This is a genomic window from Streptomyces sp. NPDC051173, assembly GCF_040689515.1.
In the GTDB taxonomy this organism is placed as follows: domain Bacteria; phylum Actinomycetota; class Actinomycetes; order Streptomycetales; family Streptomycetaceae; genus Streptomyces.
Genome location: NZ_JBFBBD010000001.1, coordinates 170,054 through 226,814, shown reverse-complemented (window position 1 = coordinate 226,814; position 56,761 = coordinate 170,054). Strand labels below are relative to the sequence as shown.

General features: G+C 71.8%; 50 protein-coding genes and 1 other annotated feature (2 of these 51 cut by a window edge). Of the genes, 25 read left to right on the top strand and 25 right to left on the bottom strand.

Translation table 11 applies throughout. The annotated features are described in order from the left end of the window. The 3 genes from AB0435_RS01045 to AB0435_RS01035 form a co-directional block, all read left to right on the top strand. A protein-coding gene (locus AB0435_RS01045; protein ID WP_366002061.1) for a hypothetical protein crosses the window boundary here: on the top strand, positions 1-30 show its 3' end. It extends 240 nt beyond the left edge of the window; the window shows 30 of its 270 coding nt (coding positions 241-270); its start codon lies beyond the left edge, outside the window; the stop codon is at positions 28-30. Positions 31-154: 124 nt separating this feature from the next. After that, positions 155-1,870, top strand: a complete 1,716-nt coding sequence (gene metG, locus AB0435_RS01040; RefSeq protein ID WP_366002062.1) for a methionine--tRNA ligase — start codon at positions 155-157, stop codon at positions 1,868-1,870. A gap of 152 nt (positions 1,871-2,022) precedes the next feature. Continuing rightward, positions 2,023-2,391 (top strand): DNA-binding response regulator, encoded by a 369-nt coding sequence (locus AB0435_RS01035; RefSeq protein ID WP_366425876.1) that lies wholly within the window; start codon positions 2,023-2,025, stop codon positions 2,389-2,391. Between the two features lie 195 nt (positions 2,392-2,586). Here AB0435_RS01035 and aspS read toward each other — a convergent pair whose 3' ends face one another. Next, positions 2,587-4,362: an aspartate--tRNA ligase gene (gene aspS / locus AB0435_RS01030; RefSeq protein WP_366425875.1), complete on the bottom strand. Its 1,776-nt coding sequence runs from the start codon at positions 4,360-4,362 to the stop codon at positions 2,587-2,589. A gap of 177 nt (positions 4,363-4,539) precedes the next feature. On the opposite strand from aspS, the gene AB0435_RS01025 reads away from it, so the two are divergent. Further along, a complete protein-coding gene (locus tag AB0435_RS01025; protein ID WP_366002065.1) occupies positions 4,540-6,696 on the top strand; it encodes a SpoIIE family protein phosphatase in 2,157 nt (718 codons plus the stop codon). Here AB0435_RS01025 and AB0435_RS01020 read toward each other — a convergent pair. Next, on the bottom strand, positions 6,654-7,604 hold the full coding sequence (locus tag AB0435_RS01020) for a pirin family protein (protein ID WP_366425874.1): 951 nt from the start codon (positions 7,602-7,604) through the stop codon (positions 6,654-6,656). The genes AB0435_RS01025 and AB0435_RS01020 overlap by 43 nt on opposite strands. Positions 7,605-7,727: 123 nt before the next feature. On the opposite strand from AB0435_RS01020, the gene AB0435_RS01015 reads away from it, so the two are divergent. After that, positions 7,728-8,660, top strand: a complete 933-nt coding sequence (locus tag AB0435_RS01015; protein WP_366002079.1) for a trypsin-like peptidase domain-containing protein — start codon at positions 7,728-7,730, stop codon at positions 8,658-8,660. 43 nt (positions 8,661-8,703) lie between these two features. On the opposite strand, the gene AB0435_RS01010 is transcribed toward AB0435_RS01015, so the two are convergent. After that, complete coding sequence (locus tag AB0435_RS01010) at positions 8,704-9,156, bottom strand: SseB family protein (RefSeq protein ID WP_116212775.1); 453 nt, start codon at positions 9,154-9,156, stop codon at positions 8,704-8,706. 128 nt (positions 9,157-9,284) lie between these two features. Here AB0435_RS01010 and AB0435_RS01005 point away from each other — a divergent pair, with 128 nt between their 5' ends. The 4 genes from AB0435_RS01005 to AB0435_RS00990 all read left to right on the top strand — a co-directional run bounded on the left by AB0435_RS01005 (position 9,285) and on the right by AB0435_RS00990 (position 15,217). Continuing rightward, positions 9,285-11,111: an acyl-CoA dehydrogenase gene (locus AB0435_RS01005; protein WP_366002080.1), complete on the top strand. Its 1,827-nt coding sequence runs from the start codon at positions 9,285-9,287 to the stop codon at positions 11,109-11,111. 131 nt (positions 11,112-11,242) lie between these two features. Beyond that, entirely contained in the window at positions 11,243-12,529 is a 1,287-nt protein-coding gene (locus AB0435_RS01000; RefSeq protein WP_366002081.1) for a M18 family aminopeptidase, read from the top strand. A 1-nt stretch (position 12,530) separates the two neighbouring features. After that, entirely contained in the window at positions 12,531-14,387 is a 1,857-nt protein-coding gene (locus AB0435_RS00995) for a BTAD domain-containing putative transcriptional regulator (RefSeq protein ID WP_366425873.1), read from the top strand. A 161-nt stretch (positions 14,388-14,548) separates the two neighbouring features. Beyond that, on the top strand, positions 14,549-15,217 hold the full coding sequence (locus AB0435_RS00990) for a DUF4232 domain-containing protein (protein WP_366425872.1): 669 nt from the start codon (positions 14,549-14,551) through the stop codon (positions 15,215-15,217). A gap of 27 nt (positions 15,218-15,244) precedes the next feature. Here AB0435_RS00990 and AB0435_RS00985 read toward each other — a convergent pair whose 3' ends face one another. Further along, positions 15,245-17,062, bottom strand: a complete 1,818-nt coding sequence (locus AB0435_RS00985) for an NHL domain-containing thioredoxin family protein (protein ID WP_366425871.1) — start codon at positions 17,060-17,062, stop codon at positions 15,245-15,247. Between the two features lie 613 nt (positions 17,063-17,675). On the opposite strand from AB0435_RS00985, the gene AB0435_RS00980 reads away from it, so the two are divergent. Both AB0435_RS00980 and AB0435_RS00975 read left to right on the top strand, forming a co-directional pair. After that, complete coding sequence (locus AB0435_RS00980; protein ID WP_366002085.1) at positions 17,676-17,996, top strand: transposase; 321 nt, start codon at positions 17,676-17,678, stop codon at positions 17,994-17,996. Next, positions 17,954-18,067 (top strand) — a sequence feature (AL1L pseudoknot). It overlaps the preceding gene by 43 nt. Positions 18,068-18,229: 162 nt before the next feature. Further along, entirely contained in the window at positions 18,230-18,649 is a 420-nt protein-coding gene (locus tag AB0435_RS00975; RefSeq protein ID WP_366002086.1) for a hypothetical protein, read from the top strand. Between the two features lie 79 nt (positions 18,650-18,728). Here the strand turns inward: AB0435_RS00975 and AB0435_RS00970 are convergent, their stop codons facing one another. Then, complete coding sequence (locus AB0435_RS00970; protein ID WP_366002087.1) at positions 18,729-19,508, bottom strand: carbon-nitrogen family hydrolase; 780 nt, start codon at positions 19,506-19,508, stop codon at positions 18,729-18,731. A 144-nt stretch (positions 19,509-19,652) separates the two neighbouring features. Between AB0435_RS00970 and AB0435_RS00965 the strand changes: the two genes are divergently transcribed. After that, entirely contained in the window at positions 19,653-20,483 is an 831-nt protein-coding gene (locus AB0435_RS00965; RefSeq protein ID WP_366002088.1) for a maleylpyruvate isomerase family mycothiol-dependent enzyme, read from the top strand. A gap of 50 nt (positions 20,484-20,533) precedes the next feature. Here the strand turns inward: AB0435_RS00965 and AB0435_RS00960 are convergent, their stop codons facing one another. The 6 genes from AB0435_RS00960 to pdhA (AB0435_RS00935) all read right to left on the bottom strand — a co-directional run bounded on the left by AB0435_RS00960 (position 20,534) and on the right by pdhA (AB0435_RS00935) (position 27,375). Further along, the gene (locus AB0435_RS00960; RefSeq protein ID WP_366002089.1) at positions 20,534-21,853 is read right to left on the bottom strand and encodes an MFS transporter; all 1,320 of its coding nucleotides are present in this window, start codon (positions 21,851-21,853) and stop codon (positions 20,534-20,536) included. Continuing rightward, on the bottom strand, positions 21,850-22,524 hold the full coding sequence (locus AB0435_RS00955; RefSeq protein WP_366425870.1) for a GntR family transcriptional regulator: 675 nt from the start codon (positions 22,522-22,524) through the stop codon (positions 21,850-21,852). Before AB0435_RS00955 ends, AB0435_RS00960 begins: the two co-directional genes overlap by 4 nt. 131 nt (positions 22,525-22,655) lie before the next feature. Then, a complete protein-coding gene (locus AB0435_RS00950; protein WP_366425869.1) occupies positions 22,656-23,486 on the bottom strand; it encodes a helix-turn-helix transcriptional regulator in 831 nt (276 codons plus the stop codon). Positions 23,487-23,765: 279 nt separating this feature from the next. Then, positions 23,766-25,217: a dihydrolipoamide acetyltransferase family protein gene (locus AB0435_RS00945; protein WP_366425868.1), complete on the bottom strand. Its 1,452-nt coding sequence runs from the start codon at positions 25,215-25,217 to the stop codon at positions 23,766-23,768. Between the two features lie 23 nt (positions 25,218-25,240). After that, positions 25,241-26,221: an alpha-ketoacid dehydrogenase subunit beta gene (locus tag AB0435_RS00940; RefSeq protein WP_366002093.1), complete on the bottom strand. Its 981-nt coding sequence runs from the start codon at positions 26,219-26,221 to the stop codon at positions 25,241-25,243. Next, on the bottom strand, positions 26,221-27,375 hold the full coding sequence (gene pdhA / locus AB0435_RS00935) for a pyruvate dehydrogenase (acetyl-transferring) E1 component subunit alpha (RefSeq protein ID WP_366002094.1): 1,155 nt from the start codon (positions 27,373-27,375) through the stop codon (positions 26,221-26,223). Before pdhA (AB0435_RS00935) ends, AB0435_RS00940 begins: the two co-directional genes overlap by 1 nt. Before the next feature lie 362 nt (positions 27,376-27,737). Here pdhA (AB0435_RS00935) and AB0435_RS00930 point away from each other — a divergent pair, with 362 nt between their 5' ends. The 3 genes from AB0435_RS00930 to AB0435_RS00920 all read left to right on the top strand — a co-directional run bounded on the left by AB0435_RS00930 (position 27,738) and on the right by AB0435_RS00920 (position 30,127). Then, a complete protein-coding gene (locus AB0435_RS00930) occupies positions 27,738-28,397 on the top strand; it encodes a response regulator transcription factor (protein WP_116212790.1) in 660 nt (219 codons plus the stop codon). Between the two features lie 92 nt (positions 28,398-28,489). Continuing rightward, the gene (locus AB0435_RS00925; protein ID WP_366002096.1) at positions 28,490-28,942 is read left to right on the top strand and encodes a pyridoxamine 5'-phosphate oxidase family protein; all 453 of its coding nucleotides are present in this window, start codon (positions 28,490-28,492) and stop codon (positions 28,940-28,942) included. 108 nt (positions 28,943-29,050) lie between these two features. Continuing rightward, positions 29,051-30,127, top strand: coding sequence for a phosphotransferase (locus tag AB0435_RS00920; RefSeq protein ID WP_366425908.1), 1,077 nt, complete (start codon positions 29,051-29,053; stop codon positions 30,125-30,127). Between the two features lie 48 nt (positions 30,128-30,175). Here the strand turns inward: AB0435_RS00920 and AB0435_RS00915 are convergent, their stop codons facing one another. Then, positions 30,176-31,804 carry a protein kinase gene (locus AB0435_RS00915; protein ID WP_366425867.1) on the bottom strand — a complete coding sequence of 543 codons (1,629 nt, stop codon included), beginning with the start codon at positions 31,802-31,804 and terminating at the stop codon, positions 30,176-30,178. 300 nt (positions 31,805-32,104) lie between these two features. On the opposite strand from AB0435_RS00915, the gene AB0435_RS00910 reads away from it, so the two are divergent. Next, the gene (locus tag AB0435_RS00910; RefSeq protein ID WP_366425866.1) at positions 32,105-33,799 is read left to right on the top strand and encodes a protein kinase; all 1,695 of its coding nucleotides are present in this window, start codon (positions 32,105-32,107) and stop codon (positions 33,797-33,799) included. Positions 33,800-33,883: 84 nt separating this feature from the next. Here the strand turns inward: AB0435_RS00910 and AB0435_RS00905 are convergent, their stop codons facing one another. The 3 genes from AB0435_RS00905 to AB0435_RS00895 all read right to left on the bottom strand — a co-directional run bounded on the left by AB0435_RS00905 (position 33,884) and on the right by AB0435_RS00895 (position 36,570). Beyond that, positions 33,884-34,447, bottom strand: coding sequence for a bacterial proteasome activator family protein (locus tag AB0435_RS00905; protein ID WP_366002099.1), 564 nt, complete (start codon positions 34,445-34,447; stop codon positions 33,884-33,886). A 207-nt stretch (positions 34,448-34,654) separates the two neighbouring features. Then, on the bottom strand, positions 34,655-35,380 hold the full coding sequence (locus AB0435_RS00900; RefSeq protein ID WP_366425865.1) for a hypothetical protein: 726 nt from the start codon (positions 35,378-35,380) through the stop codon (positions 34,655-34,657). A 212-nt stretch (positions 35,381-35,592) separates the two neighbouring features. Then, positions 35,593-36,570: an NAD(P)H-quinone oxidoreductase gene (locus AB0435_RS00895; protein ID WP_366002101.1), complete on the bottom strand. Its 978-nt coding sequence runs from the start codon at positions 36,568-36,570 to the stop codon at positions 35,593-35,595. A 51-nt stretch (positions 36,571-36,621) separates the two neighbouring features. On the opposite strand from AB0435_RS00895, the gene AB0435_RS00890 reads away from it, so the two are divergent. Then, complete coding sequence (locus tag AB0435_RS00890; RefSeq protein WP_366002102.1) at positions 36,622-37,746, top strand: potassium channel family protein; 1,125 nt, start codon at positions 36,622-36,624, stop codon at positions 37,744-37,746. 7 nt (positions 37,747-37,753) lie between these two features. Here AB0435_RS00890 and AB0435_RS00885 read toward each other — a convergent pair whose 3' ends face one another. The 5 genes from AB0435_RS00885 to pdhA (AB0435_RS00865) form a co-directional block, all read right to left on the bottom strand. Next, positions 37,754-39,109, bottom strand: a complete 1,356-nt coding sequence (locus AB0435_RS00885; RefSeq protein WP_366425864.1) for a molybdopterin molybdotransferase MoeA — start codon at positions 39,107-39,109, stop codon at positions 37,754-37,756. Positions 39,110-39,483: 374 nt separating this feature from the next. Then, complete coding sequence (locus AB0435_RS00880; protein WP_366425863.1) at positions 39,484-40,449, bottom strand: NTP transferase domain-containing protein; 966 nt, start codon at positions 40,447-40,449, stop codon at positions 39,484-39,486. Between the two features lie 48 nt (positions 40,450-40,497). After that, positions 40,498-41,826, bottom strand: a complete 1,329-nt coding sequence (locus tag AB0435_RS00875; protein ID WP_366425907.1) for a dihydrolipoamide acetyltransferase family protein — start codon at positions 41,824-41,826, stop codon at positions 40,498-40,500. Then, positions 41,826-42,872 carry an alpha-ketoacid dehydrogenase subunit beta gene (locus AB0435_RS00870; protein ID WP_366425862.1) on the bottom strand — a complete coding sequence of 349 codons (1,047 nt, stop codon included), beginning with the start codon at positions 42,870-42,872 and terminating at the stop codon, positions 41,826-41,828. The genes AB0435_RS00875 and AB0435_RS00870 overlap by 1 nt, the downstream gene beginning before the upstream one ends. Beyond that, the gene (gene pdhA / locus AB0435_RS00865; RefSeq protein ID WP_366425861.1) at positions 42,872-44,020 is read right to left on the bottom strand and encodes a pyruvate dehydrogenase (acetyl-transferring) E1 component subunit alpha; all 1,149 of its coding nucleotides are present in this window, start codon (positions 44,018-44,020) and stop codon (positions 42,872-42,874) included. Before pdhA (AB0435_RS00865) ends, AB0435_RS00870 begins: the two co-directional genes overlap by 1 nt. Positions 44,021-44,200: 180 nt before the next feature. Here pdhA (AB0435_RS00865) and AB0435_RS00860 point away from each other — a divergent pair, with 180 nt between their 5' ends. Next, entirely contained in the window at positions 44,201-44,704 is a 504-nt protein-coding gene (locus tag AB0435_RS00860; protein ID WP_366002108.1) for an Lrp/AsnC family transcriptional regulator, read from the top strand. 4 nt (positions 44,705-44,708) lie between these two features. Here AB0435_RS00860 and AB0435_RS00855 read toward each other — a convergent pair whose 3' ends face one another. Then, positions 44,709-45,299 carry a TetR/AcrR family transcriptional regulator gene (locus AB0435_RS00855; RefSeq protein ID WP_366002109.1) on the bottom strand — a complete coding sequence of 197 codons (591 nt, stop codon included), beginning with the start codon at positions 45,297-45,299 and terminating at the stop codon, positions 44,709-44,711. A gap of 2 nt (positions 45,300-45,301) precedes the next feature. Further along, complete coding sequence (locus AB0435_RS00850) at positions 45,302-46,819, bottom strand: 3-hydroxyacyl-CoA dehydrogenase (protein WP_366002110.1); 1,518 nt, start codon at positions 46,817-46,819, stop codon at positions 45,302-45,304. 180 nt (positions 46,820-46,999) lie between these two features. Between AB0435_RS00850 and paaN the strand changes: the two genes are divergently transcribed. Next, the gene (gene paaN / locus AB0435_RS00845; RefSeq protein ID WP_366425860.1) at positions 47,000-48,703 is read left to right on the top strand and encodes a phenylacetic acid degradation protein PaaN; all 1,704 of its coding nucleotides are present in this window, start codon (positions 47,000-47,002) and stop codon (positions 48,701-48,703) included. 107 nt (positions 48,704-48,810) lie between these two features. Here the strand turns inward: paaN and AB0435_RS00840 are convergent, their stop codons facing one another. From AB0435_RS00840 to AB0435_RS00830, 3 genes are read right to left on the bottom strand one after another with little or no spacing between them, the layout of a single operon-like run. Then, a complete protein-coding gene (locus tag AB0435_RS00840; protein ID WP_366425859.1) occupies positions 48,811-49,581 on the bottom strand; it encodes a TrmH family RNA methyltransferase in 771 nt (256 codons plus the stop codon). Between the two features lie 41 nt (positions 49,582-49,622). Further along, positions 49,623-50,870, bottom strand: a complete 1,248-nt coding sequence (locus AB0435_RS00835) for an HTTM domain-containing protein (RefSeq protein ID WP_366425858.1) — start codon at positions 50,868-50,870, stop codon at positions 49,623-49,625. Then, positions 50,867-51,538 carry a DUF5819 family protein gene (locus AB0435_RS00830; protein ID WP_366002114.1) on the bottom strand — a complete coding sequence of 224 codons (672 nt, stop codon included), beginning with the start codon at positions 51,536-51,538 and terminating at the stop codon, positions 50,867-50,869. Before AB0435_RS00830 ends, AB0435_RS00835 begins: the two co-directional genes overlap by 4 nt. A gap of 176 nt (positions 51,539-51,714) precedes the next feature. Here AB0435_RS00830 and paaA point away from each other — a divergent pair, with 176 nt between their 5' ends. From paaA to AB0435_RS00800, 6 genes are all read left to right on the top strand, one after another. Next, positions 51,715-52,677, top strand: coding sequence for a 1,2-phenylacetyl-CoA epoxidase subunit PaaA (gene paaA, locus AB0435_RS00825; RefSeq protein WP_366002115.1), 963 nt, complete (start codon positions 51,715-51,717; stop codon positions 52,675-52,677). Beyond that, positions 52,674-52,961: a 1,2-phenylacetyl-CoA epoxidase subunit PaaB gene (gene paaB, locus AB0435_RS00820; protein WP_366002116.1), complete on the top strand. Its 288-nt coding sequence runs from the start codon at positions 52,674-52,676 to the stop codon at positions 52,959-52,961. The genes paaA and paaB overlap by 4 nt, the downstream gene beginning before the upstream one ends. A gap of 59 nt (positions 52,962-53,020) precedes the next feature. Then, on the top strand, positions 53,021-53,728 hold the full coding sequence (paaC, locus tag AB0435_RS00815) for a 1,2-phenylacetyl-CoA epoxidase subunit PaaC (RefSeq protein ID WP_366002186.1): 708 nt from the start codon (positions 53,021-53,023) through the stop codon (positions 53,726-53,728). A 170-nt stretch (positions 53,729-53,898) separates the two neighbouring features. Then, positions 53,899-54,375: a 1,2-phenylacetyl-CoA epoxidase subunit PaaD gene (gene paaD / locus AB0435_RS00810; RefSeq protein ID WP_366002187.1), complete on the top strand. Its 477-nt coding sequence runs from the start codon at positions 53,899-53,901 to the stop codon at positions 54,373-54,375. After that, positions 54,376-55,473, top strand: a complete 1,098-nt coding sequence (locus AB0435_RS00805) for a 2Fe-2S iron-sulfur cluster-binding protein (protein ID WP_366425857.1) — start codon at positions 54,376-54,378, stop codon at positions 55,471-55,473. Between the two features lie 218 nt (positions 55,474-55,691). Further along, positions 55,692-56,761, top strand: partial view of an acyl-CoA dehydrogenase family protein gene (locus AB0435_RS00800; protein ID WP_366425856.1) — the 5' portion only. 79 nt of this gene lie beyond the right edge of the window; only the first 1,070 of its 1,149 coding nucleotides appear in the window; it begins with the start codon at positions 55,692-55,694; its stop codon lies beyond the right edge, outside the window.

Here is a 56,761-nt window from a genome sequence, read left to right as displayed (position 1 = left end):
GAACCGCCGCCGGCCGCGGGCGGGGCCTGAGACCGGCGGGCCGCGAGCGGCGGGGTGACCCCCCGCGGCGGACGCCGAAATCGCCGCGCGGGCACCCCTCGGCCCTCGGATACGCTAAAGGTCTCTGTAAACCGCGACCAGGGAGCAGCCGGAAATGGCTCGACACCTCATCACCAGCGCCCTTCCGTACATCAACGGGATCAAGCACCTGGGCAACATGGTGGGGTCCATGCTCCCGGCGGACGTCTACGCGCGCTTCCTCCGCCAGACCGGCCGCGAGACGCTCTACATCTGCGCCACCGACGAGCACGGCACGCCCGCCGAGCTCGGCGCGAAGGAGCTCGGTCTGCCCGTCGCCGAGTTCTGCGCCCAGCAGCACGACGCGCAGAAGGCCGTCTACGACGGCTTCGGGCTGTCCTTCGACTACTTCGGCCGCAGTTCCTCCCCCGAGAACCGCGAGATCACCCAGCACTTCGCGCGGCGGCTCAAGGAGAACGGCTTCATCGAGGAGCGGGCGATCCGCCAGGTCTTCTCGATCACCGACGACCGCTTCCTGCCGGACCGCTACATCGTCGGCACCTGCCCGCACTGCGGCTACGACAAGGCGCGCGGCGACCAGTGCGAGAACTGCACCCGCGTGCTCGACCCGACGGACCTGATCGACGCCCGCTCGGCGATCAGCGGCAGCAGCGACCTCGAGGTGCGCGAGACCAAGCACCTCTTCCTGCTCCAGTCGAAGCTCCAGGGCGAGGTCGAGGCGTGGATCGACGAGCACGGCAAGGACTGGCCGGTGCTGGCCTCCTCCATCGCCCGCAAGTGGCTGACCGAGGGCCTCAACGACCGCGCCATCACCCGTGACCTGGAATGGGGCGTGCCCGTCCCGGCCGACACCTGGCCGGAGCTGGCGGCCGAGGGCAAGGTCTTCTACGTCTGGTTCGACGCGCCCGTCGAATACATCGGCGCCACCAAGGAGTGGGCGGACCAGGACCCGGGGAACCGCGACTGGAAGTCGTGGTGGTACGAGGCCGAGGACGTCCGCTACACCCAGTTCATGGGCAAGGACAACGTCCCCTTCCACACGGTGATGTTCCCGGCCACGCAGCTCGGCACCCGTGAGCCGTGGAAGAAGGTCGACTACGTCAAGGCCTTCAACTGGCTCAACTACTACGGCGGCAAGTTCTCCACCTCCCAGAAGCGCGGCGTCTTCACGCGCGACGCCCTGGAGCTGCTGCCCGCCGACTACTGGCGCTATTTCATGATGGCCAACGCCCCCGAGTCGGACGACACGTCCTTCACATGGGAGCTGTTCTCCGCCACGGTGAACAAGGACCTCGCCGACGTCCTCGGCAACTTCGTCAACCGCGTGCTCTCGTTCTCCAGGAAGCGCTTCGGTGACGAGGTCCCCGCGGGCAGCGAGGCGGGCGAGGCGGAGGCGGCGCTCGGCCGCGAGGTCGCGGAGCTCCTCGCGGAGTACGAGCGGCACATGGAGGAGCTCCAGTTCCGCAAGGCCGCGCAGGCGCTGCGCGCGCTGTGGAGCGCGGGCAACTCCTACCTGGAGACCAAGGCCCCCTGGCTGGAGATCAAGACCGACCCCGAGGCCGCGGCGCTCACCCTGCGCACGGCGATGAACCTCATCCACCTCTACGCCGTGGTCTCCGAGCCCTTCATCCCGGCGTCCGCCGCCGCGATGCGGTCCGCGTTCGCGCTGACCGACGACAACGCCACGTGGATCACGCCGGACGAGGCCAGGTCCCTGTCCTTCGTCCCCGCGGGCACGGCCTTCACCGTGCCGCCGGTGCTCTTCGCGAAGATCACCGAGGACGACCTGGCGGCGTACCGCGAGCGCTTCGGCGGCGGCGAAGAGGCGTAATCGCGCCCTTCCCCCGCCCGGCCGGGCCCGGAACCATGACGGTTCCGGGCCCGGCCTTTTCCGTATTGATCGATCGGCAATCGTTCGTTGACAGCGGCCTTGCAAGGTGGGACGCGCAGATACATGGGGGAAGTCGAAGACGAGGAAAAGAAGTGTCCGACAAACGCATCACCGTGACCGTGCACGCGACCGACGAGCTCAACCGGGCGAGATTCGTCCGCCGGCTGCGGGAGCTGCCCGAGGTGCGCGTGGTCCGCGAGGACGGGGACGTGTCCTTCGTCCTCATGGGCGCGGACGACGCCCCGGCCGCGGCGGAACTGCGCCGCCGGGCCCGGGACAGCGACGAGCGCGTCGTCCTCGTGGCCGAGGAACTCGGCGAGACGGAGCTCATGGCGGTGGCGGAATACGGGGTGCGGTCGGTCCTCTGCCTGAGCCGCCTCACGGCGTGGCGCCTGATCCGCGCGGTCCACACGGCGGTGGGCTGCTGCACGAGGGCTCCGCTGGTGACGGCGCTGGTGTGACCGCCCTCGAACGCCAGGCTGATATTCAGCCCGTCCGGCGTTTGAGGACAACGCGGCGAAGCCGTGTTGCTGGGGGTCTGGGGGCTTGCCCCCAGTTTCGGGAAGGGGCGGGGCTGGGGAAAGAACCACCGCCCCCCGGATACGGCAAACGCCGGGCAGGACCAAAATCCCACCCGGCGCCCGAACAACCGCCCGCTACTTGGCCGGCTTCGCCGGCTGCGGCTTGCGAAGCTGAAGGTGAAGCTCCTTGAGCCGCGACTCGTCCACCTCGCTCGGAGCCCCCATCAGCAGATCCTGCGCGTTGCCGTTCAGCGGGAACGCGATCGTCTCGCGGATGTTCGGCTCGTCCGCCAGCAGCATCACGATGCGGTCGACACCCGGCGCGATGCCGCCGTGCGGCGGGGCGCCGAACTTGAACGCGCGCAGCATGCCGCCGAACTCGCGCTCCACGTCCTCGTTCGAGTAACCGGCGATCTCGAACGCGCGGTACATGACCTCGGGCTCGTGGTTGCGGATGGCGCCGGAGGACAGCTCGGTGCCGTTGCAGACGATGTCGTACTGCCAGGCCAGGATGTCCAGCGGGTCCATCGTGTTCAGCGCCTCCAGGCCGCCCTGCGGCATGGAGAAGGGGTTGTGCGAGAACTCGATCTTGCCGGTCTCCTCGTCCTTCTCGAACATCGGGAAGTCGACGATCCAGCAGAAGCGGAAGACGTTCTCCTCGAAGTGGCCGGCGCGCTTCGCGGCCTCGACGCGGACCGCGCCCATGATCTTGGAGACCTCGTCGAACTCACCGGCGCCGAAGAAGACGGCGTGGCCGGGGACCAGGCCGAGGGCCTCGGTCAGGGCCTTGACGTCCTCCTCGGTGAGGAACTTCGCGATCGGGCCGGCCAGCTCGCCGCCCTCGCCCACGCGGACCCAGGCCAGGCCCTTCGCGCCCTGCTCGACCGCGTACTCGCCGAGGCCGTCGAAGAACTTGCGGCTCTGGCCGGCGGTGTCCGGCACGGCCAGCGCGCGGACGTGCTTGCCGGCGAACGCCTTGAAGCCGCTGTCGGCGAAGACGCCGGAGACGTCGACCAGCTCCAGCTTGGCGCGGAGGTCCGGCTTGTCGGAGCCGTACTTCAGCATCGCCTCGCGGAAGGGGATCCGCGGGAACGGCGAGGTGACGTGGCGGCCGTTGCCGAACTCCTCGAAGAGCTCGGTCATGACCTTCTCGATGACCTGGAAGACGTCCTCCTGCTCGACGAAGGACATCTCCATGTCGAGCTGGTAGAACTCGCCCGGCGAGCGGTCCGCGCGGGCGTCCTCGTCGCGGAAGCAGGGCGCGATCTGGAAGTAGCGGTCGAAGCCCGCGATCATCAGCAGCTGCTTGAACTGCTGGGGGGCCTGCGGCAGCGCGTAGAACTTGCCGGCGTGCAGGCGGGAGGGCACCAGGAAGTCGCGCGCGCCCTCGGGGGAGGTGGCGGACAGGATCGGGGTGGCCAGCTCGTTGAAGCCCTGCGCGACCATCTTCTGCCGGATGGCGGAGATGACCGCCGAGCGCAGCATGATGTTGCGGTGCATGCGCTCGCGGCGGAGGTCGAGGAAGCGGTACTCCAGGCGCCGCTCCTCGTTCACGCCGTCGTCGGCGTTGATGGTGAAGGGGATCTGCTCGGCGGTGCCGAGCACCTCGACCTCGGTGACCTCGATCTCGATCTCACCGGTGGGCAGCTCGGGGTTGACGTTGTCCGCGCCGCGGCTCATGACCTTGCCGTCCACGCGGACGACGGTCTCCTTGGTCAGGTGGCTCAGGGCCTCGTTCGCGGCGGTGCCGGGGCGGGCGACGAGCTGGACCAGACCGTGGTGGTCGCGGAGGTCGATGAAGAGGATGCCGCCCAGGTCGCGCCGATTGTGCAGCCAGCCACTCAGTCGCACGTCGGTGTCGACGTCAGCCGCACGGAGCTCGCCGCAGGTGTGGGACCGGTACCGATGCATCGTTCATCCAAGTCGTTGGTCGAGGTGTGATCGAGGTCGTCGATCGAGGGCCTTGATCGAGGTCGTTGATCGGGCGGGGCGCCGGGTCGAACGACGTAGCAGCCCCTGTGCAAGCCTACCTACTGCTGCGAGCGGCCTCGGTGGTGTCCGGCGCCGATACCCGCATAAAGTGGGGCAATGCGCACCGAGGACGTACTGGCCGCTGTAGCGACCGGCCTGTGGCAGTGGGACAACGCCACACGCGTCGTCACCTTCGATGCCGAGGCGGCCCGCCTCGTGGGCCTCCCCGCCGCGCGCGTGGAGCTGACGGAGTCCGAGACCCGCGGCCGCTTCCACGCCGTCGACTGGGTGGAGGTCCAGGGGATCATCAGCCTAGCGGTGGCCGAGGGCACCCTCGCCGAGGCCCGGCTCCGGGTGGTCGACGAGGAGGGGCGGGTGCTGCGGACGCTGCGCAGCCGCGCCCGGCCCCTCACCCGCGACGGCGAGCACGTCCTGGTGGGGACGCTGGAGGAGGTCCCCCAGCCGATCCAGGGCACCTCGGCGGTGCGCACGTCGGTCACGGGCGACTGGCGCCGCAACAGAGAAGCGTTTCTGCTGGACGCCGGGCGGGCCCTCGCGGAGGCCCGCTCGACGGCCGAGGTGCTGCGCGTGGCGGCGGGCCTTTCGATGCCCGGCTTCGTGCCGTCGGGCCTGGCCGTCTTCAGCGCGGAGGCGTCCCGGGTCAAGGTCATCGGCCACCAGGGCTACGGCCCGGGCGAGGCGGCGCCCTTCCTCGACCTGCCGCTCACCGCCGGCTATCCGGCCGCGGAGGTCATCCGCACCGGCCGCGCGATCTATTTCCCCTCCCCCGAGGACTACGAGCGCCGCTTCCCCGACGCCTGGAAGGACGTGGCGCACTTCGGCCGCAAGGCGTGGGCCTTCCTGCCGCTGATCAACGCGGGACAGATCATCGGCGCCTGGATGGCGGGCTTCAGCGTGCCGGTGGCCTTCACCCCCGACGAGCGGTCCGTGCTCACCACCGTGGCCCGGATGCTCGCGCAGGCGCTCAGCCGGGCCAGTGTCCACGAGTCCGAGCGCGAGCTGACCGTGGGCCTCCAACGCTCGATGATGCCCACGCTCCAGCCGGACATCCCGGGGATGTCGGTGGCCGCGCGGTACGTCCCGACCGGCGGCGGGCTGGACGTCGGCGGCGACTGGTACGACATGATCCCGCTGCCCAACGGCAAGATCGCCCTGGTCATCGGGGACGTGCAGGGGCACGACGTCCGGGCCGCGGGGCTGATGGGACAGCTGCGGATCGCCCTGCGCGCGTACGCCTCCGAGGGACACCACCCCGACGCGGTCCTCTCCCGGGCCTCGCGCTTCCTCGCGGGGATCAACGCCAGCGAGACCGAGGGCGACGACATCGAACCGCGCTTCGCCACCTGCCTCTACACCGAGGTCGACCCCGCCACCGGGCGGCTCACCATCGCCCGCGCCGGGCACCCCGACCCGGCGATCCGGCTCACCGACGGCACGATGCTCCTGCGGCCCACGGCCGGCGGCCTGCCGCTCGGCATCGACCCCGACACCGACTACCCCACCACCCGGCTCGTCCTCGAACCCGGCGAGACGATGCTCGTGTGCACCGACGGCCTCATCGAGACCGGCGGCCACGACCTGGAGACCGGCTGGGAACGGCTGCGCGGGATCATCGAGGGGCACACCTGCGACGAGGAGGGCGTCCGGGCCACCGAGTGCCTGGAGGCGCTCGCCGACGCGCTCGTGCAGGGCGTGCACGGGCCGTCCTCCCACTACACGACCGGCCCGCTCGCCGACCGGCGCGAGGACGACATCGCCGTCCTCCTGCTCGCCCGCGAGGGCGCGGCCCGCACCGGTGCCCCCGCCCCGCGCCGCACCGTCCTGACCATCGCCCAGGCCGAACCGGAGCGCATCGCCGAGGCCCGGCGGCAGCTGCGCCTCCTGCTGCACGACTGGCCGGACCCGGACCAGGTCGACTCGGCCGTCCTGATGGTCTCCGAGATGGTCACCAACGTCCTCGTGCACACGGACGGGGACGCGCTGCTCAGCGCCCAGATCTCCGGCGAACACGGCTCGCGCTGCGTGCGCGTGGACGTGGCGGACGGCAGCGACGAACTCCCGCACCGGCGGCACCCCGGGGAGATGGCCTCCTCGGGGCGCGGCCTGGTGCTGATGGAACTGCTCGCCGGCGCCTGGGGGGTGGACCCCCGCGGCGAGGGCAAGAACATCTGGTTCGAGCTCTACGAGACGGACGGCGCCGGCACGCTGGATCAGGCGTCGGCCGGGATCACGCCGAGCCTGCCGGACTGGTAGTCCTCAAACGCCTGCGCGAGCTCGGCGTGGGTGTTCATCACGAACGGCCCGTAGTGCATCATCGGCTCCCGGATCGGCCGCCCGCCGAGGAGGACGACCTCGAAGTTCGGGCTCCGGGACTCCTGCGACTCGTCGGCCCGGAGGGTGACCGAGTCGCCGTTGCCGAAGACGACGGACTGGCCCGTACGGAAGGGCCGCTTGTCCTCGCCCGCCGTGCCGCGCCCGGCCAGCGCGTACGCCAGCGCGTTGAAGTCGGCCCGCCACGGGAGGGTCAGCTCGGCCCCCGGGTTCAGGGACACGTGCAGCATCGTGATGGGCGTGTGGGTGATGCCCGGACCCTCGTGCCCGTCGATGTCACCCGCGATCAGCCGCAGCAGCGCACCGCCGTCCGACGACGTCAGCAGCCTGACCTGGCCGCTCCCGATGTCCTGGTAGCGCGGGGACATCATCTTGTCGCTCTTCGGAAGGTTGACCCACAGCTGGAGGCCGTGGAACAGCCCACCGGTCATCACCAGCTGCTCCGGCGGCGCCTCGATGTGGAGGATGCCGGAGCCTGCGGTCATCCACTGGGTGTCGCCGTCGGCGATGGTGCCACCGCCGCCGTGCGAGTCCCGGTGGTTCATGGTGCCGTCGATGATGTACGTGACGGTCTCGAAGCCGCGGTGCGGGTGCCAGGGGGTGCCCTTGGGCTCGCCCGGGGCGTACTCCACCTCGCCCATCTGGTCCATCATGATGAACGGGTCGAGGAACTTGTAGTTGATCCCCGCGAAGGCCCTGCGGACGGGGAATCCCTCTCCCTCGAAGCCCGACGGCGCGGTCGCGACGTGCAGCACCGGCCGCTGCTTCGCGTCGGCCGGAGCGGTGACGCGCGGCAGGGTCAGCGGGTTCTCGACGGTCACAGCCGGCATGGCAGCCTCCTCGGTTGTTCTGCCCCCAAGTTAGTTGAAGAGTGAACAACCCGCAAGGGTCGCCGCATTCCCAGCCGCATTCCCACGCGCCGGACGTCGCCGCCGACCATGGACACTGGATCAATGCGCCTGAACGTCCGTGGACCCGGCCCGGCCGCCCTCTCCGCCCTGATCGCCGCCGTCCTCGCCCTGGGCGCCATCGCGCTGGTCATGGCCAAGCACGGGATCGCCACGGACGCGCCCGTCGCGCAGGGTGACGCCGCGGGCCACTACGCGCAGCCGGAGGAGGCGGGCGACGCCGCGTCGAAGGCGCTGCTCGCGACGGTGCGCACCGAGCCTGCCGCCCCCGCGCACCCGGACGCCGTGCTCGCGGACCGCCCGGACCCGCTGCCCGCCTCGGAACCGCTGGAGGCGTCCGGGATCAAGCCGTCACCCGCGGTCGGGCCGCTCTTCTACACCGGTGAGGGAACGCCGGGCCACGGCTGCACCGCGAGCGTCGTGCACAGCCCCAAGGGCGATCTCGTACTCACCGCCGCGCACTGCGTCCACCAGGACGGCTTCCGTACGGACATCGCGTTCGCCCCGGGCTATCACGACGGGGTCGCGCCGTACGGCGTGTGGGTGCCCACCTCCATCGACATCGACCCGGAGTGGGCGGCGGACCGCGACCCGGACCACGACGTCGCCTTCCTGCGGGTCCGCAAGGTCGGCGACCGGACGCCGATCGAGCGCGTCACCGGCGCGGAGAAGCTCGGCCTGAAGCCGGCCGCGCGGCGGGCGGCACGGCTGATCGGCTACCCGGCGGAGCAGGAGACCCCAGTCGCCTGCCAGAACGCGACCGACAGCTACAGCCCTACCCAGCTCCGCTTCGACTGCCGCGGCCTGACGAACGGCACGAGCGGCGGCCCGATACTCACCGATGTCGACCCCGCGACGGGCCTGGGCACGGTCAACGGCGTCGTGGGCGGCTATCAGGAGGGCGGCGACGACGAGACGTCGTACAGCTCGTACTTCGGCGACGATGTGGCGGCGCTCTACCGACGGGCCACAGCCTGACCGCATTTATGCACAGCGTTGCCGATGCGGCCGGTCAGTACACCTAGCCGTACATGCGGCGCATCGCGAAGTCGACCATCTGCTCGACTGCCTTCGCGTCGAAGACCATGCGGTGGTCGCCCTCCATGTCGAGGACGAAGCCGTAGCCGGTCGGCAGGAGATCTATGACCTCGGCACCGGTGATCACGAAGTACTTGGACTCCTTGCCCGCGTACCGCCGCAGCTCCTTGAGCGAGGTGAACATCGGGATCACCGGCTGCTGGGTGTTGTGCAGGGCGAGGAAGCCGGGGTTGTCACCGCGCGGGCAGTAGACCTTCGAGCTCGAGAAGACGACCTGGAAGTCCTCCGCGGACATCGACCCCGTGGTGAAGGCCCGGACCGCGTCGGCGAGCGACGGCGGGGACGGCTCGGGGTAGAGCGGCTGCTCGCCGTAGCCCCCGGGCTGCTGCGGCGGTGCGTAACCCTGCGTTCCCGCGTTCTGGTCGTAGCCGTACATGCGCCAAAGCGTACTCAGTCACAGTTGGACGATCAGGGGTTGCGTCTTATTACCGGTGGGTAGCATCATGGAAATTACTGCCCGGTACGTATTTGAGGTCTACCTCCCAGCCTTACGGAGCCGTTGTCATGGGCCACTACAAGTCGAATCTCCGCGACATCGAGTTCAACCTCTTCGAGGTGCTCGGCCGCGACAAGCTGTACGGCTCCGGCCCGTTCGCGGAGATGGACATCGAGACCGCCAAGGACATCCTCTCGGAGATCACGCGCCTCTCCGAGAACGAGCTGGCCGAGTCCTTCGCCGACACCGACCGCAACCCGCCGGTGTTCGACCCGGAGACCAACACCGCCCCGGTTCCGGACACCTTCAAGAAGAGCTACCAGGCGTACATGGACGCCGAGTGGTGGCGCCTCGGCATCCCGGAGGAGATCGGCGGCACCACCGCACCGCGCTCGCTGATCTGGGCCTACGCCGAGTCCATCCTGGGCTCCAACCCCGCGATCTGGATGTACTCCTCGGGCCCCGCCTTCGCGGGCATCCTCTTCGAGGAGGGCACCGAGCAGCAGAAGCACATCGCGAAGATCGCGGTGGAGAAGCAGTGGGGCTCCACCATGGTGCTGACCGAGCCGGACGCCGGCTCGGACGTGGGCGCCGGCCGCACCAAGGCGGTCAAGCAGGAGGACGGCTCCTGGCACATCGAGGGTGTGAAGCGCTTCATCACCTCCGGTGAGCACGACATGGCGGACAACATCCTCCACTACGTCCTCGCCCGCCCCGAGGGCCACGGCCCGGGCACCAAGGGCCTGTCGCTCTTCCTCGTCCCGAAGTACGAGTTCGACTTCGAGACCGGCGAGCTGGGCGAGCGCAACGGCGTCTACGCCACCAACGTCGAGCACAAGATGGGCCTCAAGGCGTCCAACACCTGCGAGATGACCTTCGGCGACAAGCACCCCGCCAAGGGCTGGCTCGTCGGCGAGAAGCACGACGGCATCCGCCAGATGTTCATGATCATCGAGTTCGCCCGCATGATGGTCGGCACGAAGGCCATCGCCACCCTCTCCACCGGCTACCTCAACGCGCTGGAGTACGCCAAGGAGCGCGTGCAGGGCCCGGACCTGGCCAACTTCATGGACAAGGCCGCGCCCAAGGTCACCATCACCCACCACCCCGACGTGCGCCGCGCCCTGATGACGCAGAAGGCGTACGCGGAGGGCATGCGCGCCCTCGTCCTCCACACCGCCGCGGTGCAGGACGACATCATGGTCAAGGAGGCCGCGGGCGAGGACGCCAAGGCCCTGCACGGCCTCAACGACCTGCTGCTGCCGATCGTCAAGGGCTACGGCTCGGAGAAGTCCTACGAGCAGCTCGCCCAGTCGCTCCAGACCTTCGGCGGCTCCGGGTACCTCCAGGAGTACCCGATCGAGCAGTACATCCGCGACGCGAAGATCGACACGCTCTACGAGGGCACGACCGCCATCCAGGGCCAGGACTTCTTCTTCCGGAAGATCGTCCGCGACCAGGGCCAGTCCCTGAACACCCTGGCCGAGGAGATCAAGAAGTTCCTGGCCTCCGAGGCCGGCGGCGAGGAGCTGGCCGCCGCGCGCGGCTCGCTCGCCAAGGCCGCGGTGGACCTGGAGGCGATCGTCGGCAAGATGATCACCGACCTCACCGCCACCGGCGAGGACGTCAAGAACATCTACAAGGTCGGCCTCAACACCACCCGCCTGCTGATGGCCTCCGGCGACGTCGTCGTCGGCTACCTCCTGCTCCGGGGCGCGGCCGTGGCCGCCGAGAAGCTGCCGACCGCCTCCTCCAAGGACAAGGCGTTCTACGAGGGCAAGATCGCGGCGGCGAAGTTCTTCGCCCACAACATCCTGCCGGGCGTCTCCCTGGAGCGCGGCCTCGCCGAGTCCATCGACAACTCCCTGATGGAGCTGGACGAGTCCGCCTTCTGAGGCACCACCGCGAGGCGCACCGCCGGACCGTGAGGTTCCGGTGACGCCGTCTCCTCCCTCGTCCCGCACATCGGCCACGGGCCCGCTCTCCCACCCGGGAACAGCGGGCCCGTAGTCCTTATCCTGAGGCCATGAGCCCTGCGCACCGCTTCGACCGCGGCCACACCGACGACCTGATCTCCTTCCTCGCCGCCAGCCCCTCCCCGTACCACGCGGTGGCCAACACGGCCGCACGACTGGAGAAGGCGGGCTTCCGCCAGATCGCGGAGACCGACGCGTGGGACGCGTCGGCGGGTGGGAAGTTCGTGCTGCGCGGCGGCGCCCTCATCGCCTGGTACGTCCCTGAGAGTGCGACAGCGGCCACCCCCTTCCGCATCGTCGGCGCGCACACCGACTCGCCCAACCTCCGCGTCAAGCCGCTGCCCGACACCGGTGCGCACGGCTGGCGCCAGGTCGCCGTCGAGATCTACGGCGGCACCCTGCTCAACACCTGGCTCGACCGCGACCTCGGCCTCTCCGGCCGGGTGACCCTGCGCGACGGCAGCCACCACCTCGTCAACGTGGACCGCCCGCTGCTGCGCGTGCCGCAGCTCGCCATCCACCTCGACCGGGGTGTCAACGACGGCCTCAAGCTCGACAGGCAGCGGCACATGACGCCGATCTGGGGCCTGGGCGAGCCGCGCGAGGGCGACCTCGTCCGCTTCGTCGCCGGGGAGGCCGACCTGGCCGCCGACGAGATCGCCGGCTGGGACCTGATGGTCCACAGCGTGGAGCCGCCGGCCTACCTCGGCCGCGACCGCGAACTGCTCGCCGCGCCGCGCCTGGACAACCTGCTGTCCGTGCACGCGGGCGCGGCCGCGCTGGCCACCGCCGCCGGCGACCACCTGTCGTACATCCCGGTCCTGGCCGCCTTCGACCACGAGGAGAACGGCAGTCAGTCCGACACCGGCGCCGACGGCCCGCTGCTGGGCACGGTGCTGGAGCGGTCCGTCTTCGCCCGCGGCGGCTCGTACGAGGACAAGGCGCGCGCCTTCGCCGGGACCGTCTGCCTGTCCTCCGACACCGGCCACGCGGTGCACCCCAACTACGCGGAGCACCACGACCCGGGCCACCACCCGGTGCCCAACGGCGGGCCGATCCTGAAGACCAACGTCAATCAGCGGTACGCGACCGACGGCGGCGGCCGGGCGGTCTTCGCCGCCGCGTGCGAGCGGGCCGGCGTGCCGTGGCAGCACTTCGTCTCCAACAACTCCATGCCCTGCGGCACGACCATCGGCCCCATCACCGCCGCCCGCCACGGCATCTCCACCGTCGACATCGGCATCGCCTGCCTGTCCATGCACTCCGCGCGCGAGCTGTGCGGCGCGGACGACCCGCACCTGCTGGCCGCCGCGCTGACGGCCTTCCTGGAGGGCTGATTTGGAGTTCTCCCTGCTGGGTCCGGTCACCGCCACCGCCGCCTCCGGTGAGCTCCCGCTGGGCCCCGCCAAACGGCGCAGCGTGCTCGCCATGCTGCTGTTGCAGCCCAACACGACGGTCTCCGTGGCGCAGTTGATCGACTCGGTCTGGGAGGACGCACCGCCCGCCCACGCCCGCACGGTCGTCCAGGGCCACGTCTCGCGGCTCCGGGCGACACTGGCCGAGGCGGGCGCCGACGCGTACGGGGTGTCGCTGGCCACGCACGGTTCGGCGTATCTGCTGCGGCTGCCGGAGCGGGCCGTCGACACGTACCGCTTCGGCGAACTCGTCGCCCGCGCACGCCCGGAGGAGGCGCCGTCGGAGGCGGTGGGGCTGCTCCGTGAGGCGCTGGGGCTGTGGCACGGTCCGGCGCTCACCGGCACGGTCCTCACGCCGTCGCTGGCCGCCGCCGCGCACGCCCTGGACGAGCGGCGGCTCACCGCCGTCGAGGCGCTCGCGCGCGCGTACGGCGCGCTGGGCGCGCACGACCACGCGGCCGCGGTGCTGCTGCCGGAGGCCGTCGGCCATCCCCTGCGCGAGTCCCTCGTGGCCACGCTGATGCTCGCGCTGTACGGCGCGGGCCGGCAGTCCGAGGCGATCGAGTGGTTCCACCGCACGCGGCGCCTGCTCGCGGACGACCTGGGCGTGGGTCCGGGCGAGGCGCTGCGCACGGCCTACGCGCACATGCTCACGCCCGCTCCGGGCGGCGCTCCTGGTCCGAGCGGGGACGCGCGCGGCCCGCGGTGGGCGGCCGACGGCGCCGACAGGCCGCGCGCGTCGCTGACGGGGCCCTGGGCCACTCCGCAGCTGCTGCCCCGGCGGCCCGCGGGGTTCCTCGGCCGGGACCGCGAACTCGCCGGGCTGACGCGGCTCCTGGGCGGCCCAGGCGCGGCGCCCGTGCCCGCGGCCGGTGAGGTCGCGCTCGTCACCGGGCCCGCGGGGGTCGGGAAGAGCGCGTTCGCCGCGCACTGGGCGCACGTCCACGGCGACGCGTTCCCCGGCGGCCGGCTCTACGCCGATCTGCGGGGGTTCAGCGGCGGCGAGGAGGCGCAGCCCTGCGAGGTGCTGCGGGAGTTCCTGCTGGCGCTCGGCACGCCGGGTGACCGCATACCCGCCTCGCCGCAGGCCGCGTCCGCGCTCTACCGCTCGCTGGTGGCCGGGCGTCAGGTGCTCGTCGTCCTCGACAACGCGCGCAGCTCCGCCCAGGTGCGGCCGTTGCTGCCCGCCGGTGCGCGGTGCGCGACGATCGTCACCAGCCGCAGCCGGCTCGACGGCCTGGTGGCGACGGACTCGGCGCGGCCGCTGCGGCTGCGCTCGCTCGGTACGGAGGACGGGGTGGCCCTGCTGGGCACGGTCCTCGGGCCCGACCGGGTCGCCGAGGACCCGGACGCGGCGGCCGAGCTGGTCGCGCTCTGCGACGGCCTGCCGCTCGCGCTGCGGGCCGCGGCCGCCCAGCTGACAGCCCGCCCGCGCTGGCGGCTGGGCAGGCTCGCCGCGGCACTGCGGGACGAGCGCCAGCGGCTGGCCCTGCTGTCCGCCGAGGACACGGGCGTGGCGGCGGCCCTGCGCGCCTCCGCGGCCCGTCTGTCGGAGGACGACGCCCGGCTGCTGAGCGCGCTGGGCACGGGCTTCACGCGCGTCGTGGACGCCTCCGCCGTCGCCGAGCTCGCGGGCGCCGACCCCGACGTGACGCGCTACGGCCTGGACCGGCTGGCGGAGATGCACCTGGTGGACGAGGAGGCGACGGGCCGGTACGTCATGAGCGACCTGGTCAAGCTCTTCGCGCAGCGGCCTCCGCCACAGGAGCCGCGCGACTGATCCGGTCGCGGGCTCGAACAGAGCACGGGCAAGCCGGGGTCAAGACCACACATTCGGGGCACCGAATGCCGAAACGTTAGCGGAGCGTTAGCCGTTCGCCAATGCGCTGCGGAATGATCCATGCCGTACCGACCGGCCGACATCCCATCGGGGGATCCACCATGACTCGTACCCGCTCCCTGCGCCTCGCCGCGGCCGCCCTCACCGCGGCGGCGGCCCTCACCCTCACCGCCTGCGGCGGCAGCGACGGTTCGGGCACCAAGACCAGCGGGAAGGCCGACACCTCGGCGGCCGACGGGCAGGACCAGGGTCAGCCGGCGGACGACTCGGGCCAGGCGGACACGGCGCAGGCGGCCACGGCCTCGAAGGACGGCAAGGACGGCAAGGACGCCAAGAACGCAGCCAAGGGCACTTGCACGGCCGCGGACGTCAAGGTGGAGGCGAAGGCCGTCCAGACGCCCGTCAACCACCTGCTCCTGGTGGCCACCAACACCTCGAAGAGCCCCTGCCACGCGTACAACTTCCCGTTCGTCCGCTTCGACGCCGACCAGGCGACCGCGGGCGTCGTGGAGGAGAGCCGCCCGCAGGCCGTCATCACGCTGGCGCCGGGCAAGTCGGCCTACGCGGGCGTCATCACCTCGGCCGCGGACGGCTCGGGCGGTGCCGGCCGGGACGCGAAGAAGCTGGGCGTCTCCTTCCAGGGCTCGGACGGCAACGGCAGCGTCGGCGACCAGGCGTCGGTGGACCTGCCCGGAGGCAAGGTCCACGTCGACGACTCGGCGCGCGTCACGTACTGGCAGAGCGGGGCGCCCGCGGCGCTGAAGTGGTAGCCCGGGCCCGCGCCTGAGCCCGCTCCGTCAGCCGTCCAGCCCGGCCAGCACCAGGGGCAGCCGCGCGGCCCCGCCGGGCGCCACGCGTACGGGCACGCCCCAGTCCTGCTGGTGCATGTGGCACGCCGGGTACTCGTTGTCCGGGTCGTCGTCGCACGAGGCGGCCATCGCCGACACGTGCAGGACGCCCTCGGTCACGCCGTCCGCCAGGACGAGGTCGCGGCCCAGGTCGGTGCCCGCGCCCGCGCCCTCCGCCAGGAGCTCCGGCGGGGTGGAGCTGACGAGCAGGCGTGTGGAGGGGCCGTAGCGGGTGTCGAGCTTCTGGCCGGCGGGGGCCTGGAAGACGACGTCGAGCCGCAGCCGCCCGGGGGCGATCTCCGTGGCGGCGCGCTGCGTGCGGTGGGCGACGGCCTCGACCCGTACGGCCTCCTCGGGCAGCCGCAGCCGCGTCAGGCGGTGCCGGGCGGACTCCACGACCACGATGTCGTCACCGGCGAGCACGGCGTCGGACGGCTCGCGCAGGTCGGTCGCGAGCGTCGTCACCTCGCCCGTGGCCGGGTCGAAGCGGCGCAGCGCGTGGTTGTAGGTGTCGCAGACGGCGACGGAGCCGTCGGGGAGCGCGGTCACACCCAGGGGGTGCTGGAGGAGCGCCTGCGCGGCGTCGCCGTCGCGGTGCCCGAAGTCGAAGAGGCCGGTGCCGACGGCGGTGCGGACGGCGAAGCCGTCGCCGTCCCGCTCGACCCAGCGCAGGGCGGAGGTCTCGGAGTCGGCCACCCACAGCCGGTCCTCGGTCGCGGCGAGCCCGGACGGCTGCGCGAACCACGCCTCGGCCGCCGGCCCGTCGACCAGGCCCTCGTTGGTCGTGCCCGCCGCGACCTCGACGGTCCCGGTCTCCGGGTCGTACGTCCACAGCTGGTGGACGCCCGCCATGGCGATCCAGACGCGGCCGGCGAACCAGGCCACGTCCCAGGGCGAGGAGAGGCTGGTCTCCGTCGCGGGGCCCGAGGTGGGCTGCCCCTGCATCCACTGCCTGCCCGTCCCGGCGAGGGTGGTGAGCGCGCCGGTCTCCGGGTCGTACGCCCGCAGCGCGTGGTTCACGGTGTCGGCGACGACGACCCTGCCGTCGGGCAGCAGCGCGAGGCCCTGGGGCTCGCTGAGGCTCTCGGGGCCGAAGCCGCGCTCGCCGGTGCCGACGCGGCGGACGACGGTCTCGGCGTCGGCCGCGAGCTCCACGAGCTGGTGGCGGGTGGAGTCCGAGACGAGGAAGGTGCCGCCGGGCAGCCGCACGGCCTTGCCGGGGAAGCGGAGGTCGGTGGCGACGGGCTCGGGCGCGACGTACGGCCCCTCACCGCGCCGCAGCGTCCCCTTGGCCGCGTGCTCCGCCTCCAGCTCGCCCACCAGTGCCTCAAGGGCGTGCGCGTGCCCCTCGCCGGCGTGCTGGGCGACGATGTAGCCCTCCGGGTCGATCACGACGAGCGTGGGCCAGGCGCGCACGGCGTACTGCTTCCACGTCGCGAGCTCGGGGTCGTCCAGGACGGGGTGGTGCACCTCGTACCGCTCGACGGCGTCGACCACGGCCTGGTGCTCGGCCTCGTGCACGAACTTCGGCGAGTGCACGCCGATGATCACCACGGTGTCGCGGTGCTTCTCCTCCAGCTCGCGCAGCTCGTCGAGGACGTGCAGGCAGTTCACACAGCAGAACGTCCAGAAGTCGATGATCGCGATGCGTCCTCGCAGGTCGGCGAGGGACAGTGCGGTTCCGCCGGTGTTCAGCCAGCCGCCCTTTCCGATGAGTTCGGGGGCGCGGAGCCGGGCGCTGCGGGGAGCGGGCGAAGCAGTGTTCATGGTTCAAGGGTGCCATCCTGGTGTGAACGCGCGATCACAAGCGCTTGGCCTGGCGGACGGTAAGGGGACACCGCACGGACAGTCCGGTCCGTTGCCCTGTTTTCCGCTCCGCGGGCCTGCCTGAGCACCTAGAGTTGACGTGTCCGGAGCCCGGCTCCAGGACAGGGCCGGGGAGCCGCACGGTACGTACGACTCCCCGGGATTCTCGCGAGGAGACCCCCGTCAGGATCCGCTGTGGTGTCCGACCAGCTCGAGGACCAGTCGAGCGATGTTGGTCAGGAACGACACCACGGCGAGAAGGATCCCGACCGGGGTCTTTCGCCATCCGCATGGTTGCCGTCGATCAGCTGCCATGCATGTCACCTCCGTGCGTGCGAACTGATGGATACGGCACGGGTGGACAGCGCATGTTCCGCGGACCTCGACAACTCCGCGCTGGAACCCTACGCAGGCGGTCCGGGGGCACAGGTCACATCCAGAAGTTCGCCAGGGTTTCGCCAGGGGTCGCAAGGTACCCGCCGCCCAACTGACCGGGGCAGACTGGTTTTTCGTAGGGATTGCAGATTGGAATGAGACTCCCTGGAGACTCCCAAGCCTGGAATGGGGTTCGGTCATGCCCGCCCGCAGGAAATACCCGCCCGAGCTGAAACAGGAGGCCATGCGCATGGTCCACGACCTGCGCCGCCGCAACGGCACGCCCTACGGCTCGGTCTCGAAGGTCTCCCGGGAGCTCGGCGTCGGCCGCGAGACGCTCCGCGCGTGGATACGCCAGGGGGAGGTCGACTCCGGGATCCGGCCGGGCAGGTCCACCCCGCACGCCCAGCGGATCACGGCGCTGGAGAAGGAGCTCGCCGAGGTGCGGCGGGCCAACAAGATCCTGCTGGAGGCGGGGGGTTTTATCGCCCGGGCGCTCGACCCGCGCGCGGGACGCTGACCGCGTTCGTCGACCACCGCCGGGAGGAGTTCGGGGTCGAGCCGATCTGCCGCACCCTGGGGATCGCCCCGTCCACCTACTACGCGCACAGCGCCCGGCGCGCGGCGAGGAGGAAACGTCCGCCGGCGGAGTCCGTACGCCCGGCCGGCTCTTTCAGGACGCTGGCCGTCGACTACACGCTTCTGGACACACCGAGGGCCGGCAGCCCCTCCGGGACGCTCTACACGATCTTCGTGCTGGACCTCGCCTCGTCCGCCGTCCTCGCCTGGTGCATCAAGGAGGACATCCGCCCCGAGTTCGTCTTCGCCGCACTGGAGTTGGCCCTGGTCACCCCCTTCGGTCACCGGTTCGGCGCGAGCCTCCCGCTCCGGGCGGAGATCCGCTGCACGCGCCGGCTCCAGCGGACCGACGCGGTGCGCGCCGTCGCCACCGCCGGTGACGTCGCCCTGGAGCACACGATGCACGCGCACAGCAGCGACTACCGGGAATTCCTGCGCCGGCACCAGGACGCGCACTCACCGGAGGCGGTGGCCGGGAAGACGTGGGCCTGGGTCTCGCGGCACAACGACGAAGTGGCCAAGAGGCTGCTGCACCCGGAGCGCCCGCCGGAGCGGCTCCAAGCGGGCTCGGCGAAGTCCGGCGCGGTTCGGTAGCGCTGCGAAGGGGCGCGGGGAACCGCGCGACCAGCCACGGCGCACCCGCAGCCAACTCACCGGACTTCCAGCGGAGCGCTCAGCGGCCGAGCACGCGGTCCTTCAGCGCCGGGAAGGACTCCCGCGTCTTCGCGACCTTCGCCATGTCCAGGTCCGCCGTGAGGACTTCCTCGGCCGGGCCCGCCTGGGCCAGCGTCTCGCCCCAGGGGTCGACGATCAGGCTGTGGCCGGCCTGGGGGACGCCCGCGTGGGTGCCCGCCGTGCCGCAGGCGAGGACGTACGACTGGTTCTCCACCGCCCTGGCGCGGGCCAGCAGCGTCCAGTGGTCGCGGCGGCGCTCCGGCCAGCCGGCCGGGACGACGAGGGTCTGGGCACCGGCGTCGACCAGGGCGCGGAAGAGCTCGGGGAAGCGGAGGTCGTAGCAGGTGGCCAGGCCCAGCGTGGTGTCCGGGAGGGGGACGGTGACGACCTCCGTGCCGGCGCCCATCAGGACGGCCTCGCCCTGGTCGAAGCCGAAGCGGTGGATCTTGCGGTAGGTGCGGACGAGCTCGCCCTCGGGCGAGAAGACCAGGGAGGTGTTGAAGACCGTGCCGGACGGCGTCAGTTCGGCGATCGAACCTGCGTGCAGCCAGACACGCGCATCGCGCGCGGCGTCGGCCATCGCACCCGCGGTGGGTCCGTCCAGGGCCTCCGCGCCGGTGGCGAAGGACTCGTAGGCGAAGGCGCCGACGTGCCACAGTTCGGGCAGCACCACGAGGTCACTGCCCCGCTGTTCGCGTACGAGCCCCGCCACGCGCGACCGCCGCGCGCCGGTCGGCTCCGCGTCGGAGACGTCCACCTGGATCAACGAGACGCGCACGGTACCACCAATCTCAGCGTCCGAAACCACTGCCAGCCTGCCCGTGCGCAGCGTAACTTAACTGCTGAACACCCGAAGAGCACTTGCCCCGCAGCCGACGCAGCACGAGCAGCCAATCCGCGCACGCACCGCCCGAGGGATTCCGTGACCGTCCACCCCAGTCTTCAGCCCGTCATCGACGCCTGGACCCACTCCATCGAAGCGATCCACGAGTTGGTGAGACCGCTTGCCGAGAGCGACTGGAACAGGCCCACCGAGTGCCCCGGGTGGTCGGTTCGCGACGTGGTCTCCCACGTCATCGGCGTGGAAACCGAATTCCTGGGCGAACCACGGCCGATCCACACGCTGCCGCGCGATCTCTACCACGTCACCGACGAGTTCTCGCGCTACATCGAGGTGCAGGTGGACGTGCGGCGCTGCCACACCGCGCTGGAGATGACCTCCGAGCTGGACCTCGTCATCCTCCGGCGCTGCCGGCAGCTGCGGAACGAGCACCGGGGCCCGCAGACGCCGGTCCGCTGGCCGCTGGGTTCGGGCAACGACCAGCCTCTCGAACGCGCCATGACCGTACGGGCCTTCGACGTGTGGACGCATGAGCAGGACCTGCGGCGCGCGCTCGGGATGCCCGGCAACCTCGATTCCCCGGCCGCGGCCATCAGCCGTGACTTCCTGCTGGCCGCGCTGCCGAAGGTCGTCGCCAAGGACGCCGCCGCCCCGCCGGGCGCGGCGGTGGTCTTCGACGTGCACGGCCCGCTGGAGTTCCTGCGGACCGTGCGGGTCGACGCCCAGGGCCGGGGGAAGATCGACAGCAGTGTGTCGCTCGGCCCGACGGTGACCCTGGGCATGGACTGGGAGACGTACGCCCGGCTGGCGTGCGGGCGTCTGAGGCCGGACGCGGCGCGGGACCTCGTCAAGGTCGAGGGCGACCCGCGGCTGGCCCGGACGATCCTTCGGGAGTTCTCGATCACGCCGTGACCCCGACGATCACGCCGTCACCCCCGACGATCGCACCGTGACCACGGCGGTCACCCCGTGACGCCGGGCGACCTCACCGGGACGTGCACCGTCTCCACCCTCGACGCCACGATCCGCTCCTCCTCGCGGCGTTGCGCGCGCGTCCGCAGGCGCAGGATCTGGGAGAGCCCCAGCGCCTCCAGGACGAAGACGGAGCAGAACGCGACGCGGTAGTTCTGACCGGTGGCGTCCAGCAGGAGACCGACGGCCAGCAGGGTGGTGATCGAGGCGACGAAGCCGCCCATGTTGACGATGCCGGACGCGGTGCCCTGGCGCTCGGGCGGGTTCGCCGGGCGCGCGAAGTCGAAGCCGATCATCGAGGCGGGGCCGCAGGCGCCGAGGACGACGCACTCCACGACCAGCAGCCACATGGGCGCGTGCCCGGGCCAGACGACGACCGTCGCCCAGAGCAGCGCGGTCGCCGCGACCGTGCCGAGGGCGAGCGGCAGCCGGGCGGCGTGGTGGCGGCCGATGACCTGCCCGTAGACCAGCCCGACGGCCATGTTCGACAGCACGACGAGGGTGAGCAGCAGTCCGGCGGTGCCGCGGGACAGGCCCTGCGCCTCGACCAGGAACGGCATGCCCCACAGCAGCAGGAAGACCATCGCGGGGAACTGCGTGGTGAAGTGCACCCACATGCCCAGCCGGGTGCCGGGTTCGCGCCAGGCGCGCTGGATCTGCTGTCGTACGAATCCCTTGCCCGCGTGCGGGGCGGCGACCGGTTCGTGGCCCTCGGGGTGGTCCTTGAGGAAGGCCAGCAGCAGGACGAGGACGAGCACTCCGGCGGACGCGCTGCCCGCGAAGGTCCGCGTCCAGCCCTCGCTGTGCAGCAGGCGGGCGAGGACGACGGTGGAGACGAGGTTGCCCGCCATCCCGAACAGCGCGGCGATCTGGGCGACCATCGGGCCGCGGCGGGCGGGGAACCAGCGGGCGCCGAGCCGCAGCACGCTGATGAACGTCATGGCGTCACCGCAGCCGAGCAGGGCGCGGCTGGCCAGGGCCGTGCCGTAGGAGTGGGAGAGCGCGAAGGCGAGCTGTCCGGCGGTGAAGAGGACGACGCCGAGGCCGAGGACCTTCTTCGTGCCCAGCCGGTCGACCATCAGGCCGACGGGTATCTGCATGCCCGCGTAGACGAGCAGTTGGAGTATGGAGAAGGTGGACAGCGCGGAGGCGTTGATGTGGAAGCGCTCGGCGGCGTCGATCCCGGCCACGCCGAGGCTGGTGCGGAAGATGATCGCGACGAAGTAGACGCCGACGCCGAGGCCCCAGACCGCGACGGCCCGCCTGCCGCCGGGCGGGTCGCCGGGCAGCGCCGCGGCCGGCTGGCTCATCGGATATCTCCCTGCGCGAGGTTCCGCACCCAGCTGACGTGCTGGTCGACGACGTCGACGGCGGCACGGGCGTCCCCCGCGCGCAGGGCTTCGAGGATCTCGCTGTGCTCGGCGTGGTTCTTGGCGATGCGGTCGGGGTGGGCGTGCATGACGGCCACGCCCATCCGCAACTGCCGGTCGCGGAGCTGGTCGTAGAGGCGGGAGAGGATCTGGTTGCCCGCGTTGCGGACGATCTCGGCGTGGAAGGCGCGGTCGCTGACGGAGACGGCGGCCAGGTCGCCCGCGTCCGCCTGCCGCCGCATGTCGTCGAGGAGTTCCTCCAAGCGCGCGATGAGGTGCCCGGGGGCGGGGACGGCCTTGGCCGCGGCGTGCTTCTCGACGAGCAGGCGGGTCTCGACGACGTCCGCGATCTCCTGCGCGGACACGGCGAGGACCAGCGCGCCCTTCTTCGGATAGAGCTTGATCAGCCCTTCCGCCTCCAGCCGCAGCAGCGCTTCCCGCACGGGCGTCCGGGACACCCCGACCGCCTCGGCCAGGTCTCCTTCGGTCAGCAGCGTCCCGCCTTCGTAGCGGCGGTGGAGTACGGCTTCTTTGATGTGGGCGTAGACGCGGTCGGCGGCTGGGGGCTGCTTGGTGGGGAGGGGCAGGTCGGCGGCGGGAGCGGTCGGCATGCGCACAGCTTAGATACAACACGTATGCACGAGGAGGGGGTGTCCGCGATCCGGACGAGGAGGGTGTCTACGGGTGTCCAGGCGACAGGGCCGTACAGGGGCGAACGGGGACAGTCGGGGTGCGCGGGGTCCTAGACGCCCGGCCAGCCGTCCAGTGGCGTGATGAAGACGAAGCGGAGATCCGGGCGCTGTATCGGCAGCAGCACATGCGTCGTCACGCGGACTTCGGCGTTCCCGTGGTACGGCAGCCGGAGCCGGAAGACGTGTCCGTCGCGGTGCTCCACGACGTCGTGCTCCTCGGCCCAGATCCGCCGGCAGTCCGCGTCCGCGTCGAGGATGTCCTCGACCAGCCCCCGCAGTTCCGCGTCCGCCGGATCGCTGTTCGCGGCGACGCGCAGCATCGCGAGATAGGTGCGCGCGCAGCTGTCCTCCCAGTCGAGCATCTGCTCGCGCGCCTCGGGGGCCAGCAGGGCCCACCGCATGAGATTCGCCCCGGGACGCAGGGCCCAGGGAAACCACTCGCCCATGAGGGAATTCGTGGCGACGACATTCCAGGCGACATCGGAGAGATATGCGGGATACGAAACCTGCTGTTCCAGCAGCGCTTTGACGCCGTTGGGCAATTCTCGCTGAGCACGGGAGAGTTCGGGCGGGCGGCGGCCGCAGACGGCGAGGAAGAGGGTCAGGGTCTCCGCGTCGCTCAGCCGCAGGGCCTGGGCCACGCGCAGCAGGAAGCTCTCCGAGAAGTCCTGGCGGCGCCCGGCCTCCAGCGCGCGGTACCACCCCTCGCTCACCCCGGTCAGCCTGGCCACATGCGCCTGGGAGAGGCGCCTGCCGGGGGGCGGGAAGGTGCCGCGGAGCTCGCCGACGGTGCGGGCGTCGACGCGTGCCCGCCAGGCCCGGAGGAGCCGGCTGATGGACTCCCCGTCCACCCGGTCGTCCACCCGGTCGACGCCTTCCACGCGCCCTCCAAATCCGACACTGCAAGTGTTGGTCAATGTTAGGTAATTTGCCCGGCACGGGCTATTCCACCCCCTGCCAGGGTGGTGGCCCGAGGCCGCTCCGCAGCACGACGGAGGGCCCGGACGCTGCTCTCTCCTCACTGGAGGGGGGTGAGGAGAGAGCGCCGGGCCCTCCGTCTTTCCGCTTTTCAACGGTTTTCTTTTCAACCGCTTTTGTCGGCGTCAACGGCTCTTTGCCAGTGGGCGACCCGTGTTCTCCGTGGGCCGCCCGGCCGGGAATCAGCCCCAGGTGATGAGGCGCTGCGGGTTCTCCAGCACGGCCGCGATGTCGGCGAGCACCTTCGAGCCGAGCTCGCCGTCGACCAGGCGGTGGTCGAAGGACAGCGCCAGGGTCGTCACATGACGCGGCTTGACCTTGCCCTTGTGGACCCACGGCTGGAGCTTGACGGCACCGAAGGCCAGGATCGCGGCCTCGCCCGGGTTGAGGATGGGCGTGCCGGTGTCGATGCCGAAGACGCCGACGTTGGTGATGGTGACCGTGCCGCCGGACATCGCCGCCGGACCGGTCTTGCCCTCCCGCGCCGTGGTGACGAGCTCGCTCAGGGCCGCCGACAGCTCGGGCAGGGTCTTGGCGTCCGCGTCCTTGATGTTCGGCACGATCAGGCCGCGCGGCGTGGCGGCCGCGATGCCGAGGTTCACGTAGTGCTTGCGGACGATCTCCTGGTTGTCCTCGTCCCAGGCCGCGTTGACGTCCGGGTTCCGCTTGATCGCCACGAGCAGCGCCTTGGCGACCAGCAGCAGCGGGTTGACCCGCAGCCCGGCCATGTCCGGGTCGTCCTTGAGCTTCTGCACGAGCTTCATCGTGCGGGTCACGTCGACGGTGACGAACTCCGTGACGTGCGGCGCGGTGAAGGCGCTCGCGACCATCGCCTGAGCGGTGGCCTTGCGGACGCCCTTGACCGGGATCCGCGTCTCGCGGGCACCGGCGGCCGGGGCCTCCGCGACCGCCGCGACCGCCGCCGGCTCCTCCGCGGCCGGGGCGGGCGCGGTGCGCGCGGTGGCGGCGGCGTGCACGTCTTCCCGGGTGACGACGCCGTCGGTCCCGGTCGGGACGACGGCCGCCAGATCGACGCCGAGGTCCTTGGCGAGCTTGCGCACCGGCGGCTTGGCCAGCGGGCGGCCCCCGGAGGCGGCCTGGGCGGCCGGCTCGGGCGCTATGGGCGCGGGGACCGTGGGCACCGCGGCCGGGGCCGGAGCAGCGGCCGTGTGGCCGTTCAACTCCGCCTGCACGGCGGCCGTCACCGAGAACGGCTGCGCGGCGGCCTTGCGCGGCCGGCGCTTGGTGGACGACGGCGCGGCGCCGTACCCCACGAGCACCGCCTGGCGCTCCGGCGCGGCCGGGGCCTCCGGCTCGGCGGGAACGGCGGCGGGCGCGGCGGGCTCCCCGGCCACCGGCCCGGAGCCCGGAGCGGTGTCGACGGCGATGATCACCTGCCCGACGTCGACGGTCGTACCTTCGGGGAAACGCAGCTCGTGCACCACGCCGTCGAAGGGGATGGGCAGTTCGACAGCGGCCTTGGCGGTCTCCACCTCACAGACCACCTGGCCGTCGGAGACGGTGTCCCCGACGTTCACGTACCACTTGAGGATCTCGGCCTCCGTGAGTCCCTCGCCCACGTCGGGCATCTTGAACTCGCGGAAACGCCGGCCATTGGCGGTGCTTGCAGTCATCGTCACGACTCTCCTCGAACCCCTCAGTACGCCAGCGCGCGGTCGACGGCGTCGAGCACCCGGTCCAGTCCCGGAAGGTACTCGTCCTCCAGCCGGGACGGCGGGTACGGCGCGTGATACCCGCCGACCCGGAGCACCGGTGCCTCCAGGTGGTAGAAGCAGCGCTCGGTGATCCGCGCGGCGATCTCCGCGCCCGTGCCCAGGAAGACCGGGGCCTCGTGCACGACGACCAGCCGGCGGGTCCTCTCGACGGACGCCTGGATCCCGTCGAAGTCGATGGGCGACATCGACCGGAGGTCCAGGACCTCCAGGGACTTGCCCTCCTCGGCGGCCGCCGAAGCGGCCTCCAGACAGGTCTTCACCATCGGGCCGTAGGCGGCGAGGGTGAGGTCCGTGCCGGAGCGCACGGTGCGCGCGGTGTGCAGCGGCCCGGGGATCGCCTCGGTGTCGACCTCGGACTTGTCGTGGTAGCGGCGCTTGGGCTCGAAGTAGATGACCGGGTCGTCGCTCTGGATGGCCTGCTGGAGCATCCAGTACGCGTCGGAGGCGTTCGACGGGGAGACCACCTTCAGGCCCGCCACGTGCGCGAAGAGCGCCTCCGGCGACTCGCTGTGGTGCTCCACCGCGCCGATCGCACCGCCGTAGGGGATGCGGATGACGACCGGCAGCTTGATCTTGCCGAGCGCGCGGGCGTGCATCTTGGCGAGCTGGGTGACGATCTGGTCGTACGCGGGGAAGACGAAACCGTCGAACTGGATCTCCACGACCGGGCGGTAGCCGCGCAGGGCCAGGCCGATCGCGGTGCCCACGATGCCGGACTCGGCGAGCGGGGTGTCGATGACCCGGTCCTCGCCGAAGTCCTTCTGCAGGCCGTCGGTGACGCGGAAGACGCCGCCGAGCTTGCCGACGTCCTCGCCCATGACCAGGACCTTGGGGTCGGACTCCAGGGCGGTGCGCAGGGAGGCGTTGATCGCCTTGACGATGGAGAGCTTCTCGGCGGACATCAGTGGCTCTCCTCGGCGAACGAAGCCTGGTAGGCGGCGAACTGAGCGCGCTCCTCGTCGACCAGCGCGTGGCCGTCGGCGTAGATGTTCTCGAAGATCGCCATGTTGTCGGGGTCCGGCATCGTCCGGACGACGTCGCGCACCCGCTTGGCGAGCGCGTCGGACTCGGTCTCCAGGGCGGCGAAGAACGCCTCGTCGGCGTGGCCCTCGCGGTCCAGGTACGTCCGCAGGCGCAGGATCGGGTCCTTCGCCTCCCACAGCTCGCGCTCCTCGTCCCGGCGGTACTTCGTCGGGTCGTCGGAGGTGGTGTGGGCGCCCATGCGGTACGTGAACGCCTCGACCAGCGTGGGCCCCTGGCCCGTGCGGGCGCGCTCCAGGGCGGCCTTGGTGACGGCGAGGACGGCGAGGACGTCGTTGCCGTCGACCCGCACGCCCGGGAAGCCGTAGCCCTGTGCGCGCTGGTAGAGCGGGACGCGGGTCTGCTTCTCGGTGGGCTCGGAGATGGCCCACTGGTTGTTCTGGCAGAAGAAGACGACCGGGGCGTTGTAGACGGCCGAGAAGGTGAACGCCTCCGCCACGTCGCCCTGGCTGGACGCGCCGTCGCCGAAGTAGGCGATCACGGCGGAGTCCACGCCGTCTTTGGCCACCCCCATGGCGTAACCGGTCGCGTGCAGTGCCTGCGAGCCGATGACGATCGTGTAGAGGTGGAAGTTGTTCTCGTTGGGGTCCCAGCCACCGTGGTTCACACCGCGGAACATGCCGAGCAGGTTCGTGGGGTCGACCCCGCGGCACCAGGCGACGCCGTGCTCGCGATAGGTCGGGAAGACGTAGTCGTCCGAGCGGGTGGCCCGGCCGGAACCGATCTGGGCGGCCTCCTGGCCGAGCAGCGAGGCCCACAGGCCCAGTTCGCCCTGGCGCTGGAGGGTGGTCGCCTCGGCGTCGAACCGGCGGGTCAGCACCATGTCCCGGTACAGGCCGCGCAGTTCCTCGGGCGTCAGGTCGATGGAGTAGTCGGGGTGCTCGACCCGCTCGCCCTCCGGCGTCAGCAGCTGTACGAGCTCGGGCTCGCCGGCCCGTGCCGCGCCCGCCTTGGCGCCGGCGCGCTTGCTGCTGCCCCGGCGCGGCTTGCGCGCGGCAGTGCTGTCCACAGTCACGTGTGCTCCTCCGTCTGTCCGGCCCCCGGGGTCGCCGGTGGCCGGAAGGGGTCCCCCCGCCGTGAGGCAGGGAAATGCTCGCCCGGTCCCCGACGGCACACGGGGTGGGTGTGCCGAGGCCGGAACCGGGCGTGACAGGCGCCCCGGCGAATGGCCTGCAATAAGCACGTTACCCAGAAGGCCGCATTCCTGCGAAACCCCGCCTGACCTGCAATTTTGCTTGGATTTCCAAGTAAATCGAGAAAGCGGGACAACGCTCCTGGTCACGTCCTTGTGAGCACAGCCCTGCGGACTGCCGGAACGACCGCACGTTATCTCGGAGGACAAGAGCAGGGGAAGAGTTGGTGTGTGAGACTGTGACTGTGCCCGAACAACGAAAAATCACGGTATTTCTGCTCGATGACCATGAAGTGGTCCGCCGCGGGGTGCACGAGATGCTCTCCGTGGAGGAGGACATCGAGGTCGTGGGCGAGGCCGGTACGGCCGCGGACGCCTTGGTGCGCATTCCCGCGACCCGGCCGGATGTCGCCGTTCTGGACGTTCGCCTTCCGGATGGCAGCGGAGTGGAAGTCTGCCGGGAAATCCGTTCTCAGGACCAGAACATCAAATGCCTGATGCTCACCTCCTTCGCGGATGACGAGGCACTCTTCGACGCCATCATGGCGGGCGCGTCCGGTTACGTACTGAAAGCGATCCGTGGCAATGAGCTGCTCTCGGCCGTACGGGACGTGGCGGCCGGGAAATCCCTGCTCGACCCGGTGGCGACCGCGCGGGTGCTGGAGCGGCTGCGCGACGGCAAGGACCCCAAGGGCGACGACCGGATGGCGAACCTGACCGACCAGGAGCGCCGCATCCTCGACCTGATCGGCGAGGGCATGACCAACCGCGCCATCGGCGAGCGGCTGCACCTCGCCGAGAAGACCATCAAGAACTACGTCTCCAGCCTGCTGTCCAAGCTGGGCATGGAGCGGCGTTCCCAGGCGGCCGCCTACGTGGCCCGCATGCAGGCCCAGAAGCGCTGAAACCGCCGGTTTCCCCCTTTCGGGACCAACGTCCCTGCCCCCAGGGCCGGGTGCCCCTAGGGGCGAGTGACACCACCGGGCACAGTGGTGCCATGCTCACCCCGCCCACCGGGCCCAACGACGACTACGACGAATACCGCGCGCTCGAACTGCTCGCCGGCATGCCCTACGGCAGGCTGTCCGTGAGCATGCGCGCGCTGCCCTTCGTCACCGTGGCCCGGCACATCGTGTCCGGCCGCTCGGTCGTGCTGCGGATGCACGCGGGCTACGGCTACGCGCAGGCCTGCGACGGCAATGTCGTCGCGTACGGTGCCGACAACCTCAGCAACCGCCGCGAGGGCGACGAGGACGTCCGGACCGTGCAATTCGTGGGCACCGCACGGCTCTTCACGCCGTCGCCCGCCGAGCTGGAGCTCTTCGGCCGGGCGCCGCGCACCGCGGACGACGCACCCTTCGTCCCCGAATACCTGTGCATCGAACCGCAGTTCATCACGCTGCATCGCCTCGAAGGCGTCCCCGCGCGACAGGTCGCGCACTTCGCCTGATCTAACATTTGGAGCGTGCCGCGCTCACTTGTCTCCCCGCTCGTCGCCACCACTGTTCACAGCGGAACCGGCGGGGACGGCGGACTTCAGGCACCGGGCAACGGCACGCTGCACGCCCTGCTGCGGCGGTACGGCAACGCCGGCACGCCCCTGACCTGCGTCCCGCTGACCGAGGGCCTGCTCAACCGCGGTTACCGCCTCACCACCACGCGCGGCGCCTTCTTCCTCAAGCACCACCTCGACGGCGACCACGCGGCCATCGCCCGCCAGCACAGCGTCACCCTGCGGCTGGCCGCCCTGGGCCTGCCCGTCGCCCCGCCGGTCGCCGACGCCGACGGCTCCACCGTGACCGTCCTCGACGGCCGCTGCTACGCCCTGCACCCCTGGGTCGAGGGCCGCCACCACGACGGCGGCGAGCTGACCCACGCCCAGTCCCGAAGCCTCGGCACGCTCCTGGGCCAGGTGCACACCTGCCTGGCGAAGGTCTGTCCACAGGAGCCCCCCGACCCGCCGGGCGGCCCCGGGAAGGGCCCTGGAGGGCCTTCTGCGGGCCCGGGAGGGCCGGGGCGGGATCCTGGAGCCCCACCGGCCTCCGAGGGGCCGCAGGGGGCGGGTCAGGACGCCGCGGCGGACCCCCAGGACACCTACGCCCTCATCGAGGAGCTCCTCGCGCTCGTACGGCGCCGCCCCCGCGACTCCTTCGACGAGCTCGCGGAGCACCGGCTCGTCGAGCGCCGCGCCCTGCTGGAGCGGCACGCGCACCGCCGCCCCGCCGCCGCCCCCGCCCGCGGGTGGGTGCACGGCGACTTCCACCCGCTCAACCTCCTCTACCGGGGCGGCGAGCCCGCGGCGATCGTCGACTGGGACCGGCTGGGCGTCCAGCCCCGCGCCGAGGAAGCCGTACGGGCCGCGGTGATCTTCTTCCTGCGGCCCGACGGCACGCTGGACCTGGCGAAAATACGCCCCTACGCACGCGCGTACCGGCGCGCGTGCGGCGCCGGTACGGCCGAACTGGCCGCGGCCGTGCACCGCGTGTGGTGGGAGCGGCTCAACGACTTCTGGATGCTGCGCTGGCGCTATCAGCTGGGCGACCACCGCGCCGATCCCGGCTTCCCCGCGTCCGCGGCGCTGGCCGTGTGGTGGACGCGGGCGTACGGCTCCGTGCGCGACGCCTTCACGGACTGAGCCCGCCTCCCGGTGAGGGAGACGGGCTCAGGGCCGTGCGTCGTGCGGTCAGCCGCCGCCCAGGCTGCCCTGGAGGGTGTTGCCGGCGGTCGTACCCGGCGGCGTCGGGTCGTGCGTCGGCGGCTTCGGGTCGTCGGTCGGGTTCTTCGTCGGGTTGGTGTCCCCCGACGGGCCGGTCGTGGGACCGGTCGTCGGGTCGGTCGTCGGGTTCTTCGTGTGGTGGTTCCGGGTCGGCTGGTCGGTCGGCTCGTCGTTGCCGCCGCCCGTCGAGTCGGAGGTCCGGTCGTGACCGCCGGTGGTGTCCCCGCCGGGCTGGGCGCCACGGGAGCTCCGCTGGCTCGGGGTGGCGCCGTCGGAGGGCGTGCCGGGCGCGGACGGGCCGGTGGGCGTCTTGTCGGTCTGCTTGGTGTCGTTGCTGCCGGTCGACTTGGTCTGGTTCAGCGCGTAGACCACGCCCACCGCGATGGCGAGCACCGCGAGCACGGCGACCAGCACCATCTTGCCCCTGCCACCGCCGCCGTTGCCGCGGCCCCGGCCGCCGTGGCCGCCGTTGTAGCCGTCGAAGCCGCCGTCGTCACCGTGGCGGGACGGGATGAGCGGCTGCTGCGAGGTGTCGCCGTGCAGCGGGTGCGGCATGGCGGTGGTGCCGGCCATGCCGCCGCCCATACCGCCCCCCATGCCGAGGGCCTGGGTGGCGGCGGTGGCGTGCGCGACCGGGCCGGTGTCCCAGGAGCCCGTGTGGGCACCCGCGTCGTGCAGCATCTGGAGCGCGTACTGCACCAGCCCGCGCATCTCCTCCGCACTCTGGAACCGGTCGTCCGGGTCCTTCGCGAGGGAGCGCATGACCAGGCCGTCGAGCTCCGGCGGCACGCTGCCGAGCACCTGCGAGGGTGCCACGGGGGTGTCCTGGACGTGCTGGTAGACCACCGAAAGCGGGGTCTCGCCGGTGAACGGCGGGCGGAGCGCCAGCAGTTCGTACAGCAGGCAGCCGGTGGCGTAGAGGTCCGAGCGCGCGTCGACCGTCTTGCCGAGCGCCTGCTCGGGCGAGAGGTACTGCGGGGTGCCCATGACCATGCCGGTCTGCGTCATGGTGGACGCCGCGCCGTGCAGGGCGCGGGCGATGCCGAAGTCCATGACCTTGACGGCGCCGTTGTTGGTGATGATCACGTTGGCGGGCTTGATGTCACGGTGCACGATGCCGTGCTGGTGGCTGTAGGCCAGCGCCTCCAGCACGCCCGAGACGATGATCAGCGCCTGCTCCGGCGGCGGGGCATCGGCGTTCAGCAACAGGTCGCGGATAGTGCGGCCTTCAACCAACTCCATGACGATGTACGGCACGACGTTGCGGCCGACGGCGTCCTCGCCGGAGTCGTAGACCGCGACCACCGCGTGGTGGTTGAGCCCGGCCACGGACTGTGCCTCGCGGGTGAAGCGCGCCTTCGAGACCGGGTCCTCGGCGAGGTCGGCGCGGAGCAGCTTCACCGCGACCGTGCGGCCGAGACGTACGTCCTCGGCGGCGAACACCTCTGCCATGCCACCGCGCCCGAGCCGGTGGGTCAGGCGGTAGCGGCCGTCGCCGACCAGTCCGCCGTTACCCCACATTTCAGGCACATCGGGCATACCGCCCCCGTTGGCGTCAGGGTCGGATGGACCCTGGGCGCTCTGCGTCTGTGCCATCAGTCCTCGCCGTCGTGTCTGGCCGCTGCGCGATAGAAGGCGCTGCGCGGGGAAAACGGTCTTCCGCTAAGGCACGCTACAGGCTCCAGGCCGCGCGCCGGTCCGGGATGGACGCGCTATCAAACCTGTACGGGCCTGAGCAAGGCAAATCTCGTGACGGCTTGTCGCTCATCCCGTCACGGAACGGGCACGCGGCTTGACGTGCCCGCGCCCTCGGGCAGACTTGGCCGAGATATATCGACGGCCCGGCCCGATCCGGACCAGTACAGCAGGCAGTGCGCCCAAGGGGGAAGTGGAACGATGAGCCAGGACGGCGCACAAGGCCGCTATGCGGGCCGGTCGGTCGGCGGTGGCCGGTATCAGCTGCGCGACCTCCTCGGCGAGGGCGGCATGGCCTCCGTGCACCTGGCCTACGACAGCGTGCTGGACCGCCAGGTCGCCATCAAGACCCTGCACACGGAGCTCGGGCGCGAGGCGTCCTTCCGCGAGCGCTTCCGGCGCGAGGCCCAGGCCGTCGCCAAGCTCACACACACCAACATCGTCTCGGTGTTCGACACGGGCGAGGACGACCTGGACGGGTCGACCATGCCGTACATCGTCATGGAGTACGTCGAGGGCCAGCCGCTGCGCTCCGTGCTCGACACCGACGTCCGGCAGCACGGCGCGATGCCCACCGAGAAGGCGCTGAAGATCACCGCCGATGTGCTGGCCGCCCTCGAGGTCAGCCACGAGATGGGCCTGGTCCACCGCGACATCAAGCCCGGCAACGTGATGATGACCAAGCGCAACGTGGTCAAGGTCATGGACTTCGGCATCGCGCGGGCCATGCAGTCCGGCGTCACCTCCATGACGCAGACCGGCATGGTCGTGGGCACTCCGCAGTACCTCTCGCCCGAGCAGGCGCTCGGCCGCGGCGTGGACGCCCGCTCCGACCTCTATTCGGTCGGCATCATGCTCTTCGAGCTGCTGACCGGGCGGCTGCCCTTCGACGCGGACTCCCCGCTGGCCATCGCGTACGCGCACGTCCAGGAGGAACCGGTCGCGCCGTCCACGATCAACCGCTCGATCCCGCCGGCCGTCGACGCGCTCGTCGCCCGGGCGCTGAAGAAGAACCCGAACGAGCGCTTCCCGAGCGCCGAGTCCATGCGCGACGAGTGCGCGCGCGTGGTGGGCACCGCCCAGTCCGCGGCCTCGCCGATGATCGTCGCGGGCGGCGCTCCGCCCCGCAGCGGCGCGGGCGTGGGCTCCGCGGTCTTCCCGCCGGTCGACCAGCAGGCGCAGGCGCCGGGCCCGCAGGGCGTCCAGATGCCGTACCAGCCGCCCGCCCAGAGCCCGTACAACGGCGGCTACGGCCCTTCCACGCCCCCGCCGGGCCCGGGCTACCCGGCCCCCGCCCAGTCCTTCCAGGGCGGCCCGAGCGGCCCCGGGACCCCTCCGCCGTACGCGACGCCCGCTCCGATGCCGGGCAACGGCGGCGGCAGGAGCAACAAGCCGGTGCTGATCGGCTCCGCCGTGGTCGCGGTGCTCGCCGTCATCGGTGTGATCGCGGCGATCTCGCTGAACGGCGGCGGCGGTGACTCCGGCAACCAGGCGAAGGAGTCCCGGTCGGCGGCACCGGTGGCCGGTTCCGGCGGCGGGTCCGCCGGGGGGTCCACCTCGGGCGGCGGCACCGGCGGCACCGGTGGCACACAGGCGCAGCACAAAGAGGGCGACAAGACGAAGACCATCGACAAGCAGAAGTGCACCAACGCCTACGACTACTACAACGACAAGACGAAGAAGTCGGCGCCCAACTTCAGCTACTTCTACATCGATTCGGTCAAGGCGTGCCTGCAGGCAGCGGGCTGGAAGTACCGCGTCGACGTGCAGCCCGAGAACACCTGGGGCAAGGGGACGGTGCTCAGCCAGACCCCCAAGGAGGGCGACCCCTTCGACCCGAAGTCGCCGAGCGACGAGTTCGTGCTGACCGTGTCGACGGGTGACCCGGCCTCGTAGCGGCCCGACCGCGGCGGATGCGCGTGTGCCCGGTACGTCCTTGGTGGACGTACCGGGCACACGCGCATCCGTGCCGCCGACGGACTAGAGATACGGGCCGGAGCGCGCGCCGCCGTGCTGGTGGCCGCCGCCCTCCTCGTCGTCCCCCAGGACGCCGGGCGGGAGTGCCCTGCGCATCTGCTCCAACTGCGCCCGTGCCGCCATCTGCTGGGCGAACAGCGTGGTCTGGATGCCGTGGAAGAGCCCCTCCAGCCAGCCGACCAACTGTGCCTGCGCGATCCGCAGTTCGGCCTCGGTGGGGATCGTCTCGTCGGTGAAGGGGAGCGACAGGCGCTCCAGCTCCTCCACCAGCTCGGGCGCGAGGCCGTCCTCCAACTCCTTGACGGAGCTGTGGTGGATCTCCTTGAGGCGCACACGGCTCGCCTCGTCCAGAGGAGCGGCCCGTACCTCCTCCAGCAATTGCTTGATCATGCTGCCGATGCGCATGACCTTGGCGGGCTGTTCGACCATCTCCGTCACCGGGACCTCGCGCGACTCGTCGTCACCCTCCCCGCCGCCGGGGCTGGCGCTGCCGAGAGCCATGCCGTCCGGGCCTACCACCAGGACCTGCGGGCTCTCTTGCGACCGTTCGTTCCTCGGCATATCCATGCCGCCATTCTCTCGCACAGGTGATTTCCCCCTGTTGATGCCCCCGTACACGCCTGATCCACCGTGCCACACGCCCCGCCGCGCGCCCCTTTTTCACTCCGCTTTTTCACTCCGCGCGCCGTTCGGGCTTCCGCTCCGCGCCGGACGGACCGGCACGAGCGCGGTCAGAAGGAGCCGCGCGGCCCGCCCTCCGCCCAGGCCACACCCTCACCCGGCCCGCCGCAGCCTCAGCGCGATGAAGCCCAGCCCCAGGCCGGTGAGCATCATCCCCGTCCCCAGCGGCAGTACGCGCATGACGCGGTCCCCGTACGCGGCCTGCCCGCCGCCTCGACCGTCCGCTCCGGAGCCCCGCCCGTCGTCCGGCACCGGACGCGTACCCGGGTGCCGTGGCCGCGCCGCGTCCGCCCGTCCGCGCGTCCGCTGTGTCGCGGACGGGGACGCGCCGGGCACGGGCTCACCGGACGCCGTCTCGTCGTCCGCCTCGGACTCCGAGTCGTCCGAGGGCTCCTCCGAGGGGACCGGGTCGGTGGCCCGCCCCGGGTGCGTACGCCCCTCACCGGCGGCGGTGCCCGCGAGCCGGCCGTCACCGCCCGGAGGGGCGGGCGGGGGTTCGGAGGGATAGACGAACGGCGGTGCGGGCGCGAGGTTCGCCCTGCCGTGCGGCGCGTTCGCGGGCGCCTTGGGCGGCGATGCCTTGGCCACGCCGCGCGGTGCGCGTCCGTTGGCCGGCAGCACGGGCGACGCTGCGGGCGACAGGGAGGGAACCGCGGCGGGTGAGACAGAGGGAAGAGCCGTGGGTGGGGCGAAGGGGCGTACGGGTGGTGACGGGGCGGGGCGCCCGGCACACTGCGCGCCGGGCGCGGTCGCTATGAGCGCTGCCATGACCGCCGCCGTCGAGGCGGCGCGGGAGGCCGCCCGTATTCCACCGTTCACGCCGCCGCCCTCCGCCCGAGCCGCCGCCCCCACGCCAACAGCCTCACCCTCACACGCACTCCGCCGTCCGGCGCGTGCGAGCGGCCAAGCGGGTGACGGGCGAGGGAAGGCGGCCGGGGAAGGCGGGCGGCCGCGGCCATGCGCGATCGGCATGTTTACCGGCACTCTCGCGCTTAATGCCGACGCTTGATGCCGACGGCCCACGCGTCAGGTCAGGTGGTCAGCAGCACCTTCCCGACGTGCGTGCTCTCCTCCAGGACGCGATGGGCCTCCGCGGCTTCCCGGAGCGGCAGCGTGCGGTCGACCACGGGCCGTACACGTCCTCCGGCGATCAGTGGCCAGACGTGTTCGCGTACGGCCGCCACGATCGTCGCCTTCTCCGCGAGCGGGCGGCCCCGCAGCGAGGTGCCCATCACGGCGGCCCGCTTGGTGAGCAGCGCGCCGATGTCCAACTCGGCCTTGCGGCCGCCCTGGAGGCCGATGATGACGAGCCGGCCGTTGACGGCGAGGGCGTCCACATTGCGCGCGAGGTACTTCGCGCCGACGATGTCGAGGATGACGTCCGCGCCGACGCCTCCGGTGACCTTGGCGAGTTCCTCGACGAAGTCCTGCTCGCGGTAGTCGATGAGGATGTCCGCGCCCAGCTCCCGGCAGCGTTCCAGCTTGTCCCGGCTGCCCGCCGTGACGGCGACGCGCGCGCCGACGGCCTTCGCCAGCTGCACGGCCATCGTCCCGATGCCGCTGCCGCCGCCGTGGACGAGCAGGGTCTCACCGGGGCGCAGGTGCGCGACCATGAAGACGTTGGACCAGACAGTGGCCGTCACTTCGGGCAGACCGGCCGCGGTGACCAGGTCCATGCCCTCGGGCACGGGCAGCAACTGACCGACCGGCACACAGACCTTCTCGGCGTACCCGCCGCCCGCCAGCAGCGCGCAGACCTCGTCGCCGACCGCCCATCCGCTCACGCCGGGGCCGAGCTCGGCGATCCGGCCGGAGCACTCCAGGCCGGGGTAGGGGGAGGCGCCGGGCGGCGGGTCGTAGAAACCCTGTCGCTGCACGACGTCGGCGCGGTTGACGGCGCTGGCCACGACATCGACCAGGACCTCTCCACTGCCGGGGACGGGATCGGGGACCTCGGCCCAGACGAGGGCCTCCGGCCCGCCGGGCTGGGGGATGGTGATCGCATGCATGCTCGCGAGGCTACTCCCGGGTCCCCCCGCCGATCCCGGAACATGGGGCGCATGGCAACAAACCCGCAACGCCCGGACGCCCGGAAGGCGCCCACCTGGCTCTCGCTCTTCCGCTCGCTCTGGCACCGCACCCGCGGCGAGGCCGAGGACGACGCGGAGGCCGGGCGTTCCATCGTGATGCCCGTCCAGAACGTGGCGGCCCCGCTGCGGCAGGTGCTGCGTCGGCTGATCATGGCGCTGCTGGTGCTCGGTGTCACGACACTGCTGGTCTACGCCGACCGCGAGGGCTACCACGACAACGCGGACGGCGCGGTCGGCTTCCTGGACTCCGCCTACTACGCGACCGTCACCCTCTCGACGACGGGCTACGGCGACATCACACCCGTGAGCGACGGGGCGCGGCTGACGAATATCTTCGTGGTCACGCCGTTGCGCGTGTTGTTCCTGATCATTCTGGTCGGTACGACCCTGGAAGTCTTGACCGAACGGACGCGCCAGCAAGTGCGCATTCACCGCTGGAGGTCGCGGATGCGAGATCACACCGTCGTCGTCGGATACGGCACCAAGGGCCGCCACGCGATCGAGACCCTGATCGGGCAGGGCAAGCCCAAGGACAAGATCGTGGTGGTCGACCCGCAGAAGAAGGTCGTGGACGCGGCGTCCAGCGACGGCCTGGTGGGCGTCCTGGGCGACGCGACCCGTTCCGACACCCTGCAGCGCGCCGAGCTGCCGCGGGCCTCGCAGGTCGTGATCTGCACCGAGCGGGACGACACGGCGGCCCTGGTGACCCTGACGGCGCGCCAGCTCAACAAGCAGGCCACGATCGTGGTGGCCGTCCGGGAGGACGAGAACGTGCCGCTGCTGCGGCAGAGCGGCGCCAACACAGTTGTGACGAGTTCCAGCTCGGCGGGCCGGCTGCTCGGCATGTCGATGGTGAGCCCGCACGTCGGCACGGTCCTGGAGGACCTGCTGACGTACGGCAACGGCCTGGACGTCGTCGAACGCCCGGTCACCAAACGCGAGGCGGGCCGCTCACCGCGGGACTGCGAGGACCTGGTGGTGGCGGTCGTACGCGGCCACCGGCTCCTGCACTTCACCGATCCGGAAGCGGCGACGCTCCACCTCGCCGACCGGGTGATCACCATCCAGACGGCGGGCGTGGGCGAGGCGGGCTGAGCCCCCGTCAGACCGCCGCAGGTGCCTCCCAGGGGAGGCTCAGCAGGCCCACCGTGTCGCCCGGTGCCGCGCCACCGGGCGGGACGACGGCCAGCGCGTCCGCCGCGGCGAGACCGCGCAGCATGGCGGGACCGTGGAAGGCCAGAGGCCGTACGCGGTCACCGGGCAGCCGCAGCACGGGCATCAGGCGGGTGTCCATGGGGTGCCCCTGTGCGGCCTCGGCGAGAGTCGCCCGCGTGCGGGTCGGGGCGGGGCGGCCGGAGAGCGTCCGCAGCAGCGGCTCCGCGAGGGTCAGCAGGCCCGCGACGGCGGCCAGCGGGTTGCCGGGGAGACCGACCAGGTGCCGGCCGGGCGCGAGCCGGGCCAGCAGCATGGGGTGGCCGGGCCGTACGGCGACACCATCGACCAAGAGCTCGGCGCCGACGCGGCGCAGGGTGGGGTGCACGTGGTCGACGGGGCCGGAGGCCGTGCCGCCCGTGGTGAGCACCAGGTCGGCGTCCGATGAGGTGACGGCCTCGTGCAGGACGTCCGCGTCGTCGCCGAGGCGCCGGGTCGCGATCACCTCGGTGCCGAGCACGGCGAGCCAGGGGCCGAGCATGGGCCCCAGGGCGTCCCGGATCCGGCCGCCCTGGGGCAGGCCCTCCCGGAGCAACTCGTCGCCGAGCACGAGGACCTCGACGCGGGGCCGCCGGATGACGCGCAGCCGGTCGTAACCCGCGGCGGCGGCCAGGCCCGCCACGGCCGGGCTGACGGTGGTGCCCTCGGGCAGCAGGTGGTCGCCGTGGCGGCACTCCTGGCCGCGGGGGCGGATGTCCTGTCCGTGGGTGACGCGGCGGGTGGCGTGCAGCTCTCCCTGGTCCGTCGCCTTGCCGTGCTCGCTGCGCAGGACGGCGGTGGCGCCCGGGGGGACGCGGGCGCCGGTGGCGATGCGGACGGCGTGCCCGTCGCGGAGCGGTGCGGCACCGGAATGGTCGGCTCCGGCCAGGACGTCGCTGTCGCCCTGGGGTGGTGGCAGCCGCCAGGGGCCGGGGCCGGAGACCGCCCAGCCGTCCATGGCCGAGGTGTCGAAGGAGGGGAGGTCGGTGAGGGCCTCCAGGGGCTCCGCCAGCACCTGCCCCAGGGCTTCGCCGAGTGGCCGTTCCTCGGCGGGCAGCGCCTCGGCCGCACGGGCGGCGGTCAGGTGGGCGCGCGGCCAGGGCGTGGCGGAGTGGGGCCGCGGCGAGAGGTGCTCAGTCATGGGGGTGCCGGACGGGGAGTGGGGTGACGGGTGGGGTGACGGGTGGGGTGACGGGTGGGGTGACGGGTGGGCCGGCTCGCCGAAGGACCCGGGCTCGGAGGAGGAGTCGTGCTCCGAGACGGGCACGGCTCGGGAAGCGGGCTCAGGGGAGGCGGCGGAAGCGGAAGGGCCGGGAGAGCAAGAAGCGGGAGGGCAGGAAGCGGAGGAGGCGGATTCACCGAAGGGGTCGTCGGCGAAGAGAAACTCGTAATCGCGTGCCGGGGAACCGTTGCCGCGGATCCCGTCCGTCGAAGTGCCGACACGACCGCCGCCGACCACGCTGCTTCCTATCGGCATCTCGCCGAAGGGGAAATATGCGGTGGGGGTTTCATCGTCATGGAATGTCGCGGCCGGTGGCGCGGCAGGGCCGTTGTCGTGACCGTCGGTCCGTCGGTCACGGGCGAACAGTGCCAGCGCCTCCGCGGCGGCCCGGTCGAGCGCGGAATCCGCGTCCTTGTCGGTCATTCCGACTCTTCGGCCTCGTCGTCGGACCGAGGGTCCTTGTCGCCGGGCCGGTGTCCCTGACCGCCGGCCGGCCTGCCCGGTGCCGTCGTCGCGGGCCGCCCGGCCGGCGCGGCCCCTCCAGGGCCCTCCGCCTCCTCGGCGGCCCAGCGCTGGGCCAGTGCGACCGCCTTGCGCGTGAGCTCTGCGACGGCCTCGGGGCCTCCGCCCCGCTGCGCGGCCGCGTAACCGACCAGGAAGGTCGTCAGGGGCGCGGCGGGGCGGGCCACACCGTGCGCGGCGTCGCGCGCGAGATCCAGAAGGGCGGCCGTGTCGACATCGAGATCGATGCCGAGCTCGGCCTTGGCAGCGGTGATCCATTCATCCAGCACCCTCCCATCGTCCCTGATGCGCGCGCGGGCGGCGGCGACGTCCTCCCAGGTGTCACAGTCGAACGAGGCGTCCGGGTGCGGAAGGCGGCCGAGCGACAGCTCGGCCGTGAGCAGCCGCAGCGGGAGCCCGGACAGCGAGCCGTACTCGGCGGCGAGCAGCGCCAGTTCACGGCGGAGCGACTCCGTCCGGTAGGCCGCGACCAGCGGCTGGTCGCGGCCGCCGGGGTCGGCAAGCAGGACACCTTCCACCGCGGAGCCCCTGCGGGCGACCTCGCGGAGCAGGGCCCGTACGGTCTCGGCGCGCAGGAACGGCAGGTCGGCGGAGAGCACGAGCGTGGTGGCGGCGGCCGTGTGCCGGAGCCCCGCGTCGAGCGCGGCGAGCGGCCCGCCGCCGGGAGGCTGCTCGCGCGCCCACCGCACGGCCCGTACGGTCGGACGGCGCGGCCCGACGACGACGGTGTCACCGGCATCGGCGCACGCGCCCAGGACCCGGTCGAGCAGCGTGCGACCGCCCACACTCAGGGCGGGCTTGTCCGCGCCGCCCAGTCGGCCGGCCGCACCTCCGGCAAGCACTACGGCGTCATAAGCAGTCACCCGTCGAGTATGGCCGCTCGCGCACCGCCGTCCGCTGCTGTCATCCCTTCACAGGGAGCGCAGCAGCACCGCCGGGCGCTCGATGCAGTCGGCCACGTAGCGCAGGAACCCGCCCGCCGTGCCCCCGTCGCAGACCCGGTGGTCGAAGGTGAGGGACAGCTGCACCACCTGCCGGACCGCCAGCTCTCCTTCCCGCACCCAGGGCTTCGGCGCTATCCGGCCCACACCGAGCATCGCCGCCTCCGGGTAGTTGATGATCGGCGTGGAGCCGTCGACCCCGAACACCCCGTAGTTGTTCAGCGTGAACGTGCCTCCGGTCAGCTCGGCCGGGCTGAGCGTGCCCGTCCGCGCCGCCTCGGTGAGCCGGGCCATCTCCGCCGACAGCGCGACGACGTTACGGGTGTGGGCCTCCCGCACGACGGGGACGACGAGCCCGCGCTCCGTCTGCGCGGCGAAGCCCAGGTGCACGCCCGGCAGCCGCACGATCTCTTGGGCCTCGGTGTCCACGGTGGCGTTCAGCTCGGGGAACTCCGCCAGAGCCGAGGTGCAGATCCGGGCCAGCAGGGCGAGCAGCGAGACCTTGGGCGCGCCGCCCGAGTTCATCGTCCGGCGGGCGGCCAGCAGTTCGGTGGCGTCGGCGTCCACCCAGCAGGTGGCGTCCGGGATCTCCCGGCGGCTCCTGCCGAGCTTCTCCGCGACCGCGCCGCGCACTCCGCGCAGCGGTATCCGCAGCGCCTCGGACTCCAGGTGCCTCCCTGCCGTGGCGACGCTCCGGAGGCCCGTCTCCCGCCCTTCCCGCCGCTCCGCCGCCGCCCGTTCGACGTCGGCTCGCAGGATCAGGCCGTCGGGGCCGCTGCCACGCACCTGGGCGAGGTCGAGCCCACGCTCCCGCGCGATCCTCCGGACGAGCGGGGAGATCACCGGCCTGGCCACCGGAGCGGTCGTCCCGGGCACCTCGGGTGCCATGTCTCCTGCCGGCCTCCGCCGGTCGCCGACCGGCGTGCGGAGCCGGCGCCGCCGGGCCGCGGGAGCCTGGGTGCCATAGCCGACCAGGACGTTCCCCGAGCCTTCCGGCGTGCTGCTCCCGGCTCCCCCGGCATGTCCGTCACCCTCCGGCCCCACCGGCGCAGGGTCACCCACCGCCACGGTCAACAGCGGTGCCCCCACCGGGAGCTCGGCCCCCTCCTCCCCGAACCGGGCCGTCACCACGCCGCCGTAGGGGCACGGCACCTCGACCATGGCCTTGGCCGTCTCGACCTCCACCACGGGCTGATCGACGGCGACCACGTCGCCCACCTTCACCAGCCAGCGGACGACCTCCGCCTCGGTGAGCCCCTCGCCCAGGTCCGGCAGCCTGAATTCGCGCACCACGGCCATCAGCGCCCACCCCTCTCGCGCCCTGTGGACGTCCATTCCGATTCCCATTGCAAGCGCGCGACGGCGTCCAGCACCCGGTCCACGCCGGGCAGATGGTGCTGCTCCAGCATCGGCGGCGGGTAGGGGATGTCGAACCCGGCGACGCGCAGCACCGGGGCCTCCAGGTGGTGGAAGCACCGCTCCGTGACCCGTGCGGCGATCTCCCCTCCAGGGCCGCCGAAACCGGCCGACTCATGCACGACGACGGCCCTGCCGGTGCGCCGTACGGACGCGCAGACGGTCTCCTCGTCGAACGGCACCAGGGACCTCAGGTCGACGACCTCGAGGTCCCACCCCTCCGCGAGCGCCGCCTCGGCCGCCTCCACGCAGACCGGCAGGGACGGCCCGTAGGTGATGAGCGTCGCGGACGAACCCGGGCGCCGGACGACCGCGCGTCCGATGCCGGGCACCGTCTCCGGGTGCGCGGCGTCCCAGTGGTCCTTCGCCCAGTAGAGCCGCTTGGGCTCCAGGAAGATCACCGGGTCGTCGGAGGCGATCGCGGCGCGCAGCAGTCCGTAGGCGTCGGCGACGGTCGCCGGGGCGACCACATGGAGGCCCGGTGTCGCCATGTAATACGCCTCGGAGGAGTCGCTGTGGTGCTCGACCCCGCCGATCCCGCCGCCGTACGGCACCCGCACCGTGAGCGGCATCGGTACGGCCCCGCGCGTGCGGTTGCGCATCCGGGAGACATGGCTGATCAGTTGCTCGAACGCGGGATAGGCGAAGGCGTCGAACTGCATCTCCACCACCGGCCGCAGCCCGTACATGGCCATCCCGACCGCCGCCCCGAGGATGCCCGCCTCGGCCAGCGGTGTGTCCGTGCAGCGGTCCTCGCCGAATTCCTTGGCCAGCCCGTCGGTGACCCGGAAGACGCCTCCCAAGGTGCCCACGTCCTCGCCGAGGACGTGGACGGACGGATCGTCGGCCATGGCGTCACGCAGCGCCCGGCCGAGCGCCTGTGCCATGGTGGCGGGCTTGTGGCCGGCCCTGACAGCCGCCGTGGTCATCACTGCGCCCCTTCCTGAGCGCCGGACTCCCCGGCGGCGGCGAGCTCGGCCCGCAACCGGTCGGCCTGCTCGCGCAGTTGGGCGGTCTGCTCGGCGTAGACATGGGTGAAGAGCTCCAAAGGGTCCAGGACGGGGTCCTGGTTCATCCGGTCGCGCAGATCGGCGGCCAGCCGTTCAGCGGCCTCCCGTTCGGCCTCGATCACGGCCGCGTCGATCAGCTTCCTGCTGGTCAACTCCCGTTCCAGCAGGTCGATCGGGTCGTGCGCGCGCCAGGTCTCGACCTCGGAGTCGGAGCGGTAGCGCGTGGCGTCGTCCGCGTTCGTATGGGCGTCGACGCGATAGGTGACAGCCTCGACCAGAGTGGGGCCCGCGCCGCCGCGGGCGCGGCGGACGGCCTCGGCGAGGACCTCGTGGACGGCCGCGACGTCGTTGCCGTCGACCAGCCGGCCGGGCATGCCGTAACCGACGGCCTTGTGCGCGAAGGAGGGCGCGGCGGTCTGCTTCGCCAGGGGCACCGAGATCGCGAAGCCGTTGTTCTGCACGAAGAAGACGACCGGGGCCTTCCAGACGGCGGCGAAGTTGAGCGCTTCGTGGAAGTCGCCCTCGCTGGTGCCGCCGTCACCGACCATGGCGAGCGCGACGACGTCGTCCCCCTTGAGCCGCGCGGCGTGCGCGAGCCCGACCGCGTGCGGCAGCTGGGTGGCCAGCGGGGTGCACAGGGGCGCCACCCTGTGCTCGTGCGGGTCGTATCCGGTGTGCCAGTCACCGCGCAGCAGCGTCAGCGCCTGCACGGGGTCGATCCCGCGGACCACGGCCGCGAGGGTGTCGCGATAGCTGGGAAACAGCCAGTCCCGCTCCTCCAGGACGAGCCCGGCGGCGACCTGGCACGCCTCCTGCCCGGTGGAGGAGGGATAGACCGCCAGCCGGCCCTGGCGGGTGAGGGCGGTGGCCTGGCCGTTGTACCGCCGGCCGCGCACCAGCTGGCCGTAGAGCCGCTTCAGCAGCCCGGGATCCAGCCCGGCGGCCGCGTCGGTGCCCAGCAGGCGGTACGGCTCCGTGTCGGGCAGCAGCGGCGCGGGGTCGGTGCGGGGCTGCCAGGCAGGGGGCGGGACGGGCCGGTACGAGCCGGGCTGCTCCAGAACCGTCATGACGAGCACCTCCTTTTGGGCGGGCTTGACCGGCCGCACGGCTCAGCGCGCCGCACGCCCTCCCTACCGATTGTTCGGTCGTCGGCACATTTTGGCTACAGGCGGCCCGACCCTGTGGACAAACGGTTCTCCACAACCTGAGATATGGACAGGACGTCCACGAAGGGGAGGCGGGGCGGTATGCCGGACGAACAGATGGCCTTCTCGGGCGGCAAGCCACCCGCCCGGCCGCTCGACGAGATCGACCGCGCGATCCTGCGGATGCTCCGCTCCGACGGCCGCGCCTCGATACGGTCCGTATCGGAGCGGGTGCACGTCTCGCGCGCCAACGCCTACGCCCGGATCAACCGCCTCATAGACGACGGGGTGATACGCGGCTTCAGCGCCCGGATCGACCAGGAGCGCGCGGGGCAGAGCGCCTCGGCGTACATCACGCTGAAGATCGTGCAGAACTCCTGGCGCACCGTCCGCGAAAAGCTCCGGGCGCTGCCCGGGGCCGCCCATATCGCCCTGGTCAGCGGGGATTTCGATGTCCTGCTGCTCGTCCACACCAAGGACAACCACGCGCTGCGGGAGCTGGTGCTCACCCGCATCCAGGCCATGGACGAGGTGCTCAGCACCCGCACCCTCCTGGTCTTCGAGGAGACGGACCTGGAGGAGGGGCGGGTGCCGGGGGAGTCCTGACAGGTCAGCCGGTGGTGCGCAGCCCGGCGAAGGCCGTGCGGACCACCGCGTCGGCCACCTCGTCGCTCGTGGCTCCGCCTCGCTCCGGGCGGTACCACTCCACCACGGAATTGATCATCCCGAAGAGCAGCCGGGTCGCCAGCCGGACGTCGACGTCGGCCCGCAGGTCACCGTCGGCAGCGGCCCGCTTCAGCAGCTCGACGACCTGGTGGTCGAACTCGCGGCGCCGCTCCATGGCCCAGCGCTCGGTGTCCGTGTTGCCCCGCACCCGCAGCAGCAGCGTCACGTAGGGCAACTCGTCCATCAGGACTTCGACGGTCCTCCGGGTGACGTACTCCAGCCGCTCGATCGCCCGCCCCTCGACGGCGCGCGGCTCCTCCAGGACGGCGAAGAGCCCGTCCAGGGCGCGGCTTATCGCGAGCCGGAGCAGCTCCTCCTTGCTCTTCACATGGTGATAGATGGAGGACTTGGAGATTCCGGCCGCCTTGGAGAGGTGCTCCATGGACGTGCCGTCGTAGCCCCGCTCGTTGAACACCCCGACGGCGACCGCGAGCAGCGATTCGGGCGTGTAGGTGTCGCGCTTGGCCATGGTCATGATTACAGCAGGCTCTCTTCGACGGCTGCACGGCGGAGCAGCGGCTGGGACGGCGCGTAGCGGCCGTCGGGGTACGCGGAGTGCAGGTTCCGCAGCATCCGGCTCACTCGCGCCGGGCCGAGGATCCGGCCCCACTCCAGCGGGCCGCGCGGGTGGTTCACGCCGAGCCGCATGGCGACCTCGACGTCCTCCGGGCTCGCGACGCCCCGGCCGACGGCGTCCTCGGCGAAGTCGACGAGCATGGCGACCGTACGGGCCACGATCATGCCCGGTGCGTCACCGATGACGCTGACCTGCTTGCCGAGCGCCTGGAACAGGCCGGTCGCCGCCCGTACGTCCGCCGGGGAGGCGGTCACGGAGGGCGCGAGGGCGACGCGGGCGCAGGTGCGGTAGTCGAGGGCCAGGTCGAAGTGGATCCGGGCGCCGGCGAGCTCCGTGGTGGCCGGGCGGCCCTGGGTGAGGGAGAGTTCCGTGCCGCCGGGGAGAACGAGATATCCCTCGGTGCCGGGCCCGGGGACCTCGGTGACCGTGATGCCCGCTTCCCGGATGAGGTCGGCCAGTGCCGCGCAGGCACCGGGAAGCCGTCCGTGGACAGTGATCTCAGCGGGCGCTTCGCACGCCTCCTCGGTGCGCGGCAGCGGCCGCTCGGCTCCGGGCGTGTGGTCGTACCAGCCGTGGCCGCTCTTGCGGCCGAGCAGCCCGGCCTCCACGAGCCGGCGCTGCGCGAGTGAGGGCCTGAACTTCGGATCGTGGAAGAACGCCTCATGGACCGAACGGGTGACGGCTTCGTTCACATCCTGACCGATGAGGTCGGTGAGTTCGAAGGGGCCCATGGGGAAGCCGCCGCTCTCGCGCAGCACGGCGTCGAGGGTCGCGGGGTCGGCGGCCCGCTCCTCGTGGAGGCGGAACGCCTCGGCGTAGAAGGGCCTGGCGATGCGGTTGACGATGAAGCCCGGGGCGTCGGCACAGCGCACAGGCTTCTTTCCCCAGGCTGCCACGGTGTCGTACGCCCGCTCCGCCGATGCCGCGTCGGTGGCGAAGCCCCGGACGACCTCCACGAGCGGCAGCAGCGGTGCGGGGTTGAAGAAGTGCAGGCCGACGAGACGGCCGGGCAGCCTGAGGGCACCCGCGACGGCGGTCACCGACAGGGACGAGGTGTTGGTGGCCAGCAGGCAGTCGTCAGGAACGACCGATTCCAGCTCCGCGAACAGCTTCTGTTTGGCGGGCAGTTGTTCCAGAATCGCCTCGATGACGAGCGCCGAGTCGGCGAGGTCGTCCAGTCGCGCGGCGGGACACAGACGGGCCAGCGCCGTGTCGCGGCCGGCGGCCGTGAGCCTGCCCTTCTCCACGAGGCGGTCGAGGCGGGCACCGATGGCCCGGGCGGCCTCGACGGCCCGCCCCTCCACCGTGTCGTACAACCGCACACCATGGCCCGCCACCAGGGCGACCTGGGCGATTCCCTGGCCCATGGTGCCGGTTCCGACGACTGCGACGGTCGCGTTCGGCTCGATTGCGGTCATGCCGGTGATCCTCCCCGATGAGTTGTCCACAGGTTCGCCGGGCCCCCTTGTCCCGACCGATCGTTCGGTTACTGTATCTACCGGGGGGAGTTCCCGGCCTCCCGAAGCGTCCCGCCCGCGCTCTGTCGCCCGTAGCCTGTCGCCCCATCCGAGCCCAGCTCGACGAGGAGTTGGTCAGCCGTGACCGCCGGACCCAGCACCGCCCAGTTGATCGAGAAGCACCTCCCGACGCTCGACCAGGCCCTGGACGCCATCCGCACGCGCGTCTACTGGTCCCCCTTCCCCGAGCACCCGAAGGCGTACGGCCCGGAGGGCGCCGTGCCCGGCAGCCTGGGCGCCGCCGAGGGCCAGGCCGCCTTCGAGGCGCTGCGCGGCAAGCGCTTCGAGCTGGACCAGCCGGGCTCGGACGGCTGGGCGGGCTCCGAAGTCTCCCCGTACGGACCGGAGCTGGGCATCGAGTATCCCCACCCCGGCGTCGAGGCACTGCTCCCGGCCATGCGCGCGGCGATGCCGCAGTGGCGCGAGGCGGGTCCCCAGGCGCGGGCCGCGGTCTGTCTGGAGATCCTCGCCCGGATCAACGCCCGTACGCACGAGTTCACCCACGCGGTCATGCACACCAGTGGTCAGGCGTTCATGATGGCCTTCCAGGCCGGTGGACCGCACGCTCAGGACCGCGGTCTGGAGGCCGTCGCCTACGCCTTCGCCGAGCAGGTCCGCACCCCGGGGTCGGCCGACTGGTCCAAGCCGCAGGGCAAGCGCCCACCGCTGGAGCTGCGGAAGGGGTTCACCGCCGTGCCGCGCGGCATCTCGCTGCTGATCGGCTGCAACACCTTCCCGACGTGGAACGGCTACCCCGGCCTGTTCGCCTCCCTGGCCACGGGCAACGCCGTCCTGGTCAAGCCGCATCCGCGCGCCGTGCTGCCGCTGGCCCTGACGGTGCGCGTCGCGCGGGAGGCGCTCCGCGACGCGGGCTTCTCCCCCGACCTGGTCGCGCTGGCCGCCGAGCGCGACGGCGAGGGCATCGCCAAGTCCCTGGCCGTGCGCCCGGAGATCCGCATCATCGACTACACCGGCTCCACCGCCTTCGGCGACTGGCTGGAGGCCAACGCCCGCCAGGCGCAGGTCTTCACGGAGAAGGCCGGGGTGAACACGGTCGTCATCGACTCCACCGACGACTACAAGGGCCTGCTGAGCAACCTCGCCTTCTCGCTGTCCCTCTACAGCGGCCAGATGTGCACCACCCCGCAGAACTTCCTCATCCCGCGCGACGGGATCACCACGGACGCGGGGCCCAAGTCCTACGACGAGGTGGTGGCCGACCTCGCCGCCGCCGTGGACGGCCTGCTGGGTGACGACGCCAGGGCGAACGCCCTGCTGGGCGCGATCGTCAACGACCAGGTCAAGGAGCGCCTCGCCGCCGCCGCGCAGCTCGGCGAAGTCGCCCTCGCCTCACGGGCGGTGACCAATCCCGATTTCCCCGACGCCACGGTGCGCACGCCTGTGATCGTCAAGCTGGACGGCGCCAAGCCGGATTCCGAGGCGGCCTATCTGTCGGAGTGCTTCGGCCCGGTGTCCTTCGCAGTGGCGGTGGACTCGGCGGCGGACGCCGTCGAGCTGCTGCGGCGCACGGTGCGGGAGAAGGGCGCGATGACCGTCGGCGCGTACACCACCTCGCCGGAGGTCGAGCGGCTGGTGGAGACGGCCTGCCTGGAGGAGTGCGCCCAGCTCTCCCTCAATCTCACCGGTGGGGTGTACGTCAACCAGACCGCCGCCTTCTCCGACTTCCACGGTTCCGGCGGCAATCCGGCGGCCAACGCGGTGCTGTGCGACAGCGCGTTCGTCGCCAGCCGCTTCCGCACGGTGGAGGTGCGGCGTCCGGTCTAGGCCGTGCGGGCGGGGCAGTTCTGGCCGCCACGCAGGGTGCCGGTCAGCACCGCTGTCCAGGCCGTGCGGGCGGGGGGGCGGATCCCGCCGCGAGCGGTGGGCGGGCCTCAGCCCAGAGGCCGGTCCGTGCCCGGCCCGCCCCAGTGGAAGAGGGCCATGGCGACGCTCGTCGCGAGGTTGTAGCTGGAGACCTGCGGCCGCATGGGAAGGGCGACCAGCCGGGTCGCCCTCTCCCGCAGGTCGGGCGAGATGCCGTGCCGCTCGGAGCCGAAGGCGATGAGCGCCTCGTCCGGGAAGTCGACGGACCGGATGTCGTCGCCTTCCGGATCCAGCGCGAAGATCGGGCCGGGCGGCAGTTCGGGCAGCGGCAGCCGCTCGACCGCGGTCGCGTAGTGCAGGCCCGCGCCGGCCCGTACGGCGTTGGGGTGCCACGGGTCCATGTCACCGGTCGTGACCACACCCGTCGCGCCGAAGCCCGCGGCGAGGCGGATGACGGCACCGACGTTCCCGAGGTTGCGGGGGTTGTCCAGCACGACGACGGGTGCGAGGCGCGGTGCCCCCGACAGGATGTCGAGGTTCTTCCGGCGGCCCGGCCTGACCGCCAGCGCCGCCACACCCGTGGGGTGGACCCGGGGCAGCAGCTCCCGCAAGCTCCGCGCGGGGATCGCGACGAGCCGCTCGGCGAGCTCCTCGGTGAGATCGTCGGCCAGCTCGGCGGCGAGCGCCAGCGTGGCTTCCCTGTCGGCGCAGACGGCCAGCCGCACGTCCGCACCGAAGCGGAGCGCGTGTTTCAAGGCGTGGAAGCCGTCGAGCAGTACGGCGTCAGGGGCGAGCTCGCCCCACTGTCGTACGGCGGCCACGGCTTCGTCCTCGGTCATGTACTCAGCCTACGGTCCCGCCCCGGGCGGGCCGCCCCCGCTCAGCCGACGAGGCTGCGCGGGCTCTCCTCGTCCTCCCGCTGCGACGGGATCGAGGCCGCGTGCGCGGGCAGCAGCCGGTCGCGGGCCCGCCCGGCGAGGGCGCCGACGCGCCGAAGGAAGGAGGTGGGCAGGAAGACGGCGTCCGCCACGATCATCGCCAGCGAGAAGAAGGGCAGTCCGAGGGTGACGGCGATGCCGAGGTGCTCGCACATCATCACGGCCAGCAGGACGTTCTTGGCCCGCCGGTTCAGCAGGGTGAACGGGAACGCGACCTGCACCGCCACCGTGCCGTAGCTGAGCAGCAGCACGATGACGCTGTTGCCGCCGAGGACGTCGGAAAGCTCGGGCCAGGGCGAGAAGTAGTCGAGGTGCAGCGGGTAGTAGAGCGCCGTGCCGTCCTGCCAGCGTGACCCCTGGATCTTGTACCAGCCGGCCGTGGAGTAGATCAGGCAGACCTCCGCCATGATGACCAGCAGCGCCGCGTTGTGCGCCAGGTTGGCGAACGTGTCCAGGACCGTGCGCGGCTCCCCGGGGGCGTAGCGCCGGACGCACCACCACAGGCCCTGTACGAGCCAGAGCCCCCAGAAGACGGCGGCCCAGCCGAGGCCGGGAAGCGGGCCGTCGGCCGTCCAGGACATCCGGCTGGGGCCGAGGGCCTGCGTGACGGCCAGCGCGAGGCCGCAGACGGCCCACAGCAGGATGCCGGTGACGTCCAGGTCGGCACCTGGACGCGTTCCGCCGGACTGTCCCGTGTCGTCAGCCGCTCCGGTCCGGCGGCGGGCGCGCCGGGCGTCGAGGGACCACACCAGTCCGCAGCGGGTGAGGACGGTGTAGAGGGCCAGCAGGTGAATGACGTTGTCGCCGCCGTCGCCGAGGAAGACGCTGCGGTTCTGGAGCGACAGCACACCGATCATGAACAGCACGGACATGGTCCGCGTCCGCCACCCGAGCATCAGCAGGGCGCTGGACACGATGGCGAGGGCGTAGACGGTCTCGAACCACAGGGTGCCGTCGGACCAGACGAGCGCGGTGAAGGCGTGGTTGTCGGCAGTGAGCCGACGGGCCATGTCCCAGCTCCACGGGCCGTCGGGCCCGTACATCTCATGGCGGTTGGGCCACTCGCGGAGCAGGAAACACAGCCAGGCGAAGGAGATGCCGATCCGGATCACGGCCGTCTGATGGCGGCCGAGCGCGGAGCGGGTGACGCGGTCGATGCCCCGGGCGAGCGGGGCGAGGGGGGCGCTCACCGGTTCTTCGCCTCCGGGAGGTCGGCGGTGGTGACCGGCCACCAGCTGAGCACGCGGTACGCGGGTTTGGTCTCCGCCTTCTCGTCGCTCCAGGGCGGCGGCGCGACGGCGCGGGTCATGGACCGCACCTGTACGCGGTCGACCGGCCGTCCGTCGCGCTCGCTGCCGAGCCGGAGCAGGACGATGCGCCGTATGTACTGCTCGGAAAGGTTTCCGCGCAGGCCGTTGGGCTGCTCGCGGGCGTCGTGCGTGCTCACGTAGAAGTCCCAGGCGCGCCGCACCTCGTTCTGCTGGGTGTGGCTCGGGAAGAGGTTGTGATGTATCTCGGCACCGTCCTGGGCGGAGAGGTCGATCCACGGGGTGAGCACCGACCGGCCGTCCTGGCCGCGCAGCTCGGCGCGGGCCTGGACGGCGATGTTCTGCTGGAGGGGGTTGGGAGCGAAGAGCTTCCAGTTCTGCTCGAACTCCGGGTAGATGTAGTCGCCAATGGCCGCCGCGTGCTGCTTACTGACCGCGTTCGGCGGTGCCACGTGCAGGAACACCATCGCCAGATGCACCGCGGTGGCCACCGTCACGACGGCGACGCCGAGGGCGACGGCGACGCGCGCGGGCAGGGACAGCCCCGCGACGGAGCCGGCCCGCTCGTCGTGCTCGTCATCCGTCTCCATGTCCCGCCCCGATCCTGCGTGCTGCCTGTATTCGTGCACCCGAACCGTACCCAGGACGTCCCACGGGGCCCAGCGCGCAGGGGTTATCCACAGGCTTGACACCTCACGATCCGGCAGCCCACCATTGAACCGAACGATCGGTCGGTCGGGAGCTCAGGGAAGGCAGGGGGCATGCCATGACGACGACGGCGCCGGACGCACGGACCTACGAGGCGGTCTTCGACGCCGCGGTGGCAGCCGACGAGCGCATCGAGCCACGCGACTGGATGCCCGACGCCTATCGCGCCTCGCTCGTCCGCCAGATAGCGCAGCATGCCCATTCGGAGATCATCGGCATGCAGCCCGAGGCCAACTGGATCACTCGCGCGCCCTCGCTGCGCCGCAAGGCCATCCTGATGGCCAAGGTGCAGGACGAGGCGGGCCACGGCCTCTATCTCTACAGCGCCGCCGAGACCCTGGGCACCGGGCGCGACGAGCTGCTCGACAAGCTGCACTCCGGTCGCCAGAAGTATTCGTCGATCTTCAACTACCCCACGCTGACCTGGGCGGACGTGGGCGCCATCGGCTGGCTCGTGGACGGCGCGGCCATCACCAACCAGGTCCCGCTGTGCCGCTGCTCCTACGGGCCCTACGCCCGCGCCATGGTCCGCATCTGCAAGGAGGAGTCCTTCCACCAGCGCCAGGGCTACGAGCTGCTGCTGGCCCTCAGCCGCGGCACCGAGGCCCAGCACGCCATGGCCCAGGACGCGGTGGCCCGCTGGTGGTGGCCGTCCCTGATGATGTTCGGCCCCCCGGACGACGAATCCGCCCATTCGGCCCAGTCCATGGCCTGGAAGATCAAGCGCCATTCGAACGACGAGCTGCGCCAGCGGTTCGTGGACATCTGCGTCCCCCAGGCCGAATCGCTCGGCCTGGCCCTCCCCGACCCGGACCTGCGGTGGAACGAGGAGCGTGGCCACCACGACTTCGGCGCCATCGACTGGGACGAGTTCCACGAGGTGCTGCGCGGCAACGGCCCGTGCAACGAACAGCGGATCAGCCGGCGCAAGCAGGCACACGAGGAAGGCGCGTGGGTGCGCGAGGCCGCCGCCGCCCATGCCCGCAAGCACGGCGGCACACCAGGGGAGGCAGGGGCATGACGAGCGCTGACTGGCCACTGTGGGAGGTGTTCGTGCGCAGCAGGCGCGGGCTGTCGCACACCCACGCCGGAAGCCTGCACGCACCGGACGCGGCGATGGCGCTGCGCAATGCTCGGGATCTCTACACCCGGCGCTCCGAAGGCGTCTCCATCTGGGTCGTGCCCTCCGCCGGGATCACCGCCTCCTCGCCGGACGAGAAGGACCCCTTCTTCGAACCGGCCGCGGACAAGCCCTACCGCCACCCGACCTTCTACGACATCCCGGAGGGGGTGCGGCACCTGTGAAGCCCCCGCCCCCGGGCGCCTCCCCGCAGGCCCCCGGCCCTGTCCCCGCCGACCCCGGCGTGCCCCTCGGCGCGGCGCTGGCGCTCGGTGACGACGCCCTCGTGCTGTCCCACCGGCTGGGGGAGTGGGCCGGCCGCGCGCCCGTCCTGGAGGAAGAGGTCGCCCTCGCCAATATCGCGCTGGACCTGCTCGGCCAGGCCCGCTTCCTCCTCTCTCTCGTCGGCGACGAGGACGAGCTGGCCTATCTCCGGGAGGAGCGCGCCTTCCGCAATGTCCAGCTGGTCGAGCAGCCCAACGGCGACTTCGCCCACACCATCGCCCGCCAGCTGTACTTCTCCACCTACCAGGAGCTGCTGTACGGGCAACTGACCGCCGGGGAAAGCCCCTTCGCACCCCTGGCGGGGAAGGCGGTCAAGGAGGTCGCCTACCACCGGGACCACGCCGAGCAGTGGACGCTGCGGCTCGGCGACGGCACAGCGGAGAGCCACCGGCGGATGCAGGCCGCGATCGACGCGCTGTGGCGGTACACGGGGGAGCTGTTCGACCCGTTCGACGGTCTCGACATCGACGTGTCCGCCCTGCGGGACGGCTGGCTGGCACTGGTGACCAGGACTCTCGGGCAGGCCACCCTGACACTCCCCACCGGCCCGCAGTCCGGCGCCTGGACGGCCGGAGCAGGCCGACAGGGCCTCCACACCGAGCCGTTCGGACGGATGCTCGCGGAGATGCAGCATCTGAACCGCAGCCACCCGGGGGCGACATGGTGACCGTACCGACCCCCCTGAACGCTCGGGCAACGGCCTCGTCGACTCCTCGTCCACCGGGCCGAGGTTCGGATCCGGGTCCAGGTCCAGGTCCGGGGCGAAAGACGCCCGCCCGCGATCCGGCCACTCAGGACGCCTCCACCCCTGGTGCCGCCGCCCCGGACCGCACCACGCTGGAACAGCACCTCCTGGAGCTGGCCGGTGCCGTGCCCGATCCGGAGCTGCCCGTGCTGACGCTGGCCGAGCTGGGCGTGCTGCGCGGCCTGCATCTGACCGGTCCCGGACGGGTGGAGGTGGAGCTGACGCCCACCTACACCGGCTGCCCGGCGATCGAGGCGATGTCCGCGGACATAGAGCGGGTGCTGCACGACCAGGGCATACCCGAGGTCGAGGTACGCAAGGTCCTCGCACCGGCTTGGTCCACGGACGACATCACGGCCGAAGGACGCCGCAAGCTCGCCGAGTTCGGCGTGGCGCCGCCGCGGAGCACGGGCCCGGAAGGGCCGGTCCCGGTGACGCTCGGCATCCGCTGCCCGCACTGCGGGTCCACGGACACCACGCTGCTGAGCCGCTTCTCGTCGACCGCCTGCAAGGCCCTGCGGCGCTGCGAGGCATGTCGCGAACCGTTCGATCACTTCAAGGAGTTGTAGATGCCAGCAGCGGCCCGCCACGGCGCCTTCCACCCCTTGCGAGTGACGGCCGTCGACCCGCTCACGGACGACTCGGTCGCCCTGACCTTCGCCGTGCCTCCGGAGCTGCGGGACGTCTATCGCTACGCGGCAGGTCAGCACATCACCCTCCGCAGGAACACGGAGGACGGCGAGGCCCGGCGCACCTACTCCCTCTGCGGCCCCGCCCCGGCACCGGGCACCGGCGAGGTGGCCGAACTGCGGGTCGGGGTGCGGCTGGTGGACGGCGGGGTGTTCTCCACGTACGCGCTGAAGGAGCTGGCCGCAGGGGACACGGTGGAGGTGATGGCACCGGCCGGACGGTTCGTGCTGGAGCCCCGCCCCGGGCACTTCGCCGCGATCGTCGGCGGCAGCGGGATCACCCCCGTCCTGTCCATCGCCTCGACCCTGCTCGCACGGGAGCCCGACGCCCGGTTCTGCCTGATACGCAGCGACCGGACCACCGCATCCGCGATGTTCCTGGAGGAGGTCGCCGACTTCAAGGACCGCTGGCCCGACCGCTTCCAGCTGGTGCACGTCCTCTCCCGCGAGGAGCAGCAGGCGGGGCTCCCCTCCGGGCGGCTGGACGAGGAGCGGCTGACCCGGTTGCTGCCCGCGCTGCTCCCGGTGGAGGAGATGGACGGCTGGTTCCTGTGCGGCCCGCACGGTCTGGTGCGGGAAGCCGAGCGGGCGCTGCGCGCCCTGGGAGTCGGCCGTGACCGTGTCCACCAGGAGATATTCCACGTCGACACCGCCTCGGACGCGGCCTCGGCCGGCTCCCCCGGCGCCGCCCCCGCCCCGGCGCACAGCACCGTGACCGCGACGCTGGACGGGCGCAGTGGCAGCTGGCCGGTGCGGGAGGGCGAGCCGCTGCTGGACGCGGTGCTGCGCAGCCGTGCCGACGCCCCGTACGCCTGCAAGGGCGGGGTGTGCGGGACCTGCCGGGCCTTCCTGGTCAGGGGTGAAGTGCGGATGGACCGGAATTTCGCGCTGGAGCCGGAGGAGCTGGCGGCCGGATATGTGCTGGCCTGCCAGTCGCATCCGGTCACGGAGGAGGTGGAGCTGGACTTCGACCGCTGAGTGGGAGCGTGGAGTGGAGCGGTCGGTGCCGACGTGATGGCGCCCGGGCAGCCGCAGCGCACGCGGGCCCACGCCCCGGACGGCGACCGCGATCGCTACAGCTACCGCCGAACACGTCCACGTGTTCCCAATTCCTGCAACCTGTTCTACCTTGACGCTCCATCAGTTCCTGGCGTCAGTGGCAGCAACGGCAGTGCCGGTGTGCGGGAGGACGGACAGTGGACTTCACCTTCACCGAGGAACAGCAGGCCGCCGAGGAAGCGGCCAGGGCGGTCTTCTCCGGGGTTTCCCCCGACGGCGTGCCCAGCCCGGCCCTGACCAGGGGCGCGGTGGCCGAGGACTTCGACCGGCCCCTGTGGGCGACGCTCGCGGGCGCCGACCTGCTGAGCCTGCTCATCGCTCCCGAGCACGGCGGCGCGGGACTCGGGCCCCTCGCGCTGTGCCTGGTGCTGCGCGAGGCCGGGCAGGTCCTGGCCCGCGTGCCACTGCTGGAGACCAGCGCGGCAGCCGCCGTGCTGAGCAGCCATGGCGGGCCGGCCGTCGGCAAGTCATTGCCTCAGGTGGGGCGGGGCGAGCTCGTCATCACCACCGCGGCCAGCGGCCGCACCGGTCATGACCCGGCCGAACTCGCCGTCACCGCACGCGAGGTGGACGCTTCCGGCGCAGCAGGCACTCGCTGGGTGCTCGACGGGACGCAGACGGCCGTGCCCTGGGCCCGGAGCGCGGACCGCGTCCTGCTGCCCGCTCGTACGGAGAAGGGGCACACCGTGCTCGCGCTCGTCCCGCCCGACCGTCCCGGGGTCACGCTGGCCGACCAGGTCTCCACCAACGGCGAGCGGTACGCGGAAGTGGGTCTCGACTCCGTGCGGGCCGGTGACGACGAGTTGATCACCGCCGAGGGGGCGTGGGAGCGGCTACGGCGGCTGCTCACCGTCGGCACGAGTGCGCTCGCGCTCGGGGTGGGTACGGCGGTGGCCCGCATGACCAGTGCGTACGCCACGAAGCGCGAGCAGTTCGGCCACCCGATCGCCACGTTCCAGGCCGTCGCCGTGCAGGCCGCAGACCGCTACATCGACCTGCGCGCGATGGAGGCCACCCTCTGGCAGGCGGCCTGGCGCCTGGAGTCGGGAGCCGCCGGGGAACTGCCGGTCGACGCGGACATCGCCGTCGCGAAGATCTGGGCCTCCGAGGGCGTGCGCCGCGTCGTCCAGACCGCACAGCACCTGCACGGCGGCTTCGGCGCGGACACCGGCTATGCCCTGCACCGATATCACGCGTGGGCCAAGCA

What these genes read in the sequence shown, in the direction of transcription:
- metG (WP_366002062.1), top strand. Translation starts at nt 155, where the DNA reads ATGGCTCGACACCTCATCACCAGCGCCCTTCCGTACATCAACGGGATC.
- aspS (WP_366425875.1), bottom strand. Translation starts at nt 4,362, where the DNA reads ATGCATCGGTACCGGTCCCACACCTGCGGCGAGCTCCGTGCGGCTGAC.
- AB0435_RS01025 (WP_366002065.1), top strand. Translation starts at nt 4,540, where the DNA reads ATGCGCACCGAGGACGTACTGGCCGCTGTAGCGACCGGCCTGTGGCAG.
- AB0435_RS01020 (WP_366425874.1), bottom strand. Translation starts at nt 7,604, where the DNA reads ATGCCGGCTGTGACCGTCGAGAACCCGCTGACCCTGCCGCGCGTCACC.
- AB0435_RS01015 (WP_366002079.1), top strand. Translation starts at nt 7,728, where the DNA reads ATGCGCCTGAACGTCCGTGGACCCGGCCCGGCCGCCCTCTCCGCCCTG.
- AB0435_RS01010 (WP_116212775.1), bottom strand. Translation starts at nt 9,156, where the DNA reads ATGTACGGCTACGACCAGAACGCGGGAACGCAGGGTTACGCACCGCCG.
- AB0435_RS01005 (WP_366002080.1), top strand. Translation starts at nt 9,285, where the DNA reads ATGGGCCACTACAAGTCGAATCTCCGCGACATCGAGTTCAACCTCTTC.
- AB0435_RS01000 (WP_366002081.1), top strand. Translation starts at nt 11,243, where the DNA reads ATGAGCCCTGCGCACCGCTTCGACCGCGGCCACACCGACGACCTGATC.
- AB0435_RS00990 (WP_366425872.1), top strand. Translation starts at nt 14,549, where the DNA reads ATGACTCGTACCCGCTCCCTGCGCCTCGCCGCGGCCGCCCTCACCGCG.
- AB0435_RS00985 (WP_366425871.1), bottom strand. Translation starts at nt 17,062, where the DNA reads ATGAACACTGCTTCGCCCGCTCCCCGCAGCGCCCGGCTCCGCGCCCCC.
- AB0435_RS00980 (WP_366002085.1), top strand. Translation starts at nt 17,676, where the DNA reads ATGCCCGCCCGCAGGAAATACCCGCCCGAGCTGAAACAGGAGGCCATG.
- AB0435_RS00960 (WP_366002089.1), bottom strand. Translation starts at nt 21,853, where the DNA reads ATGAGCCAGCCGGCCGCGGCGCTGCCCGGCGACCCGCCCGGCGGCAGG.
- AB0435_RS00955 (WP_366425870.1), bottom strand. Translation starts at nt 22,524, where the DNA reads ATGCCGACCGCTCCCGCCGCCGACCTGCCCCTCCCCACCAAGCAGCCC.
- AB0435_RS00945 (WP_366425868.1), bottom strand. Translation starts at nt 25,217, where the DNA reads ATGACTGCAAGCACCGCCAATGGCCGGCGTTTCCGCGAGTTCAAGATG.
- AB0435_RS00940 (WP_366002093.1), bottom strand. Translation starts at nt 26,221, where the DNA reads ATGTCCGCCGAGAAGCTCTCCATCGTCAAGGCGATCAACGCCTCCCTG.
- AB0435_RS00925 (WP_366002096.1), top strand. Translation starts at nt 28,490, where the DNA reads ATGCTCACCCCGCCCACCGGGCCCAACGACGACTACGACGAATACCGC.
- AB0435_RS00915 (WP_366425867.1), bottom strand. Translation starts at nt 31,804, where the DNA reads ATGGCACAGACGCAGAGCGCCCAGGGTCCATCCGACCCTGACGCCAAC.
- AB0435_RS00910 (WP_366425866.1), top strand. Translation starts at nt 32,105, where the DNA reads ATGAGCCAGGACGGCGCACAAGGCCGCTATGCGGGCCGGTCGGTCGGC.
- AB0435_RS00905 (WP_366002099.1), bottom strand. Translation starts at nt 34,447, where the DNA reads ATGGATATGCCGAGGAACGAACGGTCGCAAGAGAGCCCGCAGGTCCTG.
- AB0435_RS00895 (WP_366002101.1), bottom strand. Translation starts at nt 36,570, where the DNA reads ATGCATGCGATCACCATCCCCCAGCCCGGCGGGCCGGAGGCCCTCGTC.
- AB0435_RS00890 (WP_366002102.1), top strand. Translation starts at nt 36,622, where the DNA reads ATGGCAACAAACCCGCAACGCCCGGACGCCCGGAAGGCGCCCACCTGG.
- AB0435_RS00875 (WP_366425907.1), bottom strand. Translation starts at nt 41,826, where the DNA reads ATGGCCGTGGTGCGCGAATTCAGGCTGCCGGACCTGGGCGAGGGGCTC.
- AB0435_RS00870 (WP_366425862.1), bottom strand. Translation starts at nt 42,872, where the DNA reads ATGACCACGGCGGCTGTCAGGGCCGGCCACAAGCCCGCCACCATGGCA.
- pdhA (WP_366425861.1), bottom strand. Translation starts at nt 44,020, where the DNA reads ATGACGGTTCTGGAGCAGCCCGGCTCGTACCGGCCCGTCCCGCCCCCT.
- AB0435_RS00860 (WP_366002108.1), top strand. Translation starts at nt 44,201, where the DNA reads ATGCCGGACGAACAGATGGCCTTCTCGGGCGGCAAGCCACCCGCCCGG.
- AB0435_RS00855 (WP_366002109.1), bottom strand. Translation starts at nt 45,299, where the DNA reads ATGACCATGGCCAAGCGCGACACCTACACGCCCGAATCGCTGCTCGCG.
- AB0435_RS00850 (WP_366002110.1), bottom strand. Translation starts at nt 46,819, where the DNA reads ATGACCGCAATCGAGCCGAACGCGACCGTCGCAGTCGTCGGAACCGGC.
- AB0435_RS00840 (WP_366425859.1), bottom strand. Translation starts at nt 49,581, where the DNA reads ATGACCGAGGACGAAGCCGTGGCCGCCGTACGACAGTGGGGCGAGCTC.
- AB0435_RS00830 (WP_366002114.1), bottom strand. Translation starts at nt 51,538, where the DNA reads ATGGAGACGGATGACGAGCACGACGAGCGGGCCGGCTCCGTCGCGGGG.
- paaA (WP_366002115.1), top strand. Translation starts at nt 51,715, where the DNA reads ATGACGACGACGGCGCCGGACGCACGGACCTACGAGGCGGTCTTCGAC.
- paaB (WP_366002116.1), top strand. Translation starts at nt 52,674, where the DNA reads ATGACGAGCGCTGACTGGCCACTGTGGGAGGTGTTCGTGCGCAGCAGG.
- AB0435_RS00805 (WP_366425857.1), top strand. Translation starts at nt 54,376, where the DNA reads ATGCCAGCAGCGGCCCGCCACGGCGCCTTCCACCCCTTGCGAGTGACG.